This window comes from Pectinatus sottacetonis, assembly GCF_015732155.1.
Classification (GTDB): Bacteria; Bacillota; Negativicutes; order Selenomonadales; family Selenomonadaceae; genus Pectinatus; species Pectinatus sottacetonis.
Genome location: NZ_WIQK01000001.1, coordinates 1,055,343 through 1,113,013, shown reverse-complemented (window position 1 = coordinate 1,113,013; position 57,671 = coordinate 1,055,343). Strand labels below are relative to the sequence as shown.

At 35.5% G+C, this 57,671-nt stretch carries 53 protein-coding genes, 3 tRNA genes, 3 pseudogenes and 1 riboswitch (2 of these 60 cut by a window edge); of the genes and pseudogenes, 22 read left to right on the top strand and 37 right to left on the bottom strand.

The genetic code is table 11. The annotated features are described in order from the left end of the window. Positions 1-880 carry the 3' end of a phosphoribosylformylglycinamidine synthase gene (locus I6760_RS05155; protein ID WP_196593387.1) on the top strand. It extends 3,008 nt beyond the left edge of the window, so only the last 880 of its 3,888 coding nucleotides appear in the window; its start codon lies off the left edge, out of view; the stop codon is at positions 878-880. 234 nt (positions 881-1,114) lie between these two features. Here I6760_RS05155 and I6760_RS05150 read toward each other — a convergent pair whose 3' ends face one another. From I6760_RS05150 to I6760_RS05120, 7 genes are all read right to left on the bottom strand, one after another. Next, complete coding sequence (locus I6760_RS05150) at positions 1,115-1,537, bottom strand: universal stress protein (RefSeq protein WP_196593386.1); 423 nt, start codon at positions 1,535-1,537, stop codon at positions 1,115-1,117. Between the two features lie 105 nt (positions 1,538-1,642). Further along, positions 1,643-2,110 (bottom strand): tRNA adenosine(34) deaminase TadA, encoded by a 468-nt coding sequence (gene tadA, locus I6760_RS05145; protein ID WP_196593385.1) that lies wholly within the window; start codon positions 2,108-2,110, stop codon positions 1,643-1,645. After that, positions 2,091-2,294, bottom strand: a complete 204-nt coding sequence (locus I6760_RS05140; protein WP_196593384.1) for a hypothetical protein — start codon at positions 2,292-2,294, stop codon at positions 2,091-2,093. The genes tadA and I6760_RS05140 overlap by 20 nt, the downstream gene beginning before the upstream one ends. Positions 2,295-2,682: 388 nt before the next feature. After that, entirely contained in the window at positions 2,683-3,162 is a 480-nt protein-coding gene (rlmH, locus tag I6760_RS05135) for a 23S rRNA (pseudouridine(1915)-N(3))-methyltransferase RlmH (protein WP_196593383.1), read from the bottom strand. After that, the gene (locus tag I6760_RS05130; protein ID WP_196593382.1) at positions 3,159-4,289 is read right to left on the bottom strand and encodes a S1C family serine protease; all 1,131 of its coding nucleotides are present in this window, start codon (positions 4,287-4,289) and stop codon (positions 3,159-3,161) included. Before I6760_RS05130 ends, rlmH begins: the two co-directional genes overlap by 4 nt. A gap of 95 nt (positions 4,290-4,384) precedes the next feature. After that, the gene (locus tag I6760_RS05125) at positions 4,385-5,161 is read right to left on the bottom strand and encodes an MBL fold metallo-hydrolase (RefSeq protein WP_196593381.1); all 777 of its coding nucleotides are present in this window, start codon (positions 5,159-5,161) and stop codon (positions 4,385-4,387) included. A gap of 179 nt (positions 5,162-5,340) precedes the next feature. Continuing rightward, positions 5,341-5,550: a cold-shock protein gene (locus I6760_RS05120; protein WP_196593380.1), complete on the bottom strand. Its 210-nt coding sequence runs from the start codon at positions 5,548-5,550 to the stop codon at positions 5,341-5,343. 466 nt (positions 5,551-6,016) lie between these two features. Between I6760_RS05120 and I6760_RS05115 the strand changes: the two genes are divergently transcribed. Both I6760_RS05115 and I6760_RS05110 read left to right on the top strand, forming a co-directional pair. After that, positions 6,017-6,901, top strand: a complete 885-nt coding sequence (locus I6760_RS05115) for a LysR family transcriptional regulator (RefSeq protein WP_196593379.1) — start codon at positions 6,017-6,019, stop codon at positions 6,899-6,901. A gap of 375 nt (positions 6,902-7,276) precedes the next feature. Further along, positions 7,277-7,930 (top strand): YjbE family putative metal transport protein, encoded by a 654-nt coding sequence (locus I6760_RS05110; protein WP_196593378.1) that lies wholly within the window; start codon positions 7,277-7,279, stop codon positions 7,928-7,930. Between the two features lie 126 nt (positions 7,931-8,056). On the opposite strand, the gene I6760_RS05105 is transcribed toward I6760_RS05110, so the two are convergent. From I6760_RS05105 to I6760_RS05095, 3 genes are all read right to left on the bottom strand, one after another. Beyond that, positions 8,057-8,668 carry a hypothetical protein gene (locus I6760_RS05105; RefSeq protein WP_196593377.1) on the bottom strand — a complete coding sequence of 204 codons (612 nt, stop codon included), beginning with the start codon at positions 8,666-8,668 and terminating at the stop codon, positions 8,057-8,059. Between the two features lie 96 nt (positions 8,669-8,764). Further along, positions 8,765-11,920, bottom strand: coding sequence for an efflux RND transporter permease subunit (locus tag I6760_RS05100; RefSeq protein ID WP_196593376.1), 3,156 nt, complete (start codon positions 11,918-11,920; stop codon positions 8,765-8,767). Positions 11,921-11,933: 13 nt separating this feature from the next. Further along, on the bottom strand, positions 11,934-13,124 hold the full coding sequence (locus tag I6760_RS05095) for an efflux RND transporter periplasmic adaptor subunit (RefSeq protein ID WP_231036099.1): 1,191 nt from the start codon (positions 13,122-13,124) through the stop codon (positions 11,934-11,936). Between the two features lie 246 nt (positions 13,125-13,370). Between I6760_RS05095 and I6760_RS05090 the strand changes: the two genes are divergently transcribed. The 3 genes from I6760_RS05090 to I6760_RS05080 all read left to right on the top strand — a co-directional run bounded on the left by I6760_RS05090 (position 13,371) and on the right by I6760_RS05080 (position 15,970). Then, positions 13,371-13,802, top strand: coding sequence for a MarR family winged helix-turn-helix transcriptional regulator (locus I6760_RS05090; protein WP_196593375.1), 432 nt, complete (start codon positions 13,371-13,373; stop codon positions 13,800-13,802). A 35-nt stretch (positions 13,803-13,837) separates the two neighbouring features. Further along, on the top strand, positions 13,838-14,794 hold the full coding sequence (locus I6760_RS05085; RefSeq protein WP_407947310.1) for an L-lactate dehydrogenase: 957 nt from the start codon (positions 13,838-13,840) through the stop codon (positions 14,792-14,794). 192 nt (positions 14,795-14,986) lie between these two features. Next, entirely contained in the window at positions 14,987-15,970 is a 984-nt protein-coding gene (locus I6760_RS05080) for an asparaginase (RefSeq protein WP_196593373.1), read from the top strand. A gap of 20 nt (positions 15,971-15,990) precedes the next feature. On the opposite strand, the gene I6760_RS05075 is transcribed toward I6760_RS05080, so the two are convergent. Further along, complete coding sequence (locus I6760_RS05075) at positions 15,991-16,854, bottom strand: NAD(P)-dependent oxidoreductase (protein WP_196593372.1); 864 nt, start codon at positions 16,852-16,854, stop codon at positions 15,991-15,993. Between the two features lie 301 nt (positions 16,855-17,155). Here I6760_RS05075 and I6760_RS05070 point away from each other — a divergent pair, with 301 nt between their 5' ends. From I6760_RS05070 to I6760_RS05055, 4 genes are all read left to right on the top strand, one after another. After that, positions 17,156-18,814, top strand: coding sequence for an acetolactate synthase large subunit (locus I6760_RS05070; protein WP_196593371.1), 1,659 nt, complete (start codon positions 17,156-17,158; stop codon positions 18,812-18,814). Positions 18,815-19,140: 326 nt separating this feature from the next. After that, positions 19,141-19,327, bottom strand: a riboswitch (cobalamin riboswitch). Positions 19,328-19,437: 110 nt separating this feature from the next. Then, entirely contained in the window at positions 19,438-19,752 is a 315-nt protein-coding gene (gene trxA / locus I6760_RS05065) for a thioredoxin (protein ID WP_196593370.1), read from the top strand. Positions 19,753-19,802: 50 nt separating this feature from the next. Next, on the top strand, positions 19,803-20,399 hold the full coding sequence (locus I6760_RS05060; protein WP_196593369.1) for a DUF2284 domain-containing protein: 597 nt from the start codon (positions 19,803-19,805) through the stop codon (positions 20,397-20,399). A gap of 68 nt (positions 20,400-20,467) precedes the next feature. After that, a tRNA-Gly gene (locus tag I6760_RS05055) sits at positions 20,468-20,541 on the top strand. A gap of 203 nt (positions 20,542-20,744) precedes the next feature. On the opposite strand, the gene I6760_RS05050 is transcribed toward I6760_RS05055, so the two are convergent. Continuing rightward, positions 20,745-21,437, bottom strand: a complete 693-nt coding sequence (locus I6760_RS05050) for a DUF554 domain-containing protein (RefSeq protein ID WP_196593368.1) — start codon at positions 21,435-21,437, stop codon at positions 20,745-20,747. A 529-nt stretch (positions 21,438-21,966) separates the two neighbouring features. Between I6760_RS05050 and I6760_RS05045 the strand changes: the two genes are divergently transcribed. The 3 genes from I6760_RS05045 (at position 21,967) to I6760_RS05035 (ending at position 24,549) form a co-directional block, all read left to right on the top strand. After that, complete coding sequence (locus tag I6760_RS05045) at positions 21,967-22,806, top strand: DUF4392 domain-containing protein (RefSeq protein ID WP_196593367.1); 840 nt, start codon at positions 21,967-21,969, stop codon at positions 22,804-22,806. 40 nt (positions 22,807-22,846) lie between these two features. After that, positions 22,847-23,686, top strand: a complete 840-nt coding sequence (locus tag I6760_RS05040) for an aminotransferase class IV (protein ID WP_196593366.1) — start codon at positions 22,847-22,849, stop codon at positions 23,684-23,686. 77 nt (positions 23,687-23,763) lie between these two features. Continuing rightward, positions 23,764-24,549 carry a putative hydro-lyase gene (locus I6760_RS05035; protein WP_196593365.1) on the top strand — a complete coding sequence of 262 codons (786 nt, stop codon included), beginning with the start codon at positions 23,764-23,766 and terminating at the stop codon, positions 24,547-24,549. 496 nt (positions 24,550-25,045) lie between these two features. Here the strand turns inward: I6760_RS05035 and I6760_RS05025 are convergent, their stop codons facing one another. From I6760_RS05025 to I6760_RS04960, 14 genes and pseudogenes are all read right to left on the bottom strand, one after another. Next, positions 25,046-25,597, bottom strand: coding sequence for a class I SAM-dependent methyltransferase (locus I6760_RS05025; RefSeq protein WP_196593363.1), 552 nt, complete (start codon positions 25,595-25,597; stop codon positions 25,046-25,048). Continuing rightward, on the bottom strand, positions 25,591-26,187 hold the full coding sequence (locus I6760_RS05020) for a phosphatase PAP2 family protein (RefSeq protein ID WP_196593362.1): 597 nt from the start codon (positions 26,185-26,187) through the stop codon (positions 25,591-25,593). The genes I6760_RS05025 and I6760_RS05020 overlap by 7 nt, the downstream gene beginning before the upstream one ends. A 178-nt stretch (positions 26,188-26,365) precedes the next feature. Then, complete coding sequence (locus tag I6760_RS05015; RefSeq protein WP_196593361.1) at positions 26,366-27,061, bottom strand: response regulator transcription factor; 696 nt, start codon at positions 27,059-27,061, stop codon at positions 26,366-26,368. Next, on the bottom strand, positions 27,033-28,562 hold the full coding sequence (locus tag I6760_RS05010; protein ID WP_196593360.1) for a sensor histidine kinase: 1,530 nt from the start codon (positions 28,560-28,562) through the stop codon (positions 27,033-27,035). The genes I6760_RS05015 and I6760_RS05010 overlap by 29 nt, the downstream gene beginning before the upstream one ends. A 274-nt stretch (positions 28,563-28,836) precedes the next feature. Further along, positions 28,837-30,210, bottom strand: coding sequence for a UDP-N-acetylmuramoyl-L-alanine--D-glutamate ligase (gene murD / locus I6760_RS05005; RefSeq protein WP_196593359.1), 1,374 nt, complete (start codon positions 30,208-30,210; stop codon positions 28,837-28,839). Between the two features lie 148 nt (positions 30,211-30,358). Further along, a complete protein-coding gene (locus tag I6760_RS05000; protein WP_196593358.1) occupies positions 30,359-30,808 on the bottom strand; it encodes an Lrp/AsnC family transcriptional regulator in 450 nt (149 codons plus the stop codon). A gap of 239 nt (positions 30,809-31,047) precedes the next feature. Continuing rightward, positions 31,048-31,859: pseudogene (gene tnpC / locus I6760_RS04995) on the bottom strand (IS66 family transposase); the annotation flags it as partial. A 49-nt stretch (positions 31,860-31,908) separates the two neighbouring features. After that, positions 31,909-32,127, bottom strand: coding sequence for a hypothetical protein (locus I6760_RS04990; RefSeq protein WP_196593356.1), 219 nt, complete (start codon positions 32,125-32,127; stop codon positions 31,909-31,911). Between the two features lie 13 nt (positions 32,128-32,140). Next, positions 32,141-32,782 (bottom strand): MAE_28990/MAE_18760 family HEPN-like nuclease, encoded by a 642-nt coding sequence (locus I6760_RS04985; RefSeq protein ID WP_196593355.1) that lies wholly within the window; start codon positions 32,780-32,782, stop codon positions 32,141-32,143. Continuing rightward, positions 32,772-33,875: a DUF262 domain-containing protein gene (locus I6760_RS04980; protein ID WP_196593354.1), complete on the bottom strand. Its 1,104-nt coding sequence runs from the start codon at positions 33,873-33,875 to the stop codon at positions 32,772-32,774. The genes I6760_RS04985 and I6760_RS04980 overlap by 11 nt, the downstream gene beginning before the upstream one ends. 20 nt (positions 33,876-33,895) lie before the next feature. Beyond that, the gene (locus I6760_RS04975) at positions 33,896-34,816 is read right to left on the bottom strand and encodes a BsuBI/PstI family type II restriction endonuclease (protein ID WP_196593353.1); all 921 of its coding nucleotides are present in this window, start codon (positions 34,814-34,816) and stop codon (positions 33,896-33,898) included. Next, a complete protein-coding gene (locus I6760_RS04970; protein WP_196593352.1) occupies positions 34,782-36,293 on the bottom strand; it encodes an Eco57I restriction-modification methylase domain-containing protein in 1,512 nt (503 codons plus the stop codon). Before I6760_RS04970 ends, I6760_RS04975 begins: the two co-directional genes overlap by 35 nt. Positions 36,294-36,435: 142 nt before the next feature. Continuing rightward, positions 36,436-36,726, bottom strand: a pseudogene (locus I6760_RS04965) (transposase); the annotation flags it as partial. Between the two features lie 72 nt (positions 36,727-36,798). Next, positions 36,799-37,254: a helix-turn-helix domain-containing protein gene (locus tag I6760_RS04960; protein ID WP_196593350.1), complete on the bottom strand. Its 456-nt coding sequence runs from the start codon at positions 37,252-37,254 to the stop codon at positions 36,799-36,801. Between the two features lie 124 nt (positions 37,255-37,378). Between I6760_RS04960 and I6760_RS13045 the strand changes: the two genes are divergently transcribed. Then, on the top strand, positions 37,379-37,597 hold the full coding sequence (locus I6760_RS13045; RefSeq protein WP_196594778.1) for a helix-turn-helix transcriptional regulator: 219 nt from the start codon (positions 37,379-37,381) through the stop codon (positions 37,595-37,597). Between the two features lie 398 nt (positions 37,598-37,995). Here the strand turns inward: I6760_RS13045 and I6760_RS04950 are convergent, their stop codons facing one another. Together I6760_RS04950 and I6760_RS04945 are read right to left on the bottom strand one after the other, a co-directional pair. Next, positions 37,996-38,439: a MarR family winged helix-turn-helix transcriptional regulator gene (locus I6760_RS04950; RefSeq protein WP_231036097.1), complete on the bottom strand. Its 444-nt coding sequence runs from the start codon at positions 38,437-38,439 to the stop codon at positions 37,996-37,998. Then, a complete protein-coding gene (locus I6760_RS04945; RefSeq protein ID WP_196593349.1) occupies positions 38,426-40,687 on the bottom strand; it encodes an ATP-binding cassette domain-containing protein in 2,262 nt (753 codons plus the stop codon). The genes I6760_RS04950 and I6760_RS04945 overlap by 14 nt, the downstream gene beginning before the upstream one ends. Before the next feature lie 274 nt (positions 40,688-40,961). On the opposite strand from I6760_RS04945, the gene I6760_RS04940 reads away from it, so the two are divergent. Together I6760_RS04940 and tnpA are read left to right on the top strand one after the other, a co-directional pair. Next, a complete protein-coding gene (locus I6760_RS04940; protein WP_196593348.1) occupies positions 40,962-41,798 on the top strand; it encodes a hypothetical protein in 837 nt (278 codons plus the stop codon). Between the two features lie 125 nt (positions 41,799-41,923). Then, positions 41,924-42,223, top strand: a pseudogene (gene tnpA, locus I6760_RS04935) (IS200/IS605 family transposase); the annotation flags it as partial. A gap of 254 nt (positions 42,224-42,477) precedes the next feature. Here tnpA and I6760_RS04930 read toward each other — a convergent pair. Then, positions 42,478-42,553 (bottom strand) — tRNA-Ala (locus I6760_RS04930). Between the two features lie 11 nt (positions 42,554-42,564). Beyond that, positions 42,565-42,640, bottom strand: a tRNA-Ala gene (locus tag I6760_RS04925). A 222-nt stretch (positions 42,641-42,862) separates the two neighbouring features. Between I6760_RS04925 and I6760_RS04920 the strand changes: the two genes are divergently transcribed. Together I6760_RS04920 and I6760_RS04915 are read left to right on the top strand one after the other, a co-directional pair. Further along, positions 42,863-43,819, top strand: a complete 957-nt coding sequence (locus I6760_RS04920; RefSeq protein WP_196593347.1) for an alpha/beta hydrolase — start codon at positions 42,863-42,865, stop codon at positions 43,817-43,819. 126 nt (positions 43,820-43,945) lie between these two features. Further along, entirely contained in the window at positions 43,946-45,040 is a 1,095-nt protein-coding gene (locus I6760_RS04915; RefSeq protein WP_196593346.1) for a hypothetical protein, read from the top strand. 86 nt (positions 45,041-45,126) lie between these two features. On the opposite strand, the gene I6760_RS04910 is transcribed toward I6760_RS04915, so the two are convergent. The 3 genes from I6760_RS04910 to I6760_RS04900 all read right to left on the bottom strand — a co-directional run bounded on the left by I6760_RS04910 (position 45,127) and on the right by I6760_RS04900 (position 48,325). Continuing rightward, positions 45,127-46,416, bottom strand: a complete 1,290-nt coding sequence (locus tag I6760_RS04910) for an O-acetylhomoserine aminocarboxypropyltransferase/cysteine synthase family protein (RefSeq protein ID WP_196593345.1) — start codon at positions 46,414-46,416, stop codon at positions 45,127-45,129. Positions 46,417-46,542: 126 nt separating this feature from the next. After that, positions 46,543-48,048, bottom strand: a complete 1,506-nt coding sequence (gene panF, locus I6760_RS04905) for a sodium/pantothenate symporter (protein WP_196593344.1) — start codon at positions 48,046-48,048, stop codon at positions 46,543-46,545. Beyond that, positions 48,041-48,325 carry a YhdT family protein gene (locus I6760_RS04900; RefSeq protein WP_196593343.1) on the bottom strand — a complete coding sequence of 95 codons (285 nt, stop codon included), beginning with the start codon at positions 48,323-48,325 and terminating at the stop codon, positions 48,041-48,043. The genes panF and I6760_RS04900 overlap by 8 nt, the downstream gene beginning before the upstream one ends. Positions 48,326-48,761: 436 nt before the next feature. Between I6760_RS04900 and I6760_RS04895 the strand changes: the two genes are divergently transcribed. Further along, positions 48,762-50,186: an aldehyde dehydrogenase family protein gene (locus I6760_RS04895; protein ID WP_196593342.1), complete on the top strand. Its 1,425-nt coding sequence runs from the start codon at positions 48,762-48,764 to the stop codon at positions 50,184-50,186. A gap of 121 nt (positions 50,187-50,307) precedes the next feature. On the opposite strand, the gene I6760_RS04890 is transcribed toward I6760_RS04895, so the two are convergent. Next, complete coding sequence (locus tag I6760_RS04890) at positions 50,308-50,646, bottom strand: GrlR family regulatory protein (protein ID WP_196593341.1); 339 nt, start codon at positions 50,644-50,646, stop codon at positions 50,308-50,310. A gap of 172 nt (positions 50,647-50,818) precedes the next feature. Further along, positions 50,819-51,235, bottom strand: coding sequence for a C-GCAxxG-C-C family protein (locus I6760_RS04885; protein ID WP_196593340.1), 417 nt, complete (start codon positions 51,233-51,235; stop codon positions 50,819-50,821). A 320-nt stretch (positions 51,236-51,555) separates the two neighbouring features. Here I6760_RS04885 and I6760_RS04880 point away from each other — a divergent pair, with 320 nt between their 5' ends. The 3 genes from I6760_RS04880 (at position 51,556) to ltrA (ending at position 54,823) form a co-directional block, all read left to right on the top strand. Next, positions 51,556-51,888, top strand: coding sequence for a PTS sugar transporter subunit IIB (locus I6760_RS04880; protein ID WP_196593339.1), 333 nt, complete (start codon positions 51,556-51,558; stop codon positions 51,886-51,888). A 203-nt stretch (positions 51,889-52,091) separates the two neighbouring features. After that, on the top strand, positions 52,092-52,841 hold the full coding sequence (locus I6760_RS04875; RefSeq protein ID WP_196593338.1) for a DeoR/GlpR family DNA-binding transcription regulator: 750 nt from the start codon (positions 52,092-52,094) through the stop codon (positions 52,839-52,841). Positions 52,842-53,440: 599 nt separating this feature from the next. Then, positions 53,441-54,823, top strand: coding sequence for a group II intron reverse transcriptase/maturase (gene ltrA, locus I6760_RS04870; RefSeq protein WP_231036083.1), 1,383 nt, complete (start codon positions 53,441-53,443; stop codon positions 54,821-54,823). 75 nt (positions 54,824-54,898) lie between these two features. Here the strand turns inward: ltrA and dnaB are convergent, their stop codons facing one another. Together dnaB and lonC are read right to left on the bottom strand one after the other, a co-directional pair. Further along, the gene (gene dnaB, locus I6760_RS04865) at positions 54,899-56,248 is read right to left on the bottom strand and encodes a replicative DNA helicase (protein ID WP_196593337.1); all 1,350 of its coding nucleotides are present in this window, start codon (positions 56,246-56,248) and stop codon (positions 54,899-54,901) included. A gap of 27 nt (positions 56,249-56,275) precedes the next feature. Further along, positions 56,276-57,671 carry the 3' portion of a Lon family ATP-dependent protease gene (gene lonC / locus I6760_RS04860; RefSeq protein WP_196594776.1) on the bottom strand. It continues 521 nt past the right edge of the window, so only the last 1,396 of its 1,917 coding nucleotides appear in the window; the start codon falls outside the window, past its right edge — the gene reads right to left on this strand; its stop codon occupies positions 56,276-56,278.

Sequence of the window (57,671 nt, the reverse complement as noted above, 5' to 3'; positions counted from 1 at the left end):
TTACAGCAATAGGAATTTTTCTAAGACAGTAAGCATGATCTATCATGCCAAGAAAATCATTTCTAGGGATATCACCATTGCCAAGCCGAAGGTATTTATTCCTGTATTTCCTGGCACCAACTGTGAATATGACACTCAGGCAGCATTTGAACGTGCCGGTGCCAAAGTAGAAATATTGGTCATACGCAATTTAACTGTTTCCACCGTTGAAGAATCCGTATTAGCAATAGAAAAAGCTATCCAGTCCTCGCAAATAATTATGCTTCCCGGTGGATTTTCCGGTGGTGATGAACCAGACGGCAGCGGAAAATTTATTGCTGCCACATTTAGAAATCCTCGCATTGCAGATGCTATAAATAAATTACTATATCAGCGTGATGGATTGATGCTCGGCATATGTAACGGTTTTCAAGCTCTTATAAAATTAGGCCTGCTACCTTATGGTAAAATACGTGACCTTGATATTGATACGCCTACGCTTACCTATAATGAAATAGGACGCCATGTTTCCAGAATGGTCCAGACTAAGGTTGTTTCTAATTTATCTCCATGGCTTTCTAAAGTAAAGCTGGGATCAGTACATACAATGGCTGTATCTCATGGTGAAGGCAGATTCTTCGCTACAACAGAGGTAATAAGCCAACTGCGTAAAAAAGGCCAAATTGCAACACAATATGTTGATTTTGAAGGAACTGCTTCTATGGATATAAAATATAATCCTAATGGTTCCATAAACGCCATAGAAGGTATCACCAGTCCTGATGGTCGTGTATTTGGTAAAATGGGACATTCTGAACGTATAACAGACGATTTAGGCATAAATGTTCCTGGCGAAAAAAATCAAATGATATTTGAATCAGGCGTCGCATATTACAGATAATAACAGCTTTTCTTAAACTAAAACAGCTGATAGTAATGCATTGTATTAATGCATTACTATCAGCTGTTTAAATTATAACAGAAGCAAAATTGTTTCTTAATAAATATCAACTTCATAAAATACACATTACCATCGTTATTCATTTTCCCATTCTACCGAAAAACAAATCCTTGCAAGATTTATAAAAAATACCTACACGCGACAGTTTCACAAATCTTAATAAAAACGAAAAAATTATTTAGCAATTACGACTGGACATTTAGCATTTTCAACAACGTACTGACTTACGCTGCCTAAAAGCACCCCTTTAACAACTCCAAGGCCGCGGCTACCCATCGCTATCATATCATTTTTATTTTCTTCAGCAAATTCCAGAATAGTAACTGATGGAGAACCTGTTTCCGAGAAAGCTTCTACTTTGATACCCTGAGGAACTTTAGCCAATGCTCTGTCTAAAATAGCATCTCCAGCCTTAGTAACTGCATCTAAAATAGCGTCTGACAAACATGCATTAATAGCCAATTGATTAATATTAGCAATATATAAAAAATCAATTTTAGCCTGGTATACCTGTGCCAATTTAATAGCAAATTCTACTGCTTTATCAGAACCTTCAGAACCATCTACCGGAACAAGAATAGTTTTTATATTATCCATATGAACCCCTCCATTGCAATTATCGAACCATGAATAATTATAATATAATTATCCTTAATTGTCTATAAAATACCCTGTACATCAGCAGCCAGAAAACTCATATTATTATTTATGCCGTTTTGCCACAAAAAAAGTCTGCAAAATATGCCTGCACTCAGTTTCTAAAACACCCGCCCGTATTTCTATTTTATGACTCAAAGCCGGGTGCACCGGAATAGCAAATAAAGATTCAATTGCTCCCATACGAATATCCGCCGTGCCATAAACTAGCCGTTTTATCCTGCTGAGCAAAATAGCTCCTGCACACATAGGACAAGGCTCCAACGTCACGTACAAAGTCAAATCATCAAGCCGCCACCGTTTTAGTTTCGTTTCTGCCTGTCGTATTGCAAGCATCTCAGCATGAGCTGAAACATCATTGCGGTGTTCCTGTTCATTATGTGCCGTTGCTATAATATTGCCTGTTGAATCTATTATAACAGCCCCCACTGGAACCTCATCAAGCACAAAAGCTTGTTCTGCCTGTTGCAATGCCTGCTGCATCATATATTTATCAGAGAAATTTTTTTTCATTTATTTCTACTGTATACGGAGCAGAATGAGATTTGTCTATCATTTTATTTAATACTTTTTTAAAATTTGGAGACTTCTTTTTTTTGTTTTCCTTAAACTCCCTATCATGCATTTCAAACTGCTTATATCCATAATTCATTACAATTTTATTTGTCCTGGCAATTCGTTCAATACGCGGTACCATAATGAAGCCCTCCTTTATAGCACAAGTATTTTTTCCCGACAGACAGCTTCCTCAAAACCACATATATTTAATAACCAGCTGTGACTAAATTACTATCCATGTATTCGGACATGCTCCCTGCCTATTTCGAAACAATAAATAATAAATTACTATCTACTTATATTATATCGTAAAAACTGTAACTTTGCTAATGCTTATGAAAATTTTCTGTCATAAATATTAACAGCTAAACTGTTTTTCATATTTATAATACTTAGTAAAATAAAACTGATGTACACAGCTGTTATTCTCATAAATATTCCTCAATTGCTTTACTAATGACACCAGAGAAAGCGTGGCGATAAGCATTCTCTTTATAAGAGTCCAACTGTTTGTATATCAGTTTCATTTACCAATGATATTTTTCTCCATTATTTATTTTAAAAGCCCGATAAACCTGTTCTACCAGAAGCAACTTTACCATTTGGTGTGTAAATGTCATCGAGGAAAAACTTATACGCATATCGGCTTTTTCGCGTAGTTCCTCCGATAAGCCAAATGGTCCTCCTATTATAAAGGTAAATTTGCTTCTGCCATTAAGTCCCAATGTACTTATTTTAGCGGCAAAATCCTCTGAAGAAAGCTGCCGTCCATATACATCAAGCACAAATAAAAAATCATTTGCAGGAATTCGCCGCATGAGTCTTTTCCCTTCAGCAATAAGAATTTTCTCTTTTGCCGCGGGAGAAGGCGAATCGGGCATTTTTTCTTCCATAATTTCAATGATCTCCAGCTGGGTAAAAGGACGTAGTCTTTTACAAAACTCAGCTATTCCCTCACGTAAATATTTTTCCTTGATTTTTCCTGCGCTTATTACCGTTATTTTCACTGATTCCTTGCCGGCATTTCTTCCAGCTGTGCTTCAACGGTTATTTCCTTACCATTTCTTACTATTACGAGTGAAACTTTATCAGAAATTTTATGTGTCGCAATAGTGTCACGCAAGTCATTCACGGTATTAATAGCTTTACCATCTATCTTTTCAATGATATCGCCACGGCGTATCCCTGCTTTTGCCGCCGGACCATTATTTTCTACCTGTACAACATAAACGCCCCTATCGATATTAAGGAGATACCCACTTTTTGCCGCGGTGTTTTTGTCAAATACACCTACACCAAGATATGGTCTTGATACATGCCCCTTGGCTATTATTTGATCTATTATCGGCCTTACAGTATTTATGGGAATAGCAAAACCCATGCCTTCAACTCCGGCGGCAGCCAGTTTAGCACTATTTATCCCTATGACAAGCCCATCGGCATTTACAAGTGCTCCGCCTGAATTACCAGGATTTATTGCCGCATCAGTCTGCAATAATTTAACACGGCCTTCCCCTATATTAAGTGTACGATTCAAGGCACTTATGACACCTGCTGTAACACTACCCTGAAATTCCAGTCCCATTGGGTTTCCTATGGCAATAGCTGGTTCTCCCACCATGATATCATCTGAATTACCAAACTTAGCAACGGGAAGATTTTTAGCATCTATCTTAACAACAGCTATATCGGTTACCGGATCAGTTCCAACAAGTTTGCCTGGAAGCGTACGTCCATCAGCCAGAGATACCGTAATTTCCTTAGCTCCTGCAATAACGTGGTTATTTGTTACGATATATCCGTCACTTTTGAATATTACGCCGGAACCAACACCCTGGCTGATTTCCACCTGATTATTAAACCAATCACGAGCCACAGCCTTATTAGTTATTCCAACGACTGCTGGCCCTACTGCCTTTGCCGCGCGAACCACAGCTGTATCACGTGCTGCAGAAATTGGCCCCTGTGAAGTTTTTTTAGCTGCCTGTTGCGTATTGTAAGCAGCTGTGCCTTTATTGTTATCCGCTGAGCCCAGAGAACAGCCTGATAACAAGACTATCATTATGACTAAAACTCCCGCCAAAAAAGACAATCCATGTGAAAAATAAGACCTATACTTAACATTCTTCAACATATATATCACCCTTCTCATATTAAAATTAAATATTTTCCTGTTTATAAGGTACCAGATTTTGTGTTTTTACAGTTTTTCATCCAAACCCTATCTTGTTAATTATCGCATAAAGTTACTGTTTCATTTTGTCTGGCTATTTGTATACTAAGATCTGTACCTGGCACAATTCCCTGTTTTTTTATTATATCAGTAATCGTTTTTGCCGCAATAAACGGACAGTTATTTTCTTCGCTCATATGCGCCAAAAAAATATGTGGATGTTGTTTTTTCATCCTTACCAGTGCCCATGCCGCATCATTATTTGATAAATGACCCTTATTACTCATAATACGCTTTTTCAATGCTAACGGATATACTCCGGCCTGTAGCATCTGCGGATCATGGTTAGCCTCCAGCACCAAAACGTTTGAATTATCGATAGCCTCTTGTACATTACTGGTAACAAACCCCAAGTCTGTAGCAATAGTACATTTTTTGTTATGGCTTTTTATACTATATCCTACCGGGTCAGCAGCATCATGTGATATATTGAATGCTTCTATCGCTAAATCTTTAATAATAAAATTATCGCTAATTGGATTAATACACTTTTCTGGTAATTTATCCAGACAAAACATCGCTTTAAAAGTGCCAAGTCGGGAATAAACAGGCAGATTATATTTCTTGCAAAGCGTAGGTAATCCTGTTATATGATCACGATGTTCATGCGTAATAATTACTCCATCAATATTTTTAATGTCCTCATCTAACTCCAAGAGTGCCTTATTAATACGCCGAGCGCTGATTCCTGCATCTATTAAAAGTCGGGTTCCAAACATCTCGACAAAAATAGCATTTCCTTTACTACCACTGGCCAAAACAGAAACTTGCAAATTTCTCGTCTCCTCATGTTTTCTATGCATATAATTATAGCATTAAAAAACTCCTTGCGACAATGAAGAATTAAAATACAATTTTAATTATAACTGCAAATTATGACAAATTTGTGAAAAAAAATACCGTCTGACATTTTGTCAGACGGTATTTTTACATTTGTATTCCTATATATCAATTAGGCAACGCAAACATTAACAGCGCGCATTTTACTGCTGTCGCGGCTATCTGGTTCAGCATCGAAGGTTACTTTCTGGCCTTCTTCAAGGGTTTTATAGCCTTCAGCCTGAATAGCGGAAAAATGTACAAATAAATCTCCACTTCCATCATCATTAGTGATGAAGCCATAGCCTTTACCAGCGTTAAACCATTTTACTGTTCCTGTCATTATATGAGTCCTCCTGAGAATTAAAAAAATATTATATATTCAATAGAATTAAACAAAAAGCACATGCTCTTGTAAAACATCGAATTAACCAATCAATGACTTACAAGAGCATGTGAGTCCGTTGCCAATCTCTGAATACAGCCTTACTATAACATGTAGGTTCAAAATTGTCAAATAGATATATCATATTTTTTCTCTTATTTGAGAAAAATATGAAAATATATTGTATATTTTATTTTTTATACAATATACTCTGTAATATTTCATTGAATACGCCTGCTATATATATTATACTTTCAGAGATGTATATTTTCTTTTATTCCTTGTTATTATTATAAACTAATTTTCTCTCATATCTTTTATACCTATCAATCCAATTCTAATCTTAATATGATAATGAATATCATATTAAGATTACATCATGGTTATAGACAAATAAACCCATTAGGAGCAGGTGCAAACTACAATGACGCTGAGACATCTTTCTATATTTATCTGTGTCTGTCAACAGGGTGGTGTAACCGCTGCCTCAAAAAAACTTCACATTACCCAGCCTTCTGTCAGTCAAGCTGTGCAGGAGTTAGAAACCCACTATGGTATTTTATTATTTGAACGGTTAGGACGACGGTTATTCATCACTGATGCCGGTACACGCTTGCTGTCATATGCTAAAAATCTTGTTCATCTGAACATACAAACAGAAGAAGCAATGCGTGCGTTTACCAAAATAAATCCACTACGAATAGGAGCCAGTATAACAATCGGAGAATCCGTACTTATTGATATATTAAAAAGAGCTGCTGAAATAATTCCCCAGCAGCAGATTATATCACAAATTCATAATTCCTCTATGTTGGAAACTATGCTCCTTGACAGCAAACTTGATATTGCGCTGGTAGAAGGCAGTATTCAATCCAATTATTTAAAAAAAGAAGCCTTTATGAAAGATGAGCTTATATTCATTGCCTCACCTTATAATTCCTTAGCCGGTAAAAAAAATATCACACCATCTGATTTAGAAAACCAAACATTTTTTCTGCGTGAAGAAGGAAGTGGTACAAGACAGTTATTTGAGAACACAATGTATAATGCTCATGCAAACTATAAAGTAGGCGGCATTTATAACAGCGCGGAAACAATAAAAAAAGCCGTATCGGCTAATTTGGGGATAAGTGTAATATCGAAGCGTGCTGTACTACCAGAGTTAGAAGCAAATAAGCTGATAACTTTTTCCATTCCCGGCCTTATATTTTCCCGCTCATTTTGGATCGTTTATCATAAGGATAAATTTATAACTTCTGCTATGCAAACTTTTATAGACAGCTGTTATAAAGTAAGTCATTCACAATAAAATTCCTGTATTAAATAAAAACAATTTTAAATCTCAGAAATGTGCTTCCCATCGATAAGAATTAATGAGAAGCACTATGCCCATTAACAATCCTGCCGTACTAAAAAGGTAGGATTCTTCCAAATGGCATCCTGTTAATAAATTATTAATAATAATATTTCTTGACAATATTATTATTATTTCATATAATTTGGCTATAATTAAAAGGGAGTAACTTTAATGTTATTATCAACATCACTGCTGTTTTATCAGCTGGTAATAACGTCGAAAAGCGATTAGTGAGACTTTTAATGTACATTATCTGTGCATTAAAAGTCTTTTTTTTACAAAATTTTCTTATGATCACAATTTATTATAAATACAAAGGAGAATTTTATGGATTTTGCAACCTCACTTGGAACAATAATACTATTAGATTTAATTCTAGCTGGTGATAATGCTGTAGTTATAGCTTTAGCTTCACGCAGACTTCCCGATAGTATGCGGAAAAGAGCTATTTTCATTGGTATGGCCGGAGCCGTAGTAATTAGAATTTTGATGACTTTTTTAGCTACTTATTTGCTGACTATTCCCTATCTGCAGGCTGCAGGTGGCTTGTTGTTGCTGCCTATCGCCATAAAGCTGCTACGCCCAACTGCCAATAATGTCCAGTCTATAAGTTCTTCGGTCACTTTTATGGCTGCAGTCAGAACCATAATAATTGCTGATGCTGCAATGGGAATAGATAATGTCCTCGCTATTGCCGGAGCTGCACAGGGAAACTTCTGGCTGATTATCATTGGGCTTATCATAAGCATACCCATAATTATTTCTGGCAGTAACTTCATAGCTGCCTGTATGAATAGGCTTCCCTTTCTTGTAACCATAGGTGCCTGTATTTTAGCATATACTTCTGCATCCATGATCAATAATGATTTGATAATTGGAAATGGTCTTCTTGCTTTAAATCAATATATGCCGTACCTGCTTCCTATAATTTTTGTCCTGATAACGCTCATTTCTTCATATGTCTTAAAAAAATCGACCTGAAAAAATAAGGCACCGTACATAAACATTCTCTTTCATAAAATGTGTACCTTTTCACTTACTTATCAAATGGTCATCACTGCATTTTATGAGGTTAATGCTGTTATATACGGTAGCCTATTTTTTTTATTATTTTTTTTTCGTATCTTTTACTTTATTATTTATGATTTCTTTAAATGAAATCAATCCTTCTTGATAATCATAGATATCTTCTTTCGTCATATCCCCTGACTTAAAAAACACAATAGCATAATTTGTTTTTTCTCCAGGTATATAAGTTTCTATACGCTGGCTGGTGCTTTGTTTCAATGGTGCTTTCTTGTTATCATCATTGACATATGCATCTTTCTGGGTTACTGCATACAAAACTTTATGACCATGCAGTTTAATCAATCTTACAATAGCATAATTATTATTTTCCTTCAAGTTATTGACATATTTTTGTGTTTCTTTCGCATCAAGATTATCAAAATCAGGCATTTTATTTGTATCAAATGCATTAGTAGCAATAATCCATCCTTTTAAAATAAAATATCCATCATTACTAAAAACAAGAATCTCCCCTTTTTGTTTAGAATCTACTAAGGGAACAACTCCTAAAGGTTTTTGGGGACATTCAATACTGAAGCCATATTCTCTGCTAGTATAAGTATATGCAGCTGCCTTAGCAGGCAGTGCAGCACTAATGCTGAGAGAAATTGCAAAAAAACTAAATACTATTTTATTTTTTATATTTTCCATTTTTAATACCCTCCTATCGGCATATGGCTAATATTATAGCGTATTTTTGCAAAAAAATATAGGAATGCCAAAACATTCCTATATTTATAATGCATATCACATATATTCGTCAGGATTTTTCTTTGTATGCACTTCTTTTTTCTTTGTAAATAACGCTGCTACTTTTTCTACAACGACAAACATAACCGGGATGAGAAACATACCAAACAAGGTAGCTATAAACATCCCGCCAACGACAGCAACTCCCATGCTGTTACGTGCTGCAGCTCCTGCACCACTGGCTACCGCTAGTGGCAGACAGCCTATAATGAATGCCAATGAGGTCATCAATATCGGGCGTAGGCGCAGTCTGGCTGCTTCTAGCGCAGCTTTTAGTACCGGCATACCAGTATCAACTCTTACTTTAGCAAATTCTACAATAAGGATTGCATTTTTCGCAGCCAACCCAATAAGCATAATAACACCTATCTGCATATAAATACTATTTTGCTGATGCATCACCATTTCGGATAATAATGCCCCAAAAATTCCTGTAGGTACTGCAAATAATACAGCATAAGGCACGCTCCAGCTTTCATAAAGTGCTGCCAGGCATAAGAACACAAACACTATCGCTAACAACATAACTTGTACTGTCGTATTCCCTGCTTCTTTTTCTTCTCGGCTCTGACCTGACCAATCAATTGTAAAGCCTGTTGGTGCAACCTGCTTTACAACTTGTTCTATCGCAGCCATTGCCTGCCCGGAACTATATCCGGATGCTGGATTTCCTTGAATGGTAATGCTTTTTGCCGCATTAAAACGGGAAATAATTGCCGGTGCTGTTCCCAATTTAGGTTTTAAAAGAGTATTAAGTGGGATCAATTGTCCAGAAGATCCCTTTACATAAAGAAACCGTGTAGAATTGACATTCCCTCGATAATCAGCATCTGCCTGAAGCATAACTTTATAAGTATGTCCGAATTTATTAAAATCATTTACTGGATAACCACCATACTCAACATGAAGGGCATTGAATATATCGGTCAATTTTACACCCAGCTTCTTAGCTTTATCTCTGTCTATATCAAAATCATAATTTGGTGTATTTATTTTAAAAGTAGAATATACACCTTGCAGTTCCGGCCTTTGATTAGCAGCTGCCACTATTTTTTGTGTTATTGTATTTAATTCTTCATCGCTGTGTCCGCTCATATCCTGCAACTGCAGATTAAATCCACCTACAGTGCCCAGGCCTGGCAACGGCGGCATATTAAAAGCTAATATTGACGCCTGTGGCAGCATAAAGCCAGTCTTAAATGCAGCCCCTATCTCTGCTCCAATCTGTGTCTGTGGTGTTTTTCTTTTGCTCCATGGATCAAGCCCGATAAATAGTGTTCCAGCATTAGATTTAGAAGCACTGGAAAGAATATCATAACCCGATATCGCCATTACATTTTTAACACCAGGAATTTTTTTCAACATTGATGCATATTCATTTACTGTTCCCTTTGTCCTGTTAAGGGATGTACCTTCTGGCATGTTAACTGAAGCAATGTAATAGCCCTGGTCTTCACTAGGAACAAATGTGGACGGCAGAACTTTAAACAGCCAGCCCATAAGTCCTACTATGATAACTAAGAATATAACACAATATTTTGCCTTACCTATGAATACAGCAACTTTTTTCACATAACCACGTGTAAATTTATCAAACCAGCTATTAAATGCGTCAAAAAATTTTGCCAGCATGCCCTTATGGGCATCAGGATCATGCGGTTTCAATAATATCCCACATAAGGCTGGTGTAAGCGACAATGCCACAAATGCGGACAATCCCATTGAAATAGCGATTGTCAAAGCAAACTGCCTGTATAAAATACCTGTCATGCCGCCTAAAAAGGCAACAGGAACAAATACTGCCGCTAGTGTAAAGGCAATAGCCACTACCGGACCTGAAACTTCATCCATGGCCCGCCTGGTAGCTTCCTTCGGACCAAGCTTATCCTCTCGGATATGACGCTCAACATTTTCAATAACAACAATAGCATCATCAACAACTAGTCCGATTGCCAGGACCATGGCAAATAATGTAAGTGTATTTATCGAAAAGCCCAATACAGTAAAGGTCGCAAATGTTCCTATTAACGACACTGGTACCGCTAACAAAGGAATAAGTGTTGCCCGCCATGTCTGTAAAAATAAAAACATTATTATCATAACCAGAACTAATGCTTCGACAAATGTTTTTACTACTTCTGTGATGGATTCTCTGATATAATCAGTATTGTTAACAACTTCTTTATAAGTGAAATCTGCCGGGAAATCAAGTGATGCTTCTTGTAATACTTTTTCTACTCCGGCAACAGTCTGCATTGCATTAGCGTCATTAGTTAGTTGTACTCCTATTGCAATACTATTTTTCCCATTATATTGTGAATCTATATCATTACTACGCGGACCGGTATTAACTCTTGCTACATCCTTAAGCCTTACAAGAGAACCATCTGTATTACGCTTAATTATGACATTCTTAAACTGGTCAACTGTGCTTAAGCGGCCTTCTACTTTATTGGTATATTGGAATTCCTGGTTTTTAGGTGATGGTTCTTCCCCTATATTACCAGCAGGTGCCTGTTGATTTTGCTCCTGTATTGCTGAAATAAGATCACTTACTGTAAGTCCCAATTCAGCTAATTTATCAGGATTGATCCACACACGCATGGAATAATCCGATCCAAATACTAATAAATCCCCAACACCAGACACACGTTTTATTTTGTCCGTCAAATATACATCGGCATAATTTTTTAAAAACGTTCTATCATATGAGCCATTAGGTGAATAGAGTGCAAAAATCATTGCCATATCTGTCGAAGCCTTGCTTGTAGTTACCCCATTAGTCTGGACATCACTGGGCAGGCTAGAATTAGCCGCAGCAACCTTATTTTGGACTTTTACGGAATCAATATCACCATTTGTTCCCAATTTGAATACGACTTGCAGACGATAAGTACCATCATCACTCGAAGTGGAAGACATATAGTCCATTCCTTCGGTTCCGTTTACCTGTTGTTCTATTACCTGAGCCACTGTTTCATTTATAACACTGGCATTAGCCCCATTATAAGAAGCACTGACACGGATAGTCGGTGGTGATATCTGTGGATACTGCGCTACCGGCAGATTAAACATCGAAATAAGCCCTAATATCACTATTATAAGCGATATAACGATAGCAAAAATCGGCCTGTTAATAAAGAATCTTGCCAAAATATCTCACCCCTTACTGTTTTTGGCTGGAGTTCGCGGAAGAATCAGCATTCATATCTGAGCTATTATCAAGTGACAATCCTAATTGTTTAGCTGTAACCATTGTTACTTTAAGTGGAATACCGGCACGTAGCTTTGTAAGACCTTCCACAATAACTTTATCACCAGGATTTATGCCACTTTCGATAATTTGATAACTGCCCACTTTACTTCCCAGTTTCACAACACGCGAAACAGACTTATTATCTGAGCCTACTACCATTACAAAGGATTTATCAAGCAGTTGCTGTACTGCACGCTGCGGCACAAGAATCGCATTTTTTACTGTTTCTCCTGTGAGTTCTACTCTGGCAAACATTCCTGGCAAAAGCAGCATATTCGGGTTGGAAAATAATGCTTTTACTGTTAATGTTCCAGTATCATTACCCATTGAACGATCAATTTCCGCAATTTTTCCTTCTACCGGATATACACTGCCATCACTCAATTTTATATTGACAGGTTTTCCTATAAATTTGCCATTAAAAATATTATTAAATTTCAAATATTCATTTTCGCTCAAACTGAACTGCACATATACTGGATTAATTGCACCAAGCGTAACTAAAGTCGTATTACCCGCTGTCGCATAAATTCCCAATGCCACATCATTGACATCAAGCCGTCCTGAAATGGGCGCACGAACAATAGTATCATTAAAATCTTTTTGAGCCTTGTCGACAAGAGCTTCATTAGCTTTGACAACTTCCTCATATGCTGCCACCGTATGCTGCTGGTTTGTATATGTCTGATCTGAAATTGCATTATTATTTATCAGCTCAGCATACCGTGCCAGATTTTGCTGGGCATCACTAAGTTTGGCTTGTGATTCTGCCAATGATGCTCTCGCCTGATTTAATGCGCTGGAATAATTACCATCATCAATTTTATATAATGCCTGACCTGCTGAAACCTGCTGTCCCCCGTGAATATACTTTGCCACTACTGAACCGGAAACACGCGGCTGTATTTTCACTTCGTTAGTTCCCTTGACTTCACCCGCATATTCAAAAGAAAGCGGCGTGTCCTGTTGAATAGCTGTAATCGCTTTCACCTGAGCACCTGACATTACATTTTGTTTTTTATTTCCACACCCAAAAAGTAATGCTGTCATTGCTAAAAGGACAGTAAAAGCACAAACCATTTTGCCCCAGCGTTTTACCATCAATTATTCCCTCCATAAAAAAATACTTATTATAAAAACATTATCACAATATTATACAAGTTTATATTAAAATTAAGTTAATAATTTCTTATTTCAAAATAAACATCTATAATACTTTACCAATTTAATTTAAACTATAATTAAACCAAATTGATAGTAAATAAATATTTACTATCAATGAACATTATAGTATAGTATATTTATTGAAAAGTCAAGCTATAATAAACAAATGAAAGGAACTATAAAATGATTGATAAACGAAATATATCAGATGATTTTCTGGAAATGCTTTTTTTACTAAGACATCGCATCTTTCGCCATATTTCCATTCCTCTCCCTATAAATCAATTTGTCGTTTTATGTATTCTTACTGATGAGGGAAGTATGACTTTTTCTGAAATAGGCAAAAGATTGTCTATAATAAAACAACAGCTTTCTCCAATTATAAATAAACTCGAAGAAAATAATCTTGTTAAAAGACTACCTGATTCTAAAGACCGCCGCCGCATAAAAATACAAATGACTCCTAAAGGACGTAAATTCATTACAGAACATCAAAATAAAATCAAAGCCCATTTAGAAACCAATCTTTCTGTACTATCTGAAAAAGAAATTGAAGAATTTGGCAAATCCCTAAAGACATTAATGAAATTATTTGGTAAAATATCATTGTCGTAATAATTTTACTGTTTTGTTCTTAGAGGAGGACGTTTATATTGCAAAAGCATAAACTTGTAATCATTGGAATGGGAAATGTAGGGTCAGCTGTATTAGTTCAAGCTGTGTCGCAGCAGCTCGCAGCAGAAATTATCTGTGTTGATATCAATAAGAAAAAGGCTCATGGCGAGGCTCTTGACATGACACATGCTACACCAGCATTATGCAGCCCTAATGTTAGTGTCCGTTCTGGTGATTTTTCTGATTGTAAAGGCGCTGATATAATAATTTGTTCTGGCGGTCCCAGCATTCTTCCTGATGAAAAACTTGATCGTCTTATTCTGGCTGAGCGCAATATAAAAGTCATAACTGATATAATGACACAGGTTACTTCATATACACATGATGCTATTTTTATAATGATAACCAACCCCTTAGATGTCACTACATATCTTGCCGCTACCAGATTTGACTACGCGCCGGGCAAGCTTTTCGGGACTGGTACTACTCTTGAAACACTACGTTTAAAACGCATTATCGCTAACCACTATAATGTAAATGCCAAGGATGTCCAGGGATTCATGCTGGGAGAACATGGTAACTCTGCTTTTCCAGCATGGAGTACGATAAGTATTGGCGGTGTACGCTTACAAGATCTTGATAAATATTATGACTATGATCAGCCTTTTGATAAGGGAAAAACAGCTGACTTAGTCGTAAAAACAGCTTATGATGTACTTCTGTCAAAAGGTTGGACCAATACAGGGATAGCCATGGGTGCCTGCTATTTAGCTAAATCTGTTCTTTTTAATACACGGTGCATTACTCCAGTTTCCATGCCTTTAACAGGCGAATATGATTTATCTGATGTTGCACTGAGTCTTCCCAGTATAATTGGTGAGAATGGTGTAGAAAAACGCTTAATAATCAACTTCCCTTCCGAAGAACTGAATGCATTATATAAAAGTGCTGACAGTATAAAAACTGTTTTAAAGGGTAATAACCTGATTTAAAATTGCTATGCTTCATTTTCTTTTTCCATCTTCAAGAAGTCAAAAATCTCTAGGTGCGAAGATTTACCTTTTATAAAGTTAATACTTGTTCATGTGTCAGCACAAAAAAGCCTTATGCCGTGTAAGCTGCATAAGGCTTTTTTGTGCTAAAATAAATATAAAATAAATTTTTATTACAAGAAGGGACTCCACGTGAAAAAAATTCTAATGATTGCCACAGGTGGCACTATTGCTTCCCAGCCATCAGCGGATGGCCTTGTTCCCCGCCTTTCCGGCAATAACATAATTGCCCTGCTTCCTGCCTTAAAAGATATGTGCACTATAAACTGTCTGGAGCTAATGAGTATAGACAGTTCCAACATTATTCCCAGTGATTGGCTGAATATAGCCCAGAGCATATTAAACAATTATCTTCAATACGATGGCTTTGTAATAACACATGGTACTGATACTATGGCCTATACTGCAGCTGCTTTAGCCAATATAATCAAAAATTTGGACAAGCCAATCATATTGACCGGAGCACAAAAACCATTAGAAATGCCTAAAACAGATGCCGAAAAAAATATCATTGACTCTTTTTTAACCGCTTGCGGAGAAAAGCCAGGTGTTTTTCTTGTATTTAACGGCCTAATCCATATAGGCCATAATGTAAAAAAAATATACTCGCAAAATTTTATTGGCTTTGAAAGTATAAATGCCTTGCCGGCGGGAAAAATAATTAATAATACTATTCATTGGAATAATGATATTATCATTCCAGTACATTATGGTAATATTTCTATAGTTAAAAAATTGGAAGAAAATATATGTGTTATTAAATTAATTCCTGGATTAAAGCCACTAATATTAGACCTACTAACTAATGCTGGTTACAAGGCAATCATAATAGAAGGCTATGGTGCTGGCGGTGTTCCTAATGACAAATCCGCCAATAATTTTCTGCCAGCCATTGAACAAGCCATAAAAAAGGGAATTATTATCATCTGTACAACACAATGTCTGTATGACGGAGCGCAGCTGGACAAATATCCCATTGGTATACTTGCGGCACGATTAGGGGCAATATCAGGAAAATTATTGACAACAGAAGAACTTACCATCCGTCTTATGATTATTCTGGCTCAAACTACTGACAGAAAAATAATAAAAAACTATATTGAAAGCAACCAATAACACTATTTACCACGACAGCTTTATTTTTGATAATATTTTAACAGGCTCTGGGTTCCCTGTTCTCCCAGCCCTGCCTTTGCCAGTTTTTCTGCTTCCTGCAAAACCTGTTTTAAAACAGGCAGCTCAAGAGAAAAATTTTCTCCCGTTTCTACGCCTATTTTCATGTCCTTAATAAAATGTTTCAACATAAATCCTGGTGCAAAATCATTTTTTAAGGCATTAGCTGCCACATTTGTCATTTGAAAGCTGCCGGCAGCCCCCTTGGATATTGCCTCGAATACTTTTTTTACATCTAACCCTGCCGCTTCAGCATAGGAAAAAGCTTCACAGGCACCAGCCAAAGCTCCTGCAATGGCGATTTGATTACATGCTTTCGTCTTTTGTCCTGCACCGGCACTGCCTTCGTAAACAACATTCTTCCCCATTTTAGCAAGGACTGGCATTATATCATCACATGCTTTTTTATCTCCTCCCAGCAAAATACATAAGGAAGCATTCTTTGCTCCAGTATCTCCGCCCGTAACGGGAGCATCAATAGCAGCTATCCCCTTTTTTCTGGCTTCATCATATATTTTTTTTGCCAGCAGTGGTGATGAGGTAGTCATATCCACAACATAAGTTCCCTCATCTGCATTAGCCAAAATACCATTTTCCCCTAAATATATTTTTTCGACATCCTGCGGATATCCGACAATAGTTATTACTACATTTTTATTTCTGGCACATTCACCTGCACTGTCACACCAACGCGCCCCTTTTTGCAGTAATTTTTCTGCTTTTTCTTTTGTCCTATTATAAATACTCACTTCATAGCCGGCTTCCAGCAAATGCCCGGCCATCGGAGCACCCATAATACCGGTTCCAATAAATCCTATTTTTTTCATAAGCTTCTCCTTATAAAGGTTAATCTATTATTCCCATGTTTCTTTTTCTAATACATATATTATACCATGAATATTAATTATTTTTCTTTGTAGGTTTTTCTCTTACATTATATCTTAATATCTTAAACTTTTAACTGTAAAAAAATCCATATAGAAAAAACATACTTTATTCTATTCGGTTAACATATTTTACAATATAAATTATTTTATTTGTAAATTTTTATTGATAATTTTTTCTTAACTATGTATTATTAGACTTGATATTAATTTTTATTTCTTAGGAGGCTTTATTAAAAATACCATGGGTGATAAAAGTAAGCGTTGTACTGCCGATCTATTAGTTGAATGTTTGGAAGAAGAAGGGGTTAAATATATTTTTGGTATTCCAGGAGAAGAAAATCTAGCTATAATGAATGCTTTGGAACATTCAAAAATACAATTTATTACTGTCCGCCACGAACAAGGTGCTGCCTTTATGGCTGATGTATATGGCCGGTTGACCGGTAAAGCTGGTGTCTGTCTTGCCACATTAGGTCCTGGTGCCACAAATCTTGTTACCGGCGTAGCAGATGCCGACAGTGACGGAGCACCATTGGTAGCTATAACAGGACAGGTTGGAACGGAACGTATGCACATTACTTCACATCAATTTCTCGATCTGACAAAGATGTTTGAACCAATAACCCGTCGTACTAAAATGGTAGTTCGTCCCGATACCGTTAACGAAATTGTTCGTCTGGCTTTTAAATATGCTGAACGAGAAAAACCTGGTGCATGTCATATTGACCTTCCTGTAAACATCGGTATGATGCCCATTGAAGATAATGAACGTCCTTTACAAAAACAATATCCTATAAAAGAGTATGCTGCTGTTCATACAATTGATGAGGCTGCTGAAATGATCTCATATGCCAAAAATCCGGTTATATTAGCTGGCAGCGGTGTTATTCGCTCTCACGCAGCCAAAGAATTAACGGCATTCGCAGAAAAATTAAAAATACCAGTAATAAATACTATGATGGCAAAAGGAGCTATTCCTTTTGATAATAAATATGCTATGTGGACAATCGGCATTCCTTTTTCCGATTATCAAAATAAACTTTTAGAAAAAGCCAGTCTGGTAATTGCTGTCGGTTATGATATTATCGAATATGCCCCTTCAAAATGGAATAAAACTGGTGATCTTGATATTATTCATATTGATGCATCCCCAGCAGATATCAATAAACTTTATCAAGCCAACATTGAAGTGGTTGGCAATATTCCCGATTCCCTCAAACGTATAGCAGAACGTGCGGCTCGTCTGCAGGAACCCAAAGAAGCCCTTGCTCTACGGGAAAAAATGGTTACAGAACATGAATCATATGCTTCTGATAATTCTTTTCCCATGAAGCCACAGCGTATTTTAAATGATGTACGTAAAGTAATGGGACCTGATGATATAGTAATTTCAGATGTTGGTGCCAACAAGGTCTGGATAGCACGCCATTATAACTGTTACAAACCGAATACATGTATTATTTCCAACGGATTTGCCACTATGGGAATTGCCGTACCAGGTGCTGTCGCTGCAAAACTTGTCTATCCTAACAAAAAAATACTTGCGATTACCGGTGACGGTGGTTTTATGATGAACTGCCAGGAATTTGAAACAGCTATTCGTCTTGGTACTAACTTCGTAACTCTTATATTCAATGACTGCAGTTACGGTTTAATAAAATGGAAACAGGAGGATCATTATAACCATAGCTACGGTGTTGACTTTACAAATCCTGATTTTATAAAATTTGCTGAAAGCATGCACGCAGCAGGTTTCCGCATAAAAAAAGCAGAAGAGCTTATCCCTACTTTAGAAAAAGCTTTTAAACTTGATGTTCCGGCAATCATTGACTGCCGTGTTGATTATAGTGAAAACATGAAACTGACTAAACATCTTAATCAGCTGATGGATAATTTATAATACACCATATACTACACTGAATAATAAAAATATGGTTATCTATATAGCTCTAAAATATTGTGTTATGTAAAAAATATTTTGCATAGCACATATTTTTTTATAAAAAAAAACCTTGCTGTTAAAGCAAGGTCCTGCTACTGCAGTGTTTAAGAGGAAGTAAAACTCTATGAGCATGATCCCCTTTATATTAGCTGAAGATACAAAGGGGCTGCATACAAAAATAAAAACCCTCTTCCAGGCGAACGCCAAAAGAGGGTATAGTTATCTACAATATTTTGCAGTAATCTCCTTCCCATCGCTCGCAGGTACTTATACAAAATGTATAAACGGTGACTGTAAATTAGGTAGTTCTCCTGGCTCCACATCATCACCTTACCGCTCCTTCTCAGAATATTAAATTCCAATGGAAAACCTGCGGGGTTGCTCCGTGTTACAGTGGCGGGACCGCATCGGCCTAAAATATACCGATTTCCCTATTAAGTCATCTCTGACGCCTAATCCAACATTATTTGTTTTTTATATAATAGCACTTCAAAAAAACTTTGTCAATCTTGCAATAAATATAAATTAAAGGTATATTAAACATATTATAACAATTATTTACATAACTGAGGAGGAACAGTATGCTGGAAACATATACTAAAGACAATTTTACCGCAAAGGTTTTACAAGCAAATATTCCCGTACTTGTTGACTTTTGGGCCAAATGGTGCGCCCCCTGCCAAAAATTCGCTCCAATTATTGAAAAAATGGAAAAAAAAGCTTTAGGTAAATACAAAGTAGGTTGTATAGATGTTGATAAAGAACAGGAGTTAGTAAGCCGATATAATATTACCACAATTCCTACTATTATAATATTCAAAAACGGTCAGTCAACAGGACAAATAATTGGTGCAGTATCGGAAGAAGATCTATGCCATATGATGATCAATGATTAACACTCTATATTACCTTCCCATTTTTATTCAACATAAAGGATATCAACAATATGGAAAATTTAAAAATTACAATAAAAGCTGGTCTATTGCAAACCATACTGGCAAAATACCAGCATAAGGAAAAATTTCTTGCTTACTGCAAAACCTGCAGTAAATATGAAAACCGCTGGTCGTGTCCACCTTTATCTTTTTCTCCTAATGATTATCTGCAGCCATATACTTATATTTACTTCATTGGTATTCAGCTTTTTTATGATAAACAGACTATTGCTGCTGCTGATACCAGTGAAAAAATAACTGCTGTTTCCCTGGCAGCTACTAAAAAAATAAAAAAACAAGTAAGTACTATATTATTAGCTGCGGAAAAACATTTTCCAGAAACATTATCCCTTTCTTCTGGTGGCTGTGATTTTTGTTGCCGCTGTACTCGTCCCCAAAATGAGCCTTGCCGTAAACCAGAAAAAATGCGTTATTCTCTTGATTCTTTCGGTATAGACTTAAGTGCCATAACAAAAAAATTTCTAAACATTTCATTACTATGGAACAGCCAAAAACTACCTGCTTATCATACATTAGTTCACGGGTTATTGACAAAAAAAACCATAAATGAAATAGAATTGCAAAATATGTTTGCCCAATATAAATAATTATATATAAAAATTAGTTATTATTTTACAAATAGGCACTAATGTGCTAAAATTATTAAGTCAGTTACGCGGGCGTAGTTCATTGGTAGAATGTGAGCTTCCCAAGCTTAAGAGGGGGGTCCGATTCCCCTCGCCCGCTCCATAGGAAATCCAAAGCTTCACGGCATTTTGCTGTGAAGCCTTTTTTTGTTTATTTACTTTTCCAGTTAAATGGCATTCGTATTTTAATTATAAAAATCATGACCATATACCCTATCGCTGACAACAAAGATTTATAGCGTCAATAATATTTATTTAAGAATGACGTGCACTATTACTTAATATGCAAGACTTCGCACAATATTATTAAAATAATAATTTTTGAACCAGCAAAATAATCGGTACAACAAATAATCCCGGTAAAAAATTAATAACTTTAAACTTGCTTAATCCCGCCATATTCAACCCAATAGCCAATATCAGTAAACAACCCGTGCAGTTTATTTCAGCAATCAACCTATCAGACAGATATGGTGCTATATAAGCGGCCATAACAACTATAGTTCCCTGAAACAGGAAAGTGAACAAACCTGAACCCATGACTCCGATCCCCAGTGTTGCCGCCAACATTATCCCTGAAATAAAATCCAGCAGTGATTTAGTATAAAGCATCGTATAATTCCTGCTTAACCCAGCATCCAAAGAACCAACAATGACCATTGCCCCCACATTCATAATTAAACAGGCTGTTATAAACGCTTCTGCTGTTTTTGCTGAATCACCGTTATCACGAAAATGTGACATTACACGTTCTGCAAACCTATTTATTTTCCCATCTAAATCTATACTTTCACCAATGAATATTCCTATTACTACTGCCATAATGAGCAATAAAATATTCTGTTCTTTTACGGCCCCTTGTATTCCGATTATAATGGTGCAAAGTCCCAGTCCCTTCATTAAAGCATCTGCCACCGATTGGGGTATTCCTTTACGCAATAGCAGCCCTAGTATACTCCCCAAAATTATTGCGATTGTATTAATAATAACAGCTGTCATTTTTTTCCTCCTAAAACAAAAAAGGACAAGACTGTAGTTTCCTACTATCTTATCCGGTACATATCATACCCTCCGATTAATATACTTTATTATACAGCATCGCTAAAAACATGACAATTCATTACACTACCTTTATCTTTTCCAGCAATAAATACTTTTTATTTTTTAATTCATATTTTCTTACTATTAATTACAACTTAATATAATTAACTAAAGCATATATTTTATATACGTATTTCAAGTAATTTAAAAAAATAGTTAAACTCCGAAAAATCATAGCAGAAAATATTGTAATTTATTTTGGCAGAGTATATACTATCACCATAACAGACAAAGGCGCCTGTATACAGCGTTTTTCGTCTGTTATTTTTTTTATAAAACAACAGATGAATACACTAAAAAAGTACTGACAGCTGCATTTTATTTTACTTACTCCATAAGATTATGTATTAAAAAGTAATACAAATATTCTTCTTAAAAGGATTAAATTACCATTGATAAATTTATTTTAGAGAAAGCAGGTGTTATAATGGATAAAATAGAAGATATCATTCTTCGTCATTCAAAACGCGGCATGCAAAAACTGCGTCCACATATGGATATAGATTATTGCCGCCTGGCAGCAGAAGAAATTCTCTCCTGGAAACGCGGTATTATCTTTCTAACCACCGGCTTTTATGTTGCCGGGTTTCCTGAAACAGACGGACCAGCTGGTACGGCCGTATTAGCCAGTGCTTTACGTGAAATGGGCTTCCATCCAGTAATTGTTACCGAATCTGCTTACGCAGGATTATTCACTATCCGGGACTTTGATGTCGTCCCTGTCGATATTGGTAACGGGGAACAATATTGTAGGCAGTTAGTCAGGGATTATCAGCCTGTAGGCATGATTTCAGTCGAGCGCTGCGGCCTAAATACACGAAATGATTATGAAAATATGTGTGGTATTTCTATCCGTGAACACAATGCCCCGGCAGATATCCTGTTTCGTATTGCCCCGGAATTCTTCATAAAAACCATTGGAATAGGTGATGGCGGCAATGAGATTGGCATGGGTGTATTGGCTGATATCATTGAAAGAGAGCTAAACCTAAGTCCTTGTAAAGTAGCTGTTGATTTTTTGGTGATTGCCAGTGTCTCAAATTGGGGTGCTTATGGTATTGCAGCATATCTATCTATATTGAACAGAAAGCTGCTTATGCCGCAGTATCCCTGGATAGCTTCATATATAGCTGAAACCGTAACTATCGGCAGCATTGACGGTGTCACGCATGAACGTGTTCCCCATGTTGACGGCTTTGATGAAGGAATAGAGCAAGAAATCGTAGATGCACTGATTGACAAAGTACAATTAAACTTATACAGCTGATATAACAACCAGTATACTTATATATCAAGGAGAGAATATCATGAAGAATCTTGGCTATTACAACGGAAAATTTGATGAATTAGAAAAAATGACTGTCCCCATGAATGATCGGGTACATTGGTTCGGTGACGGAGTTTATGATGCAGGGCCTTGCCGAAACTATAATATTTTTGCCATAGATGAACATGTTGATCGTTTTTTTAATAGTGCTGCATTGCTTGACATAGTAATGCCTCTTACAAAACAGGCCTTAAAGGATCTTCTACAAGAATTAGTCCGTAAGCTCGACACCGGAAACCAATTTGTCTATTATCAGGTTACTCGCGGTACCGGAATCCGCAACCACGTATTTACACCAGGAAAAGGTAACTTATGGGTTACCCTGGTTCCCGCTGAAATATCAGATGGAACAACTCCAATACAAGTTATTACCGAACCGGATACCCGCTTTTATCATTGCAATATCAAAACTGTAAACTTGATTCCATCAGTGATGGCAGCAGAGCATGCCAAACAAAAAGGGTGTAAGGAAGCTATTTTTTATCGTCCAGGCGGCCGCATCACAGAATGTGCCCACAGTAACTGTCATATTATCAAGGATGGTAAGCTATATACAGCTCCAACAGATGAGCTTATACTTCCAGGCATTGCCAGAGCACATCTTATCCGTAAATGCAAAGAGCTAGGTATAGGTGTAAGTGAAACACCGTATTATTTAAAAGACCTTATGAATGCTGAGGAAATCCTAGTCACAAGTTCTAGCAACTTCTGCTTACGCGTTGATTACATTGATGGGCAAAAAGTTGGCGGTAAACAGTCAGCGTTATTTGAAAAAATCCGTAAAACCCTGCTTGACGAATTTCTGCAAGCAACAAATTGAAAAATGTATTTATGTATATTACAATATGAAAATTATATAATAATTAATTTTTTTATACAGAAAAGAGGTACTTAAAGATGGATTATAGTTATTCTAAACCATCAGAAGTAAGGGCCCTTATTCATGATGGCAAGATAACAGGTCAGACATCTGGCATGTGTGATGGCTACGCACAAGCTAATCTGGTTATTCTGCCCCAGGATATTGCCTACGATTTTCTTCTGTTCAGCCAACGCAATCCAAGACCATGTCCGCTTCTTGAAGTAAGTGATACAGGATCAAGGCTGCTGCATCAGATTGCAGAAAATGCTGATATTGCCCAAGATTTACCGAAATATCGTGTCTATAAGCACGGTGAACTAACCGGAGAATACACTGACATTGTAGATTTATGGCAGGATAATTTTGTCAGTTTCCTAATCGGCTGTAGTTTTTCCTTTGAAGGTGATCTGCTTGAAGCCGATGTTCCCGTTCGTCATATTGAGGAAAAGCGAAATGTACCAATGTATAATACAAATATTCCCTGTGCATCAGCGGGTATCTTCCATGGGAATATGGTTGTTTCAATGCGGCCTATTCCTTATTCCCTTGTGCCAAAAGCTGTATTGATTACCGGACAAATGCCCAAAGTCCACGGTGCCCCACTTCATATCGGCAATCCTGAAATTATTGGCATCAAAGATATCGCGCAGCCTGATTACGGCGATCCTGTCACGATTAAACCGGGAGAGGTTCCTGTATTTTGGCCTTGCGGTGTGACTCCGCAAAATGCTATCATGCAATCCAAACCTGAACTAGTAATTACACATGCACCCGGACATATGTTCATAACTGATATAAAAAATATCAACCTAAAATATTGATTAAAGGGGAATGTCCTAATTGTAAAGCCCAGCATGACAGAAATATAAATGCCGCCATAAACATTCGCAATGAAGGATTAAGAATATTAAATATAACAGCGTAATAACATATATAAGAACCGTAGGAACTGCGGGGATAGCCTGTGGAGATAATATAAGACGTGCTTTTGGCGCAACTATCCGTGAAGCAGGAACCCCGCGACTTTAGTCGTGGGAGGTTCAGTACTATAAATATACCCTTTTAATTATAACTCACAAGACTCAGACAATAATATTAATTATACCAGTTAATATAAATATATAAAAAGGCTGTCTTTTATCCAATCTTTTAAGGAATGGACAAAGACAGCTTTTTGCAATCTACACTACACATTGACAAATCCAAAATAGAAATTTTTCTTATAATTTCAATATTATAAACTATATTTTTTAATCCTTTAATTTTACAAAATATTATGGGAAAAACCATGATTTTAATCAGCATAACAAAACTACTTTATTTTTTTTCACAGCGATATATAAATGCCGGAGGAAAATTTAATATTTCAAAATCAAGTTTTATTTTTGAAAACTTTTCGTGCAGACTAGGATACATCTGTAACGAATACTGAAATGCAATAAATTTTCCACCTTTTTTTAAAGAGAACATCACTTCATATATTATTTGTTCTCTTAATTTTTTATTAAACATTGCAAAAGGAAGACTAGAAATAATACAGTCAACTTTTTTTAGTCCCAAATTTTGTAAAATAAATGATAAATTTTCTGCTTGTTCCCCAAAAAATAATTTTGGAAAATGATTTTCCAGTGATTGTCTCATTAAGCTATTTTGCTCAATAATAACAGCTGCGCAATTTTTCTTTTTATGTTGGGCAATATATTTAGTAAAAACACCTGTGCCTGCGCCTAACTCGACTATGCTGTCAATTTCATCCCATGATAGGGATTGTAACATTTTTCTTACCAAAAAATTTGAACTTGGTATAATGCTACCAATTTTTGTTGGTTTTTCGAAAAATTCCCGTAAAAAAATATTATAATTTACCATTTATTGATATCTTTCTTTATGCAATTCAAATTTTGACAAATATTAAATCTAGTCAAATTACCTGATAGATAATATGACAAATTGCCAAACCCAATACCCAAAATAATTCCAGCTAATATATCACTTGGATAGTGCATAAATAAATAAATTCTGGAAAAACTAATGCCCGAAGCTAAAACTAGAGCAATAATTCCCCACTTCTTTTTTAATCCTTTAAACAATATCGTAGCTGCTGCAAAAGAAGAAAATGTGTGCCCAGATGGAAAAGAAAAATTATTAGTAGCAGGAATATTTATGAGCATTGGTACCCAAGGATACTCGATGCATGGACGTACACGCATTATCATATGTTTTAAAATTATATTTCCAACAACTAAACTAAATCCTAAACTAATAAATATTCCTACACTAATTTTCCGCCCCTTTCCGCCCCTTTTTTTAAAAAATAGTACAATTCCAAGTAAAATCCATATTATTCCAAAATTTCCGATAGTAGATAGTCCTATCATTATAGGTGACAGTATACTTATTACTAAATGATTCTGAACAAAAAAAATTAATGTTGTATCTAAGTTAAGAATATTTTCCATATATAATTTTGCCCTCTTTCTTTTATTGTTTTAGTATAGTGGTTAAATATAAACAATTTTTAAACAAGAAAGAAATTTTTTATAAAACTGCATCTCGATATATGACACCTATTATTATGGGACATTCTACCACATTTATTAGAAAAATAATATCATATAAATATAGATAAAAATGAATCTATTTATGAAAACGATATCCAGCTCCCCATACAGTTTCAATATAAAAGGGGCTAGATGGATCTGGTTCAATTTTTTCCCGTATGCGATTTATATGTACCATGACAGTTGCTGTATCACTCATAGCCTCAAGCCCCCATACTCGTTCAAATAAGCTATTTTTACTAAAAACTATACCTGGATTTTTTGCTAAAAATACTAACAATTCAAATTCACGATTTGTCAGTATAACTTCTTTTTCCGATAAATATACCCTATGTGTTTCAAGCTGTATTTCTAAGTTACCTGTTTGTAGAATTTTTTGTTGATTTTTACAATTTTTTTCTCCCGTTAACTGTTCATAACGAGAAATATGTGCTTTTACTCTAGCAACTAATTCTCCAGGGCTAAATGGTTTTACAATATAATCATCTGCCCCTAAACCAAAGCCGCGAATTTTATCTATATCTTCTCGTTTTGCCGATATCATAAGAATAGGTATTTTTTTTACTTTACGAATTTCACGACAAATTTTAAAACCATCTATACCTGGTAACATAATATCTAAAAGTATAATATTATAAACATTTGACAATGCCTTTTTTAATCCTTTTGTTCCATTTTCTGCCATGTCAACAATAAATCCACTGGCTTCAAGATAATCTCTTTCTAGTTCAGCAATTCCATTATCATCTTCTATGAGTAAAACTTTTTTCATTTTTCTCCTCCAAAATTGGCAATAATATACAAATAGTTAAACCTCCACCAGGAGTTTGTTCTGCCCAGATTTCTCCCTTTAGACTGGAGATAATCTGTTTTACAATTGCTAATCCCAGCCCACTTCCCTTGGCTACATTTGTTCGCGCCGGATCAGTACGGTAAAAGCTATCAAAAATTTTCGGAAGTTCTGTATCTTTTACCCCTAAACCGTCATCAGAAAAAGAAATTTTAACTTTATCTGCTATTCGTATTAAATTTAATTTAACATGGACAGATTTATTACTTTTATATTTTATGCTATTTTCAATTAAATTTTCTATAACACGTTGAAATTGTATACGATCAAGCCGTACGGGCAAATTGTTTTTTTCTGCTAAAAATAATAATTTTACCCCACGTTCTTCTAAAAGCTCTCTTTTATCTGCCGCAAAATCCGCAAAATAAGAATACATTTCTACTATTTCAAAATGAAAGGGTATACTACCTAAATCTAATTTAGAAAATAAAAATAAACTTTTCACCAAATTTTCCATTGTACAAGCTTTTTTATAAATCATCTCTACATAATGACGTTGTTTTTTATCAGTTTGCGCTATTCCTTCTAAAATACCACTTGCATATCCTTTAACTGAAGTCAAAGGTGTTGATAAATCATGAGATATCCCAGCAATTAGTTCTTTACGATTTTGTTCGTATCGTTCTTGTGTTTCTCTGGCAATTTTTAATTCTTGGCGCATACGATCAAAAGCCTGACAAGTTTCTCCCAATTCATCTTGTGTCTGAACTACCATTGGAGCATCTAAATTACCCTTTTGAATTTCGTTGGCCGCAAAACGCAACGTAGATAATGGATCGAGAATCTGCTTTGCAAGCAGTTTTGATAAATAAATACCCGTTGCAATAATTATGAAAACAGCTATACCTAAAAAAATAATAATAGCAGTTCCCCATATGATAGTAATAATCGTTTCCCATATATTTTTTGTATTATATGTCCAAATAGGTTTTTTCGTTACAAATGGTATGGTTCCTGTGGCTAAAATAGTTATTCCATTATGCAACGATTTATAGCAAAAAGTAAAATCTTTATCCGTCCATAGCATTATTGAATGTCGATCGCCACATTTTTCTTGTACGCTTATTTGTAATGCTGTACTATCTATATTTGGTGTTTCGTAAATAATTTTATCACTTTTTAATATCATTGTATTAATACCTTGTGATTCAAGAATATGGCAGTCTTCTTCTAATTCTTTTATATCAGGATGTCCTTTTTTTTCCGATTTAACCTGCAATGAATTTACTGCATATTGAATGGAAAGTGCTGGCCCTTTTTCTGGCCATAGCAATGTTAGTTCACGCTGCTGAGCAATCCCAGAAAAATGAAATCCAGCTAAAACCAACATTACAATAACGATTAATAAACATATTGGAATAAAAACCATTATAAAATTAACAAATAATAATCGTTTTTTTACTGAAATATCACGTATTTGCATATTTTTCCTTTCTCTCATAGTAACTCTTTTTTATTATACTTGATAAATATAAACAAAAGTTAAATTTTCAAAGATTAATATATTATAAACGATTTATTAATTTTCTTAGAAAGACGAACAAAAAAGCTGCACTACACTAACTAATATAATACAAAATGTTTATCTTTTTAATAAATGGCAGTGCAAAATAATGATATAGTAAAAGAGGTGAACTCTTAAGAATTCACCTCTTTTACTATATCATTTTAACATATTCCAATGTTGGATATGCAGCTTAATGCTGGAACTTGCGAACTAAGCGTTTGAAGTCACGTCCACGCTGCGCCATCCCATCATACATGTCAAAGCTGGCACAAGCCGGTGAAAGCAACACAACCTGCGGTACATGAGCCAATGAGTGAGCAATGGCAACAGCTTTTTCCATAGAATAGCCAGCTTCATGGATATGAACTTCTTCAATGCCCTGCTTTACAGCTGCTTTATGAAAACGTTCTGAAGCATTACCAAGCAGGATAAGCTCATCTACGCGTTCCTTGACAAGCTGCATAAAATCCGTTAAATCAGTCATTTTATCATCTCCGCCGGCAAGCAGAACAATATGTGCCGGGAAAGTTTCCAGTGCCTTAATTGCCGAATCAGTATTAGTAGCCTTAGAATCATTATAATAAGGAATACCATCAATTGTAGCAAAATATTCAATACGATGCTCCACTCCGCGAAATGATTCTAAAACAGGAATCATTTTTTCTGGTTTACAGCCCGCTAAAAAAGCCATAGCACTAGCTGCCAAAGCGTTTTCTACATTATGAGATCCTTTTATCCCCAGATCATTTACTGTACAGAGAGGCCAGCATTGATTATCCCAGCGAATAACAAGGGTATCGCCCTGCAGGCAGGCCCCCTCCTGCAGTTCTTCTTTACGGCTAAAGAAACATACCCGGGCTTTTGTTCGTTCAGCCATTGAGCGAGTCCTTTCATCATCATAGTTAAGAACAAGGAAGTCATCATTTGTTTCCTCATGGAAAATGCGTTCCTTCATCTTCTGATAAACTTCCATCGATCCATGCCGCACAATATGATCCGGTGTTACATTAAGTACTGCGGATACATGTGGATGGAAGTGATTTGTTGCTTCTAATTGATAGCTGGATATTTCTGCTACGATGCCGCCATTACTGCCGATACGTAACGCTTCATCTGATAATGAAACACCTATATTACCGCCTACGCCTGTTTTATCTTTACCATACATTGTTGCAATCAATAATCCCAGCAAAGTAACAGTTGTCGTCTTGCCATTTGTCCCAGTAACCGCATAGAAAGGTGACTGCGCCAGATTCTGAGCCAGTTCTATTTCACTAATAACCTGTATTCCACATTGCAATGCTTTTTTAACAAGCGGTGTACTTATTGGCACTGCTGGTGACACTATTATAAGATCAACATCTGTTAATAATCCATCTTCCTGTTTACCAAAAAACAGTTTAATTCCAGCAGCACGAAACTTCTTAAAATCATATTTTAATTCTTGTTCTGGTTTGGCATCAGACAATACAACATCAGCCCCCAGCTTTCGTCCAATCATTGCAGCGGCAAAACCGCTGACACCAGCCCCAATAACTAATATTTTTTTACGATGAAAATTCACATCGATAGCCCCCTTAAAATAGTAAAATTACATCTGTAGATAAGACTATACTGCATAACAAACACACGCTGCCTTTTATATTGGTATCGCCTCATTCCATAACCATCATAATTTAATCATCACAACAATTAAATTATGATAAAAAGATCTACTGAATATCAACATCACGATGTTCAATTACTGTCGAAAAAACAATAAGCGTTTTCGTTTTTCCAAAACGTTGAAGCTTTCCAATGAACTCATCCAATTTATCGGTACTAGAAAATAAAACTTCTAAAAGCATAGAATAATCACCAGTGACACAATTGCATTCAATAACACATCCCTGACTGCGAATAAACGGATAAAATGTTTTTTTGTCTGTGAGGTCGACTTCTACATTAATAAATGCCTTTATGCAGTAACCAAAGGATTTAGGATTAACGCAGGCATAAAACCCCGTAATATATTCCGCATCCATCAGTGTCTTGATACGCGCAGAAACAGCAGGTGATGAAAGAAACACTACTTTGGCAATTTCTTTTAGCGATATTCGGGCATTTTTTTGAAGCATTTGTATAATTTTCAAATCAATGTGGTCAAGTTTATTATTTTTCATAAAGCCTCACAATACTTTATTTTCTTTTGGCAACAATTCAATTAACTGGGTCATATATAATTATTGCCTTATTATAACACATTTTTTGCGTTATAAACCATTGTAAATTTATTTAGTCCCCTTAATTATGATAAATATGATGCTAAAACGTAAGCAATCAATCAAATGGTGTATAGAAAAAATGCCGCTAATCCTGTATTCTACATACAAGGACTAGCGGCATTTTTATAACTTTATAATTATTGACTACAGTTATTTTTTATTTCGTCACTCCATGGCAGATAATTTTCTATCAGCGCAGGATTATGAATAATTGGCTGGTTAGGCAGCTTTTTAAATATGTATTCAAGATATATTTATATGTATCTATTTTATTTGCTTTGCAGGTTTCTATTATGCTGTATACTGCGGCGCTTGCTTTGGCTCCTTTGGGCGAACCGGAAAACAGCCAGTTTTTCCGGCCTATGGTAAATGGACGGATGCTGTTTTCTGCTAGGTTATTGGATATGTCACAATGACCATTTTCTAAGTAGGTCTGCAATTTTTGCTGGTTGTTTAGGGCATAGTTTATTGCTTTGCCTAGTTTTGATTTTGGCAATATTTTATTTTTGTTTATTTTAAGGTATGACCAATAGGCCTCTAGCAGCGGTTTTTCTTGCTGGAGACGTTCTTTTTGCCTGTTTTGTATGGGTTCTTTTATTAATAGTTTTTCTATGGCAAACAGTTTATTTATTTGTTTTATGCTTTCTTGTGCTATTGTCCCGGAAAGTTCATCAGTGTCAGAAGGTATTGCTTCAACGAAGTATCTTCTGGCATGGGCCCAGCACAGACAATGTTTTATGTTTTCTACTTTTTCATAGCCAACATAGGCATCAGTGTGCAAATACCCGTTATATCCTTGGAGAAAGTTTTGGGCATAATCGCCTTTTCTTCCTGGCTGGTATTCGAATATCCGGATGTTATGTATTGGGTCATATTTACCGCTGCTATACAGCCACATATAGGATTTTGCTGTGTTTTTACGGTTTTTTTCGCCCATTACCTGTACTGTTCATTTTTTCGGCAAGTGCGGCATTCAAATGTTTCCCGGTAAATGTCTATTACTTTACCCATTCACCCACAGTCAAATTGGTAGGTGTGATAAAACTGCCTTTATTAATTTCGTTTATCTGATCTATTAAATATACACGAGCCTCTTTTTCGCCATCAAATCTCTTTTTATGGCGTTTTCCTAGGGCATCAAAAAAAGATGCTACCCATTTTTGTCTAGATTCCTCAAAATAGACAGAATCTTCTCCGTGCGTTCTTTTTGTAGGCATTTTATCACCTCACTCATGTAATATTTTCACTTAAAAGATATTCTTTATTCTTTGCCGCTTCAAAAATTTGATTATTTAAATTATCCATGATTTTTAATATCTCTGTTAAAGTTTCGTAATATTCATCAGCGTCTACATTCCATCGTTCTCCATGAACAATTTTATGACGATTACTTAATAAATCTGCATCTATATAATTAACCTTTGTTTCATAATTAGTAAAATTTAAAGATATACTTTTCATTATTTCTCTAAATATCTTCGAGCTAGGATTACTTTCAGTTGAAATATCAGGTTTTCTTATATGAAATTTTTGTGAAAGTAACTCTAACATATTATTTATAAGTATTGTATGCGTTGATGTTTTTTCTGTTTTTCCCGCTTCTATTATTTTATTTTTACATTGTAATGCAAAAAAATTCTTTTTTAAATCTTTGTTACAAATATTTTGATTGCTAATATATATAACATAATAATTAGCCGCTGTTCTCAAAAAGCCTTCAAAATGCGCTGAAAGGAGTGCTACTCCTGCACGTATCAATGTAGGATTATTTGTTGTAGCAATATTTTGCTTCATATATATTAATTCTCTTTTTCTCCAAGATAAATCACTAGATAATTTATCTTGCAAATCTTCCAAAGTATTAATCTTCATGCTTAAACCACTGTCTACTAAAGTTTACTAATTGAAAAATTCTTTGTACTGGTCTTACACCATGCTTGGTAGCTTCCTGAAATTTTTCTTCACTATATAAGTTTTTAACTTTTTCTTTTAAAAGTTCTTCATTTTTTTCCCAATAAGAAATATTTTCATATATGCCTGGTACTATTGCTTCGAAAGATGCATCGCTAAATGCTCCTGAAAATTTATCATTACTATATTTTTTAAAAGCATTTCTACCAAATAATTTTTCTAATATATCAAATGTTCGTTTAAAATTACTTTTAAATTTATCCTTATCAATCTCATTATTTGCTGCTAATTTTTCCATTTTTTCTGTAATATACTTTGAAATATTTTTTCCTTCATCTTTTCTATCAAAAGTATCTTGATTAAGATTAATATAAATTATAGTTCTCACAATCATTTCAATATCTTTTCGTTCATTGGCCTTATTCTCTGATATTGCCACACATTTAGAAAAACTATCATATTCGTTTAGTTCTTCTAACAATAAGTATAATGGTCTATTGATCATAATCAGGATACAATTTCTAATTTCCTGCGGTGATAAATGAGTTCCCCCTGTATTTAACCGCTGAAACAATTCATATTTTGTTTGATCTGAATTATCTTTCTCTTTTATTATCGTGAAATTCAATTTTTCTCGTTTAAACTCTATACGCTGAGTTGAATTAAAACGATTATCATCATTCCAAATGACACTTTCTAATGATGGAAGAAATTTAGTCGCTTCTAATACCAATGGAATTAATTTATTACCATCTGAATCTTTCAATAATCCCATAAATTCTAATATAGTAGATAACCGTTGTTGTCCATCGATAACGTCCCATACTCCAGAAGTTTTTTGTGCAACAAAAATAGGCGGAATAGGAATACCTAATAATATTGATTCTATTAGTTTTGTTTTTTGTTCATCGCCCCATCTATAAAAACGTTGAAATTCTGGATGAATCTCCAATTCTCCATCACGATAAAGATTTGCTATTTCTCCAATTGACATTGCATAAGAATCTATAGTTATTTCCTGTCTTTTTCTCTTTATTTCTTCTTCTAAACTCATACCGTTATTCTCCTTATAAATCAATTTCTCGGTCCCATAAATCTGTCACCATTCATATGTATCATATGTTCTGGCATTTCAGCCAACCATACTTCTGTATCCCATGCCAAAGAATCTACAAATTTTTTATATGTTTTAAAATCCCAAAATGCTGTAACAAATATTTTACCAGCTGTCACATTTTGCGTCATAAGCTTAATTTCTTCTATTCGTTTTGGGTCCATGGGGCCAACAGACGTAACTGCCTCAATAAAATATATCCAATTTTTATCTTTGCAGTACAATACTACATCTGGCATTTTGTCATGCTGCGTTATTTCAAACCCTAATTTTTTCAAGACTGTTTCATTTTTAACCAAATCTTTTTTTATAGTGTCCCCTACATACAAGCACTCTGAACCACCTGCAAATCGTGGCGCAAATTCTTCTATAATAGCCTTTTGTAACTCATTATGTTTTCCCGGAGAAAAAGTAAGTTCAATATTATTAATGTTAACTGGCATCTTTTCCCTTTTCTTTTTTGAAGCATACACATTAATAAGCTTTTCATGTACTAATGAAAAATCATTAAAATTATTCTCCCATAATTCACTCTTAAATGATTTTATTAGCGTTAACGTTTCCGGTGTTAAGCGATACCTATAATTAGGACTATTTGTTGGTTTCCCATTATCTTCTATAACAGCTGCTCTTCTAAAATGATGTAAAGCTTGCTTACGAAATGTCTCTCTACTATTTTCAGCATAAGTCATATCATAATGACTATTAGTGAACTGTATAATATCATGTATTCTAAACCATTCATTGGTTGCCATATTCCAATCATCGGATTTTTTTATTTGTGCCAATGCCAACAATGTGTAACAAGCAATATCAGCTTGCTGCCGCTCAGGCATACCTATTGATTCAAGAAACTTTCTCGCTTCTTCTATTTTGTTCATTAAAAAAACTCCCTAGAATTTTATCACAATTTTCTTCTGTTAAATCATTGCTTTTAATAAGTTCGTTTCCTAGTTCTTCAATTTCATTGATTGTTGGTACTGGGATAGAATTAACTTCAGTAGAATTAACCTGTGTAGAGCCATTTAAAATTCTGTAATACATATCATATGCAGTTGAGTTAAATAAAACATAAAGCCCATATACAACACTTTCTGATATGTTATGCTCTTTATTATCAATGAAATTTAGCTTATTTTGCGTACTGATCAATTCATAAAATGGAAACTCATGTGCTAAGTATATTCCACACTGCAGTCTTCGGCTTTCTTCTTTTGAAGTAAATCTTTTAACAAATAGATAATTCCTATTTGGCTGCAACAATCCTGCCTTATCAGTAAAAACATACTCCCCAGTTTTATTTATAGGAAATTCCACTCGTCCAGCCTTTAGATGCTGTGCATAGAATAATGGTACAGTACCTTCTTTAGGTTCATCACACAGTAATTCTCTATTTCTAAAATCAACTGTTAATCCTGTATGCATCTTCAACCCAATACTTGGCAGCGTATCTTTTAAACATCTAAATTTTTCAAGAAGCTTCAATTCTTTTTCATCAGTAATAAGATACACATAATAATCTTTTCCAGAAACTGCTATATTATAAGGCACATTAATAACTTTTACATCATCAAAACTATTATTGGCAGAAGATGTCACCGCTATATTCCCATCATGATTTATACATTTTTTTATTTTTATTATCATGGTTTCTTGAAGAACATTTTCATTTTTAAATACTTTGCTTCTGCTAATAAATAAATGTATATGCTCTATAGTACAGTTGTTCAAAAAATATTCACGAAACTTTTTAAAATAAGCTCCTGATGTCCATGAACGTGGTATTATATATACCATTTCGCCATTGTCTTTTAAGTTATAAAGAGCCATTGTAGCAAAAAGAAAATACATATTAGGAGCACCATAACAAACATCTGGTAACGCTGCTGCTTCCGGGGCTTCCTTTGGTAATTTCTTATAGGGCGGATTTCCTATAACGATATCATATTTTTCTACCGAATCTTCATATGCCAGATTACCTTCTAATCCTAAATACTGGTTTGTAATATAGTTTTCTGTAATAACCCTGTAATTGAATTTAAAGCTCACCTTTTCGTGTATATATGCTAAATTAGTTTGTAATAAACCTAATATTTTTTCATCATTTTCATAACAAGTTAATTCTACAGTATGTATACTATTATTTTGTAATCGTTCAATTAATGCCGCCGATAAAATCCCCGAACCTGTTCCAGCATCTAGTATAGTTAATTTATCCACGTTATTTGGTATATCATATAAACCTGCCATAAATACAGCCGTTTCTTTACTCGTAAAAAATTGGCCATACTTCTTCCGCTCAAGTTTTGGCATTTCTTTTATATATAAATTAGTTTGTTCTACTATATAATCTAACATATCAATTTCCTTTAAACTAATATCATAAAATAAAAAGCCGGACCACAATTACTAAAGTGAACCCCTTTGTCAAGACAGATTTTTTATAAAAATAAGTTATGTTTTTGAAAATTAAATTTTATAAATATCACCTGCCAGATGTGAAATATATTTCCTGTGGGGTATTATAATTCAGGCTTTGATGCAGCCGTTTTTCGTTGTAATATTTCATATATTCATTGATGCCGATACGAGCTTCTCTTGGAGATCTATATTCTCTCGGATACACATTCTCATATTTTACGGTACGCCATAAGCGTTCAATGAAAATATTATCATAGGCACGTCCACGGTGATCCATGCTTATTTTGCAACCAGCATCAATAAAAATCTTAGTGTATCGCGGACTGGTAAAATCGCTGCCTTGATCACTGTTCATAATCGTTGGGGTTCCTATCTGTAAAACAACTGATTTTTTGTCTTAATTTATGGGTTCATTATATATATCCATATGCAGCATCCCTGCCTATTCGTTATCATTCTTTTTATATTTTTTTGGTGTGAATTTTTCTTTTGCCTTTTGCTTTGCTATTACCGCTGATACTTTTAAGCTTTGGGCAATTAATGCTCTAGTCTCATCATCTAGTTCTTCATCACCATTATAGAATGCAACCGCTTCCTTTCCAGCTAGATCGTTTACTAATGCATCTAAAATTTTACTAATATCTTTTTTGTCTTTTTTATTTAATTTAGGTAAATTTTCATTTGATAATTTATCATATTCATCTGATTCACGGCCAAGCAAATAGTCTGTGGAAACATTAAAAATTTCTGCTAATTTAAGAATTATATCACTTGGTGGCGTCCGCTGCCCAAGCTCATAAAACGAAATCATCTTTGGTGTTAAACTAAGAAGATTTGCTAATTCTTTTTGTGTTAAATTTTTTTCAGTACGTAATTCTTTTATCCTTTTGGAAATCATAATTATGCACCTTTCTAAAAATCTGAACAATAAGTTATTTTTATATAATACTACATTTAGTTTTAAATTCCTGTTAACAATGTACTAAAAGTACTGTACTATTAGTACATAAGGAGGTACTAATATTAATAACTTAAGAATCATAAGAGAAGAACAATCTTTTACAAAAAAAGATTTAGCAAATGCTGTAGGGGTAACGGAACGATACATTTCCTTTATTGAACAGGGAACACGTACACCATCATTAGATATTGCAAGCAAAATAGCTAATATCTTTTTATCCTCCAACTGTACTAAAAATACTTTTAATAATAAATCTAAGTCTAAAGAAAAATCTGCTTAAGGAGGTGATCAAATGTTCTGTTGGCGTTGTGGTAAGCAACTATATTCAAACTACAATATCTAGATTTTAATGGATGGCACACCGGTACCTGTTTGCAGAGACGACCATATGTGCCCTGAATCAATAAGAGGCAGCCGCGTGAAACTCAAACTAAAAAGGAAAAGGAATAAAAACTAATCTTTTCATAGAGCTGGTTCTAATGCTTTAAATGGAACTATGGACAAATTTGCTTTTAATATAAGTAATAGCTCAAAAACACCAATAGTAAATACTCATATTCAAAATACTGTGGATAGCAAAAAACTAGAAGGTTTCATCACAACAACTGTAGTTAAGAATAGTAAATTATATAGTCATCTATTTAAACAAAGGTAACCTATTTAGCATAATAACAAATTTTATTGTTTTTTCGCATATAATGCTGTAATTTTTTTACACATTACTGAAAATTTATGTATTTCTTCTACACTCAATGCATCATTTATTATATTCATTATTTCATTTCCAAATTTTTCAACACGATTTAAGAAAAACTTACCTTCTTTGGTAAGCACTATATTATAAACACGTCGGTCATTAACTCTTCTTTCTTGCGCTATGTATTTTTTTTCCAATAAACGCTTTGTTAATTTTGAAATGCCTGATTGTGATATTCCCCTCATTTCAGCAAGTTCTTTTGTTGTTTTCGAACCTTGTTTATCAAGAATATCAATTATATAATATTGCGCTGTTGAAACGCCCTCAACATTAAATTTATTTGAATTTGATACTACCATACATTGAAAAGGAACATAAGCTTCTTCTAATTCTTTTGTCGACATAATATTATCACTCATTTTCATTTATATATTTTCTTAAATATTTTCCAGTCAACGACAACTTACAATTTATTATATCTTTGGACAATCCTGAAAACACAATTTTCCCACCATTATCCCCTGCATATGGTCCTAGGTCAATAATCCAATCAGCTTGAGAAATAATTTCCAAATTATGTTCTATGATTATAATTGTATTATTTTTCGCTAAAATTACATCCATTATAGTCATTAATTTTTTTATATCTGACATATGTAATCCCGTTGAGGGTTCATCAAAAATATAAACTTCTCCGGTGTTTTCAAGTTCTTTTGCTAGCTTAAGCCGCTGTAACTCACCACCTGAAAAAGTATTTAAAGACTGCCCTAATGAAATATATCCGATTCCAACATCAGAAAGCGATTTTAATACTGATACAATTTCTTTTTCATGAAAAAAGTCCAAAGCTTCATCTACTGTCATTTCTAGTATATCAGCAATATTTTTTTCTCTCAATCGATAGGTAAGCACCTCATCAGTATACCGTTTTCCTCTACATTTTTCACATGTTGTAACAACTGTATCTAAAAATGATAAATCTGTATAAGTAACTCCTAACCCTTTACAATTTTGGCAAGCACCTTTTGAATTAAAGCTTAATAAGGATGCTTTAATACCATTGTTTCTAGCAAACAATTTTCTAATAATATCAAAAATCCCCGTAAATGTTGCAATATTAGACCGCTTGGAAGTTTGTATGCTTTTTTGATCTATAATAATCACATTTTTACATAGATCAGTTAATATCCCATTAACAAGAGTGCTTTTTCCTGCTCCAGCAATGCCAGTGACTACAGTCATTACACCTTTAGGAATATTTACAGACACATTTATTAGATTATTCATTCTTGCATTTTTAATATAGAACCAATCTTTTGGCATACGTATATTAGACTTCAATTGAGAGTTATTTCTCAAAAATTTACCTGTAATCGTATTGGATTTCTTCAAACCAAGGACATTACCTTGATATGTTATATTTCCTCCACACTTCCCTGCTCCAGGCCCAATATCAATAACATGATCTGCTATTTCTATCACATCTGGATCATGATCAACAATTACAACTGTATTTCCCTTATCACGTAACAATTTCAAGAGATTGTTAATTTTCCCTATATCATACGGATGAAGTCCTATACTAGGTTCATCAAAAATATATGTTAAGCCTGTTAAACTACTACCAAGTTGATTAATCATTTTTATTCTTTGAGATTCACCGCCTGAAAGTGTAGATGTTTCTCTATTCAAACTTAAATATCCCATACCCATTGATATAATATATTGCAGCCTTTTTGTTATTTCTAATATAATCGCATTAACTTTAATATCAGAAATATTTTTTATAAAATTAAAAAGTGAATCAATATTCATATTCGTACATTCCGCGATATTCTTACCATTTATTTTGCATAACAACACTTTATCTTTTAACCGCATCCCATGGCAATGCTTACATTCTTGTTTTATAACAAAAGGCTCAATAGCTTTTATGTATTTTAGTTTTTCACCATTTTCCTTTTTCAAAAAACTCCGTTCAATTCGCGGTATTATTCCTTCATATAATGAAGTTTTATGCCATTCAGGTGGCGGATTATTTATTTTTATATTATCTCCATAAAGTAGTAATTCTAATTCCTTATCTGTATAGTCGTTTATTTTTTTGTTATTGTCAAAAAAACCTGAATCAGTATACCGGGTTAAACGCCATCCACCTACTTCAAAAGTAGGAAAAAGAATTGCGCCTTCATTTAAAGATTTTTCAAAGTTTAATACCGTTTTTATATCAATAGTTTCTGTTTTTCCCAACCCCTCACAATAAGAACACATTCCTGCAGCATTATTAAATGAAAATACATCTGAATAACCCACAAATGGTTTTCCAATTCTTGAAAATAATAACCGTAACAATGAGTAAATATCTGTAATTGTTCCAACTGTTGATCGAGCATTTCCACCTAACCTTTTCTGTGTAATTATAAAAACTACCGTAAGGTTTTTTATTTTATCAACATCAGGTTTTCCATAACGTGGCATACGTTGCCGAATAAAGCTTGTATATGTTTCATTTAGTTGTCTCTGTGATTCTGCAGCTAAAGTATCAAATACTAATGATGATTTTCCTGAACCAGAAACTCCCGTAAAAACTGTAATTTTATTTTTCGGTATTTTAATATCAATATTTTTAAGATTTTTCTCTCTCGCACCAAATACTTCAATATAATCGTTCATTCATTTATCTCCATTTTATATGATATAGTAAATATATGACTAAGTTAACTATATATTATCATCTAAAAAATATTTTTTCAATAATATTTATTATTGAATTTTAATGAGGTGATTATTTGGGATTCAACAAATATCTTGGCTATGGGTTATCCACTCTTGCATTATATTTTTTAAATAAACGTTCCAGCAGCAAAATGAAATATCGACCGGAGAAGCTGATGCCTTAAAAGTATCTGCACCAGATACTAAAATTGGCAATCCTATTCCTGCTGTTATGGGGCGTTGCCTTATAAAGTCACCTATAATATCATATTTCGGAGATTTCAGGAGTGAAATATATACAGAAGAATACGCTGCCCATGCTAACTTTAATGCATGGCCATTAGTTAGATCACTTATAATGGAATATATTGGAATGACTTTTACCGGACATGGAAAAACAGAAAGTAAGGGCAGGGCAACTTCTGTGTCAAAGAGAGCCCAAAATGGTCAACCTTATGAAATAAACATAAATGATTACAACCTTTTTGGTGGCCCGGATGAACAAGGCGGTTTTGATGGAACCATGCATATTTATCTTGGTGGTAATAACCAAGGCACTGATGCATGGATGGTTAACCAAATGAATAAAGATAGCGTTCAAGAAGATTTGCGCGGTCTACCCCCAGCCTACAAGCCATTTGTGTCTATTGTTGTTCCTACCGCTTATATAGGCAAACAATCTACAATTCCTGAAACATGGATTGAAATGCAAAACATTCCTAATCGCTTAGGTCTTGGTGCTGTTGGCGAAGATGCCAACCCTGCTGAGGTCTTATTTGAACTTCATGTCAATAATGACTGGGGGCTAGGAGAAAGTGAAGAATCCTTAATAAAGATAGGGAAAACACTTTCTGATGAAGGTGTTGGCATTAGTATCCAACTATCCAGCAAAACAGAAGCCAAGGACCTTATTAATAATATACTCACACATATAAATGCTTATAAATTTATGGATACCGCTACTGGTAAAATGTCATTTAAATTGGTTCGTGATGATTATGATCCAGCAACAGCATTTCTCTTAGATATCTCAAATTGCTCAAATGTAGAGTTCACCCGGCCTGATTAGCATGAAACTATAATCCCTGGGCTACCGATGGAACTCGCGGGGGTGATGTATTAAGAGGAAAAGCTAACTGGTATCGCAATCAAAACAAATAAGCCGCTTGCAAATAAATGCAGGCGGTATTTTTTGAGGGAGAAATATGCCCAGATCATATACATTTACTGGTTTGTATACCACCAAAGATAAGCGTTTCAGGATTTATGGGATATCTAAAAGTGAAAAGTAGCTTAATGATATTTCAAAAGTTTGGGAATATGAAATTTGCGTATAGAAATCGCGAATTTTGGTACAAATGATATTATGTAGATACAGTTGGAAAAGACACAAAAGCTATAACAGAATATATAGCAAATCAGCTAAAATGAGATAAGGAAGCAGACCAATTAAGTTTGTTTGATCCAAGAGACCCGTTTACGGGTAGCAAATAAAAGTTGCACGGCTGGCAGGCCAATAAAAAGCGCATTTATGCGCAGCCAGTGAAAAAGGGCTATGTCCGAAAAAGAAAAACCACCCGCTATGCGGGTGAATATTTATTTACATATAAAATTTATTTTAAAACATAAAAAAACCGGTAGGAAAAATCCTATCGGCTATTTTTTAATTTACGAACTTTGCTCCCAGTTTGCTCCCAATAACCTCTTGAACTGATTGCTCCCAAACTTCATAAATCCTTATTTTATAATGGTGGAGACGAAGGGGATCGAACCCTCGACCTCTTGAATGCCATTCAAGCACTCTCCCAACTGAGCTACGTCCCCATATTTATTATTGGTGGAGATGAAGAGGATTGAACTCTCGACCTCACGGATGCGAACCGTACGCTCTCCCAGCTGAGCTACATCCCCACAATCGTCGAAAATCCCGTGACACTGGCTATAATTATAAAACATTAATATATTAATTGCAAGAAAATTATATAATAAATTAGGAAAATTAGATTTGACATTACATGTAAAGCGACTTAATATTTTATCCGACAGGAAAATAAAAAATACTGTGACAGGTATATATAAATACGGTTGTTAAGGGGATAAACAGGATTTGAGTAGATGTGGTGAGTGTTTTAGATGAAAAATTATTATAAGTATGTATATCTTTTAACAGGAATAATTATTGGTTGTTTTATAATGGCAAATATTGTCGGGGCAATTATTGGAAATACACTTTATCTGATGTTTAATAAACAGCATGTTGACCGTTTGGTCCCGGTACTAGCTGATTATTCCCAAAATGTTGACAGAATTAAGAAATATGAAGCAGAGAAAAAATGGGAAAGAGTGACAATAACAACGAATGACGGCTATGTAATGGTAGGAACTTATATAAAAAATTCAGTACCTACAGATAAGGCAGTGCTTGTAATGCATGGCATATATCAAAACAGGTCTATGTCTATTGACTATGTGCCAATTTATCTGAAACTGGGTTTTAATGTGCTGCTCATTGACTTGCGGGGACATGGTGAGAGCAAGGGCCAGATGACATGGGGCAAGAAAGAAGTAACCGATATTGATGCATGGATGGCGTTTTTAAAAAATCAAAAGAAAAACAATATAATAGGAATTCAAGGTATATCTCTAGGAGCATCATATGCTTTGCTGCACAGCGGTTCAAATCCACCGATACAGGCGGCGTTTTATGTTGAGGACAGTGCATATGATGACTTATCGCATATTTATCATGAAAAGTTCAGATCATTTTTGCAGGTACAGAAAAATGACTTTATTATTAATATGTTGTGGTTTTACTGCCAGCTTTCTATGTATTGGCATACCGGTGGAACGATGGCTGAGCTTTCTCCTTTGAGTGCAGTACATAAAGCGAAAAGCCCAATATTATTTTTACATGGGGGGGCAGATGAACTGGTGCCGACAACTTCAATGCAAAAATTATATGATGCCTGCTCATCTTATAAGGAATCACATATTTTTGCAGATTCGCCGCATGCCGTTTCGATTGAGAAAAATCCAAGAGAATATTATGATGTATTAAGAAAATTTCTCTATGACAGCAATATTATTTAGGAAGGAAATAATAGTTTTAATAATATTTGCTTAGTAGCAGTATTTGCTGAATATGGTATATATATGTTGATAAAAATATAGTATAATAAAAACGTTGCATATAATTTAATATAGGAGCTTTTATTAATGAACATGAGTTCTTTGGTAAATAATGAAAAAAAAGGTTTAATAGAACAATGGTTTAACGAAAATAGAATAGTTGTGGGCTTTGCAATAGGGTTTATTGCTGTTTATTTAATATTTGCGCTGGCTATGCAGTCAAAATGGTATACAGTTATGCAGATAAAGTTTGCTTATAGAAACAATAACGTTGATATACTGAACCGTTATATTGATATTCCTTCGATAGTAGGCGGTTGTTATGATGATGTTACGGGCGATTTGTTTTCTGGTGTGAATATGAAAGCACAGGAAAAACAAACATTCAATCAATTTTATAAGTTGATTAAACCAGCTGTTTGTCAAGGAACAGTAAATATAGTAAATGAATATATGACAGAAAATAAATGGCTGCCGCCAAGGGGATCATCAGTATTAAAAGGCAGGGAAATGGGAATTGATTACGAAGAACTGTTGGAACGCTCGCTTGTAAAAGATACTTTGATAAAAAAGATAGGCCGCGCGGAAACGAATAAAACAGGGCAGACGATCTTACCGATACTGGTTGTTGACCGATATACGAATACAGAGTTCACTCTACAATTTTTATTAGAAAAAGATAAAAGTTATGTTTGGAGAATAGTAAAAATCATTAATTACCATGATTATTTGGTACATGTGCGTGATTTATGTGCAGGTGATATTTCTGCTTATATAAATGGAACACAAATGAGAATTACGCAGTACAATACTTATTTTCGTAGGCTTCAGGGACAGTTTTCCCTTTTGGCGGAGAACATCAATGAAACAACTCCTGCCATAGAACGCACTAAAGTAAAAAATTTCATCCTGTACAAAATAATTCCGGCTTATCGGGACAGGGAAAATTATTTACAAATGGTAAATGTTCCCTCAGGCGCATTGCATCTTCATATTCTGCGGATGCAGAGCAATGCAAAAACAATTGAGGCATGGCAGGATTTTGCGGCAGGAATGGGGACAAATGATCCAATGGAGCTTACAAAGGCGGAGGAAAATTATCAGGCAGCATTGGTTTTGGAACAAAAGGTCTGCGACATAATAAAAAAGATGCCGGCTTTATTTATTCCTGAAATAGAATAAAAAATACTGCAACAGCATTAACAGCTGTTGCAGTATTTTTTTATAGGTGTGCAAAAGATGAATACTATTCTTCAATAGGTATACTATTATATTGCTTCGAAAGCTTGTTTTAGATCCCATAGTATATCATCTATATGTTCAGTGCCGATAGACAGGCGGATGGTTGATTTTTTAATGCCGCTTTGTGCTAATTCTTCATCATTCATCTGGGAATGTGTAGTGCTTGCCGGATGGATAACCAGTGATTTCACATCAGCTACATTTGCTAATAGAGAAAATACTTTTAAATTGTCGATAAATTTACGGGCCTGAGCTTCATTACCGTCAATTTCAAAAGTAAAAATAGATATGCCGCCGTTAGGAAAATATTTTTTATATAGTGCATGATCAGGATGGTTGGGCAGGGATGGATGATTTACTTTGGCAACTTTGGGATGTTTACTTAGAAAATCAACAACTTTTAAGGCATTTTCAACATGACGTTCAACGCGCAGGGATAAAGTTTCAGTGCCTTGTAACAGCAGGAATGCATTGAAAGGAGAAATGCAGCCGCCGGTATCACGCAGTAATAAAGCACGGATAAAAACAGCTAACGCAGGAGCTCCTACATCTTTAGCAAAGCTAATCCCATGATAGCTGGCGTTTGCTTCAACGAGCTGAGGAAATTTACCGGAAGCCACCCAGTCAAATTTACTACTGTCCACTATTACTCCGCCTAAAGTTGTTCCGTGACCGCCGATGAATTTTGTTGCGGAGTGGACAACAATATCAGCACCATATTCAAAGGGTTTTACTTGGTATGGTGTAGCAAATGTGTTATCTATGACAAGGGGAATTTTATGGGCATGTGCAATGGCAGCTACTTTTTCTATGTTTATCAGATTGGCATTAGGGTTACCGACGGTTTCAATAAAAACACATTTGGTATTGGTTTTCAGAGCATTTTCAAATACACTTGCTCCTTGTGTAGGATCGACAAAGGTTGTGGTCACGCCATAATCTGGCAGGGTATGTTCAAGTAAATTATAAGTTCCACCATAAATCGTTGTGGCAGCAACAATATGGTCGCCTGAATGGGCTAGTGCCTGAAGAACATAATTTATGGCAGCTGCACCTGAGGCTACAGCTAAAGCAGCTACACCCCCTTCTAAGGCGGCAATGCGACGTTCAAAAATGTCCTGGGTAGTATTAGTCAGGCGCCCATATATGTTGCCGGCCTTTCTGAGTCCGAATAAATCACTTGCTTCCTGACTATCCTTAAATACATATGATGTTGTCTGATAAATGGGGACAGCACGGGAAGCTGTTGCTGGATCAGCTTCTTCCTGGCCGACATGCAGCTGTAGTGTTTCAAATTTGTATTGATGCTCATTCATATTGGATAACCTCTTTCTATAAGACTGATATATTTAATTGACGCTATTGCCATGCATATAATTATAATTTTCAATTCATATTGTGTCAATAATAATTTGTAAGTTTGTATCATGAACAGCAATGGATTAATATCGTTCAGGAAAGAAAATACGACCGATTTTTTTGTCAGGTGATTTGGTAAATATACTTCCTAAGATAAAAACAATGGCACCAATGCCTATACCTATTACTATGTTGTGGAAGGATGAAATTTTTATACCGAAGGCCATTGTCAGGCAATATGCGGATAATCCGCAGATAAGGGAAGAGATAGCACCGGCAGCATTTGCTCTGTGCCAAAAAAAGCCAAATATAAGGATCCAGAAAAAAGCTGTTTCCAGACCACCAAAGGCAAAGAGGTTTATCCATACAATTATATCAGGTGGTTTTATTGCCATTAGAACAGTTATAATACCCATTATAGCGGTCACTGAAATACTTATGCGGCTGATAAATTTTTGGTTATTACTCCGGTTGTTATCTTTGGTATAAAAGAGATAAATATCTTTTATTATTGCTGAAGACCCAGCAATAAGCAGAGAAGATATAGTTGACATTGTTGCTGCTAATGGACCAATTATAGTAAGTCCTGCCAGCCATGGATTCATGTAATTGGCAATCAGCATAGGAATTATTTTGTCGGTAGTACCACCGAGCTGCGATAGCGGCTGTGTGATCACGCCGCGTGCTAATACACCTAAAAGAGGCATTCCTACCATCATGGCACCACAGACAATGGTGCCAATTATCATTGCTTTGTGAACGGATTGTGTGTCTTTATAACTTATACAACGTACGGCAGACTGAGGAAGCCCAATAGTTCCTATGCCGCACAATATCCATTGGCTCATTAACAGGGGAATGGAGACAGTGCCGCTGGCGGTAGGGGATAGCATGTCGATATTGTTTTTATCATTGGAAAAAACTTGTATAGTATGCATTATATTGGCAAGACCTGCGCCTTTTTGTAAAATGGCATAGGCCAGAAAAAACATGCCCAGCAGCATCATAATAGCACATATTGTATCAGTTATTGCTACTGTCTTAAAACCGCCAATTGTTGTATAGATAATTACAACGGCAGCAAAAAATATTAATCCTGTGGTATAGTTCATACCGGTCACGGCAGCAAAAATTTGTGCGCCGCCGATAAATTGGGCAATCATTTGTGTTGTAAAAAATACTAATAAGACCAAAGCACATAAATTGGCGAGTGTATTTGAGGCATAACGGTATCGGATAAGGTCGATAATTGTCACAGCATCTATTTTACGGGCAACAAGAGCCATTTTTTTGCCCAGTATGCCTAATATAAGATAAGCAGCAACTATTTGCACGGAAGCGAATAATACCCAGGCAAAGCCTTTCTGCCAGGCAACACCGGGACCACCGACAAATGAACTTACTGATCCATAAGTGGCAATTAATGACATCGCAAGGACAAATCCATTTAGGCTTCTGCCACCGATAAAATATTCTTTGGAAAAATTTATATTTCGTTTAGTTTTTTCCTGTTGTTTAAGGTAAAAGCTTATACTTAAAAGCAATAAGAAAAAAATAGCAGAAGGAATTAATATAGTGAAACTACGCATTTTTTTTATTCACCTCTTTATTTGAGGTATCTTCATCATCAAGGTTGAAATTGAGAAAAAATTTTTTTACGGCGAAGGTAACGAGAATTATTGCTAAAATATAAGTACCTATGCATGAACCTATAAACCATAAAGGCATATTAAAAAACATTGTTTCTTTACTTACACCAAAAGCCGTAAGCCACCAAAAAGCTATGATGACAGCAGTTATTATACATGTTATACGGGCTTCGCGATTAACTTGAGTGAATTTTTCCTTATAAGAAAGTTTTTTCATGTGGTAAAAACAGCTCCTTTAGTACTTGATAAAATAGAATTTTTGTTCGTTCTCAGATGCTTCATGACAAAAAAATACATGCCATCGACAGAAATATCGCTAGGCATGTTTAATGATTTTTAGACAATAATATGACTCCTTTCTGTCTTAGTCGGTAAAGATCCAAGCAGATATAACGGTTATAAGAAACCACTAATACATAATGGATAAAATGTTTATTATCGTTGTCAGTATAGCTTTTATTAGTGTATGATAGTTGTATAATATACTCATGAAAAATATTATTAAATGCCATCTGTACGATATTAACTGAATAGTATCATATAAATAGATAATTTACAAGCTGTCCCGCCATATATTATGTAATGAATGGCAGGAATTAAATATGAACTTGTATAATATAAATATGCGTTGCAAATTTGAGGAGGAATGTTTTATGAAATGTTATGAGCTTATTATTGATGGGAAAAAAATGCCGACAGCAGCTACAGAAAATGTATATGACAAGGCGACAGGAGAAGTTTTTGCGCAAATTTCTACTGCGGGAGAAAAAGAGGTAAAAATGGCTGTTGATGCCGCACAAGAAGCTTTTGAAACGGTAAAACTTGCGCCGTATCAGCGCTATGAAATTATAATGAAAGCTGCACATAATGTGATGCAGCGGCAGCATGAATTTGCTGAAATATTATCTAAAGAAGCTGGTAAGCCTATAAATGATGCTATGGGTGAAATCGCGCGGGCGTACCAGACACTTATTTTGTCTGCTGAAGAGGCAAAACGTTTGACAGGGGAAATGGTCCCTATTCAAGGGGCACCTGGCTGCGAAAAGCGTGTCGCATATACTAAACGGATGCCGCTTGGTGTTGTTTGTGCTATAACACCATTTAATTTTCCGGTGAATCTTGCCTGCCATAAAATTGGTCCGGCTATTGCTGCAGGAGATACTGTGATATATAAGCCAGCTTCAGCTACGCCATTAACAGCATATTTATTGTGTGAAGCCTTCGCTGACGCAGGACTTCCTGATGGGTTTTTAAATCTCATTATGGGGCGAGGCTCTTTGGTGGGAGATTTATTGGTAAAAGATGAAAGAATAAAAATGATTTCATTTACGGGAAGTGTACCAGTAGGGAAAAGTCTGCAAAAAGCTGCTGGGTTTAGAAGAGTAGCATTAGAACTGGGTTCAAATTCAGCTAATATAGTTCATGATGATATTGCATATGTGAAAAAAGTGGCCCAATTATGTGCTAAATATGCTTTTGTTAATGCGGGACAGGTTTGTATATCATGTCAGAGAGTATATGTGCAAAAAAATATTTATGACGAATTTTGTAAGGCCGCTGTAGAATACGCAGCGGGACTAAAGATAGGTAATCCACTTGCTACCAATACTGATATCGGGCCGATGATAGCAGAAAAAGAAGCTGTTCGCATTGAAAGCTGGATTAATGAAGCAGTCAGTGCTGGAGCAGAATTATTGGTCGGCGGCAAACGAAAAGGAGCCTTTTTTATGCCGACGATTTTAACAGGTACCAATAGTAAGATGAAGGTCATTTGTAAAGAAACATTTGCACCAGTGTTTTCAATAATGCCTTATGATAATATTGAAGATGCGATTGCAGCTGTAAATGATTCTAACTATGGTTTACAGGCAGGTGTATTTACTAGTTCGCTCGCTGTTGCACACTTATGTGCAGAAAAAATCGAAACAGGCGGAGTTATTATAAATGATGGGTCCACTTTCAGAATGGATAACATGCCTTATGGTGGGGTAAAAGACAGTGGGATTGGTAGAGAAGGTCCGGAATATGCTGTACGGGAATTAACCGAAGAAAAACTGGTAGTGTTTAATTTCAGCTAAGATAAGGACCGATTTTAATGTTTTTTACTGTACAGGTATAAATATTTTGTTGAATAAATGGCTGGCTATACTGTGTGAAGTAAAGAAAAATCACCGCAGGGGAATTATGCCCTGCGGTTTTTCAGGTTAAATTTTGTAATTTTTTTAAATTAATATTTACAGTAAATTGGGGGTTTTCTATCATTACTCCTGTTAAAGACATATAGTTTGATTGGAAAATGCCCTTTAATTCTAAATTAAAAGCAGCTATAGAACCAAATACAGATTCACCAGCAGCATATTTAGTTACAGTTATCGTTGCAAAAGCTTTTTGTCCATCGATTATATATCTGCCGATATAATAGTATAATGAACCACCGCCAGAAATAATATTATCATTGAGTGTGACGATGCCTGTTCCCAATTTTCCTACATTTGATAAAAATTCCACACCCCATAAAGATCGTTCTATTTGTATCATCTCCTTTAGTAAAAATATATTTACTATCTTCACATTGTGCTAGTTGATAAAATAATTCGCTTTACAAAAATGTTCAACAGATTATCCTTTTAAATATTATAATAACAGGTTAATAAATATAAAATGTGGCAAGTTTATGATATTTTTGTGATTTTTACTGAGAGTATAGTGTTTAGTTTTCCGGTAATTTCAGAACTTTCTCCAGAATAGCTACGGCATCCTGAATACAGCCGTCACATGAACGAAGTGGGTTTTTTGTAGTAATGCCGCGTAGTTCACGGCAGATAGTCGAACCATTTTTATGGCGAAAAATATTATTGATTTTTTTTACCAAGGGATAAGTAACTGCTTTTGAATAGGGAGGACCGTTTAAATTTCCGGTGCTTTTAAGTAAGCCTACGACGGCTGTGGCACCAGAAAGTGCGCCGCATGTCCCGTATGTATCAGCCATACCAGAGCCATAGCCTTCCAGTATTTTAAATAGTAACTTTTCATCTATGGCAAGCTGATCAGCAAAGGCACAAGCAGTGGCTTGGGCACAATTATATCCCTTGTGGTGAAGAATAGTAGCTTTTTCGAGTCTGTTCATGGTTTCCTCCAAAAAATTATTTGCTGTAGTTTTCTCCGCAAGTTGCCCGCGAAGAAAATAAAAATTCATTTTATGGCTGTTTTGGTGAATTAATTGTAAAATGAGATTTTTTTATATACTAGATATTGTAACATAATTTGCTGCAATTTAGCAGATAAAGGTTAGATCGGTATGAGAAATTTTTGGTCAATATTATACTTTTGTTTTTCTTGAAAAAAAACAATCAATTATTGACAATATATGCTATATACTATATCATATATTATATAATCATTCGTAAATAGAAAAATTACATTTGAAAATAAAGAAAAGGTGATATTATGGGTACTATTGCGGCGGTTATGGCAAATGCAGAGAATGAACTGGAATTATACAGAGCAATAAAATCGCTTTCAAAAGCAGCAGAATTAAGAAAGTTGCAGTTGAAGATTGAAATTCAAGAGGAAGTGATGACTTATAATAAATTGACGAAAGAGGATATTGCTAACAGCAAAATCATAATTATGACAGGCGATTCACCGATAAATGATATAGAACGATTCAAGGGAATGACCATTTTCCGTACAGTTACTAAGGCTATCGAGGAGGATGCAGCAGATATATTGAGCAGGGCAGCAGATATAAATAATAGTAATATACAATGCTTAAGTTAAAAATGTTCAAATAATTGGTAATGATTATTAATTTAAAAGGCTGCTTTCCTATTATTATAAAAATTCATAATAATAGGAAAGCAGCCTTTTTTAGGAAAACAATTAATTAAAAACTTTATTTAAAATAAATATAATGTAAAAATATATTATTGGTTTTGCATACGAAATATACGTATGTTATACTTGTAAAAGGAGGGGTTTTTATGAATGATAGACATGCGAGGATTCTTGATTTAGTAAATGAGTATAAAAAGATTGAAGTCAATCGTTTATCGGAAATGCTCAATGTATCTCAGGTTACTATTCGCAAGGATTTGGATATTTTAGCGGAGCGGGGACTTCTGGACAGGGAACATGGATATGCGTTGTGCCGCAAGGCAGATGATGTAAATAATAAATTGGCAGTACGATATGAGAGCAAAATGAAAATAGCAGTAAAAGCGGCAGAACTGGTTGCAGACGGGGAAACTATAATGATCGAGTCAGGGTCTAGCTGTACACTGCTTGCCGAACAAATAGCTGAAACGAAAAAAGATGTTACAATTATTACTAATTCAGCTTTTATTGCAGCGTATATAAGAGATAAGGGAAATGTAAGAATAATACTGCTTGGCGGAGAGTATCAAAAAGAAACTCAAGCTATGGTAGGGCCTCTGTTAAAAAAGTATGCCAGTGAATTTTTTGTTGATAAGTTGTTTATTGGAACAGATGGATTTATTCCTAAAGTTGGTTTTACCAGTGGTGAAATGATGCGGATGGAATCTGTGCATAATATGGCTGAATCAGCACGTCAGGTCATAATATTAACCGATTCCAGTAAATTTCAAAAACAAGGAGTCGTATTGCAGTTTAGATTTTCAGAAGTGGATAAAATTATTACTGATAATAAGATTACAGATGATATTAAAAAACTCTTAGAAAAAAATCATATTGATGTCACTATTGCTTATTAGGTAAAGAAAAAACCCTTAACCAAAGAAGTTAAGGGATAAGTAAGATAATAAGTCCTTGCGATTATTAATTTTAATTACATAAGTGTTTTTTGTCAATAAGTTTTGAAAAAGAAATTTTTGTTTTTTTCAAAACTTATTATTATTAAAAACAAAAAGGCTTTTCTTTTAAAAGAAAAGCCTTTTTTCTAGTGTGCCCGGCATGGGCGCAGTCTAACGGGTGAAAGTCCCGAGTGCAGGTTAATAGTGCCAAGCACATAGCTTAAGGCAAGGGTGTCCATCGCGAGGTGGAATCTAAAGGAAGCCAGCGGCAAATCTCTGGTCTGACGAACAGAAATCACATATAAGGCAGGAGTAACCGGGTAAGGTTGCTAGACAAACCAAAGCCCAAAACTATTCGAGGCCAATCCTGTAAATGTGGCAGATGGATGGAGAGAAAGACTGCGTTCTTACCCGGGGAGGTCTCGCGGACATGCAGAAATAAAATTGAAACATGGTTGAAATAAGATTTATCGTGAGAAGTCAGCTGAGGTCATAGTACTGGAAGAAATCCAGGAAGGACCGAACAATAATAGCGTTCTTGGGCAGAGGGAGGAGAAGTCATGCAAAGAAAGCAGAAAACCAATAAAATGGACTGCCCTTGTAAGGGTATGTTGGAAACAGATAGTAGCAAGGGAGCGCAGAGCATGACATCGCTGGGAACTGCAACAAAGAACCGTGTGAACCTGTTAGAAATAATCCTAAGTCCGGCAAATCTCAATGAAGCCTATCTCAGGGTAAAGCGAAAGAAAGGCGCAGCCGGAGTAGATGGCATGAAAGTTGACGAAATGTACGGATGGTTAAAAGAACATAAGGAAGAATTCCTTGAATCGCTAAAGAACGGGAAATATAAACCACAGCCGGTACGGCGGGTAGAAATACCTAAGCTAGACGGAGGGAAAAGAAAGCTTGGCATACCAACAGTACTGGACAGAGTAATACAACAAGCAATAATGCAGGTACTACAGCCAATTTTCGAACAGACATTCTCAGACAACAGTTATGGATTCAGACCGGGAAAGAGTGCGCACCTGGCCATAAAACAGGCGGAAGCCTATTATAAAGAAGGATACACTAAAATAGTGGACCTTGACCTTGCACAGTACTTTGACACGGTAAATCATGACATGCTCATAAACATGCTCCGAGAAGAAATACAGGATGAGCGCGCAATAGCACTCATCCGAAAATATTTAAAGAGCGGAGTAATGGAAGGCGGAATAATAAGCCCGACAATGGCAGGAACGCCGCAGGGAGGAAACCTGTCACCATTACTGTCTAACATCTATCTTACAAAATTTGACAAACTGCTAGAAAGCAGGGGACATAAATTTGTAAGATACGCCGATGACTGTAACATCTATGTAAAAACGCCAAGAGCGGCAAAACGTGTAATGGAGAGCTGTATAAACTATCTTGAAGGAAAACTGAAACTAAAAGTCAACCGGAAGAAAAGTAAAATAGGCAGCCCATTGCGGGAAAAGTTTTTAGGATTTTCTCTGCACAAAGTAGTAGGGAAAATAGGAATCAGGCCACACCAAAATGTAATCTGGAAATTCAAGCAAAAGGTGAAAGAAATAACCGGCCGCAGTCGCGGCCGGTCAATAGAAAGCATCTTGCTTGAATTAAAAAATTATACAATAGGCTGGCTTAATTACTTTTCCATAAGCGATATGCGCAGCAGAATACAAGATTTAAACCAGTGGATTAGGCGTAGATTGAGAATGTATCTGTGGAAACAGTGGAAGAAAATTTCCGCGAGATTTAAAAATCTGAATCGATTAGGATTGTACAAAGGCAAGGCGTGGGAGTATGCCAATACAAGACTGGGGTACTGGCGCATCGCAAACAGTCCAATATTAGGCAAAACACTAACAGATAAATATCTTGAGTCGCTTGGTTATATGAATATAGCCAAGAAATATGAGATGTTTCATTCACGTTAAATTATTGAACCGCCGTATACTGAACAGTAAGTACGGTGGTGTGAGAGGTCGGTCATTCAATTAATGAGTGACCTCCTACTCGATTACCGGTGGTGGAGCTTGTTCCCGTGCCAGATTACCAAACCGGGTAAATTCTTTTTGAAAGTATAGCTGAATTGTATCAACCGGACCATTACGGTGTTTGGCAATAATAACATCAGTAATATTTTTATTTTCGGTATCTGGATCATAGTAGTCTTCACGATATAAAAACATAACAATATCAGCATCTTGTTCGAGGGAACCAGATTCACGTAAATCGCTGAGCATAGGTTTTTTTACTTGGCGTGATTCAACACTGCGGCTTAACTGTGATAATGCGATTACTGGAACATTTAATTCACGGGCCAGTGCTTTTAAAGAGCGCGATATTTCGGAGATTTCCTGCTGGCGGTTATCACTTTTGCCGGCATTACGTCCTTGCATAAGTTGTAAATAGTCGATTATTATTAAGGATAAGCCCTTTTCTAATTTCAGACGGCGTGCTTTAGAACGTAGTTCCATAATGGTTATACCAGGAGTATCATCGATAAAAATGGGAGCTGATGATAACCGGTCGGCAGCACTGATCAGCCGTTGCCAGTCATCGTCCAGTAATCCTCCGGTACGCATGCGCTGTGAATCAATGGCACCTTCCGAACAAAGCATGCGCTGAACCAATTGTTCTTTGGACATTTCTAAGGAAAAAAAAGCAACTGATTCTTTTTTTCTGACAGCGGCATGGGTAGCAATATTCAATGTAAAAGCTGTTTTTCCCATACTTGGTCTGGCTGCGACAAGTATAAGATCGGAAGCTTGAAAACCAGAAGTTAATTTATCAAGGTCTTTGAATCCTGTGGAAAGACCAGTTATACCACCTTTAGCTTCATGCATTTGTTCGATTTTACTGAAGGTATCTAATAAAATTGTTTTTATGGGAATGAAATCTCCTACGGTGCGGTTAGTAGCTACATCCAGTATCATTTTTTCTGATTTATCAAGAACAGTATCAACATCTTCATCATCTTCGTAACCCATGGCGGCAATAGTTGTTGCTGTGTTTATCAAAGAACGCAGCTGAGATTTTTCTTTGACAATCTTTGCATGGTAAGAAATATTGGCTGCTGTTGGAATACTGTTAGCTAAAGCTGTTAAAAAAGTAATACCGCCTACTTTTTCCAATTGATTGGATTTGCGTAATTGTTCAGTGACGGTTATAAGGTCCACTGGCTCATTACGATTAAATATTTCCAGCATGGTTGCAAAAGTTATACGGTGGGCTTCACGATAAAAGTCGGTATCAAGTAAAACCTGGGCAGCTTCAGCAATAGCATCGCGTGAAATAAGCATAGCACCTAGTACGGATTGTTCGGCTTCAATGTTTTGCGGGGGAACTCGGTCGTTCAATGATTCTACCTCCTTTGTGCATGAATATTATTGTATGGGTGAGTCTTTAACAAGTAATTGCTGTAATGCTTCTTCGGCAGTTTCTATTGTAAATATTTTTAAACCTAAAAGATCTTTAGGAATATCTTTTTCATTTTCCTTAGGAATTATTAAACGTAATATGCCGGCTTGTCTTGCACCATATGCTTTTTCAAATACTCCGCCAACCGGACGTACATTGCCTTGAATTGAAATTTCACCAGTCACGGCGGTATCTTGGCGTATTTTTTCCCCGGTGATGGCAGAAAGTAATGCTGTCATTATAGCTGTTCCGGCAGATGGGCCATCGATATTTCCTCCGCCGATGACATTAATATGGATATCATAATCATGGATATCTTTTCCTGTTATTTTACGGACGACGGCCGCGGCATTAAAAACAGAATCTTTAGCCATACTGCCAGCTGTATCGTTGAATCGCACTGTGCCATGTCCCTTTTTTGATGCAGCAAAAGCAATTGCTTCGATTTCAATGACGGATCCAATAAATCCGGCAACACCAAGGCCAAATATTTTTCCTGTCTGAGGAATGTCAGAAGATTTTTTGATTATAAAGGGGGAAAGTCGGCTGACTTGGGCTACTTCATAAATATCAGCTAAAGTAATGGTTAAATTGCTGTCATCAGAAGATTTTTGCAAGGCAAGACTATAAGCATCAGCAAGAATGTTAATAGCTTTCCTGCCTTCAATAGTGTATTTACTTATCACTTGTGAAACATTGTCAGCTAAATTAACATTTAATTTTTTAGCGGCGTTTTTTACTATGGTTTCGATGTGTTTTGGTGTAAGCGGTTCAAAATAGATTTCGGCGCAGCGTGATCTTAGTGCCGGATTAATATGCATGGCATCCCGAGTAGTGGCTCCTATAAGAACAAAATCTGCTGGGGCTCCCTCATCAAATAATTTACGCACATACTTGGGAACAGCAGGATCAGATGGATCATAGTAAGCAGATTCAAAATAAGCACGTTTATCTTCCAGCACTTTTAATAATTTATTTTGCAGCATTTCATCCATTTCGCCTATTTCATCAATGAACAATATACCCCCATGAGCATCGGTTACAAGTCCGGGCTTTGGTTCTGGAATACCACTTTCGGCAAGATCACGCCGGGCTCCTTGATATATAGGGTCATGTACAGAGCCCATAAGAGGATTGGTCATGTCGCGGGGGTCCCAGCGCAGAGTAGTGCCATCTGTTTCAATAAATGGGGCATCTTTTTTAAAGGGAGAATGTTTTTCTTGACAGGCGGCGTTTAGTACGAGCCGTGCTGCTGTGGTTTTACCTACTCCTGGAGGTCCATATAAAATAAGGTGCTGTGGATAGGGAGATGATAGTTTTGCTTTTAAAGCATGTACAGCACGTTCCTGACCAATGATTTCA

What these genes read in the sequence shown, in the direction of transcription:
- I6760_RS04890 (WP_196593341.1), bottom strand. Translation starts at nt 50,646, where the DNA reads ATGATACAAATAGAACGATCTTTATGGGGTGTGGAATTTTTATCAAAT.
- I6760_RS04975 (WP_196593353.1), bottom strand. Translation starts at nt 34,816, where the DNA reads ATGAACAAAATAGAAGAAGCGAGAAAGTTTCTTGAATCAATAGGTATG.
- I6760_RS05095 (WP_231036099.1), bottom strand. Translation starts at nt 13,124, where the DNA reads ATGGTAAAACGCTGGGGCAAAATGGTTTGTGCTTTTACTGTCCTTTTA.
- I6760_RS04970 (WP_196593352.1), bottom strand. Translation starts at nt 36,293, where the DNA reads ATGTTAGATTATATAGTAGAACAAACTAATTTATATATAAAAGAAATG.
- I6760_RS04920 (WP_196593347.1), top strand. Translation starts at nt 42,863, where the DNA reads ATGAAAAATTATTATAAGTATGTATATCTTTTAACAGGAATAATTATT.
- I6760_RS04980 (WP_196593354.1), bottom strand. Translation starts at nt 33,875, where the DNA reads ATGAGTTTAGAAGAAGAAATAAAGAGAAAAAGACAGGAAATAACTATA.
- I6760_RS05070 (WP_196593371.1), top strand. Translation starts at nt 17,156, where the DNA reads ATGGGTGATAAAAGTAAGCGTTGTACTGCCGATCTATTAGTTGAATGT.
- I6760_RS05120 (WP_196593380.1), bottom strand. Translation starts at nt 5,550, where the DNA reads ATGACAGGAACAGTAAAATGGTTTAACGCTGGTAAAGGCTATGGCTTC.
- I6760_RS04880 (WP_196593339.1), top strand. Translation starts at nt 51,556, where the DNA reads ATGGGTACTATTGCGGCGGTTATGGCAAATGCAGAGAATGAACTGGAA.
- I6760_RS05050 (WP_196593368.1), bottom strand. Translation starts at nt 21,437, where the DNA reads ATGACAGCTGTTATTATTAATACAATCGCAATAATTTTGGGGAGTATA.
- I6760_RS04900 (WP_196593343.1), bottom strand. Translation starts at nt 48,325, where the DNA reads ATGAAAAAACTTTCTTATAAGGAAAAATTCACTCAAGTTAATCGCGAA.
- I6760_RS05015 (WP_196593361.1), bottom strand. Translation starts at nt 27,061, where the DNA reads ATGAAAAAAGTTTTACTCATAGAAGATGATAATGGAATTGCTGAACTA.
- I6760_RS05115 (WP_196593379.1), top strand. Translation starts at nt 6,017, where the DNA reads ATGACGCTGAGACATCTTTCTATATTTATCTGTGTCTGTCAACAGGGT.
- I6760_RS04910 (WP_196593345.1), bottom strand. Translation starts at nt 46,416, where the DNA reads ATGAATGAGCATCAATACAAATTTGAAACACTACAGCTGCATGTCGGC.
- tadA (WP_196593385.1), bottom strand. Translation starts at nt 2,110, where the DNA reads ATGAAAAAAAATTTCTCTGATAAATATATGATGCAGCAGGCATTGCAA.
- I6760_RS05150 (WP_196593386.1), bottom strand. Translation starts at nt 1,537, where the DNA reads ATGGATAATATAAAAACTATTCTTGTTCCGGTAGATGGTTCTGAAGGT.
- I6760_RS04940 (WP_196593348.1), top strand. Translation starts at nt 40,962, where the DNA reads ATGGGGCGTTGCCTTATAAAGTCACCTATAATATCATATTTCGGAGAT.
- I6760_RS05025 (WP_196593363.1), bottom strand. Translation starts at nt 25,597, where the DNA reads ATGGTAAATTATAATATTTTTTTACGGGAATTTTTCGAAAAACCAACA.
- I6760_RS04875 (WP_196593338.1), top strand. Translation starts at nt 52,092, where the DNA reads ATGAATGATAGACATGCGAGGATTCTTGATTTAGTAAATGAGTATAAA.
- I6760_RS05020 (WP_196593362.1), bottom strand. Translation starts at nt 26,187, where the DNA reads ATGGAAAATATTCTTAACTTAGATACAACATTAATTTTTTTTGTTCAG.
- I6760_RS05105 (WP_196593377.1), bottom strand. Translation starts at nt 8,668, where the DNA reads ATGGAAAATATAAAAAATAAAATAGTATTTAGTTTTTTTGCAATTTCT.
- I6760_RS05010 (WP_196593360.1), bottom strand. Translation starts at nt 28,562, where the DNA reads ATGCAAATACGTGATATTTCAGTAAAAAAACGATTATTATTTGTTAAT.
- I6760_RS05140 (WP_196593384.1), bottom strand. Translation starts at nt 2,294, where the DNA reads ATGGTACCGCGTATTGAACGAATTGCCAGGACAAATAAAATTGTAATG.
- I6760_RS04985 (WP_196593355.1), bottom strand. Translation starts at nt 32,782, where the DNA reads ATGAAGATTAATACTTTGGAAGATTTGCAAGATAAATTATCTAGTGAT.
- I6760_RS05045 (WP_196593367.1), top strand. Translation starts at nt 21,967, where the DNA reads ATGGATAAAATAGAAGATATCATTCTTCGTCATTCAAAACGCGGCATG.
- ltrA (WP_231036083.1), top strand. Translation starts at nt 53,441, where the DNA reads ATGCAAAGAAAGCAGAAAACCAATAAAATGGACTGCCCTTGTAAGGGT.
- I6760_RS05090 (WP_196593375.1), top strand. Translation starts at nt 13,371, where the DNA reads ATGATTGATAAACGAAATATATCAGATGATTTTCTGGAAATGCTTTTT.
- I6760_RS04885 (WP_196593340.1), bottom strand. Translation starts at nt 51,235, where the DNA reads ATGAACAGACTCGAAAAAGCTACTATTCTTCACCACAAGGGATATAAT.
- I6760_RS04950 (WP_231036097.1), bottom strand. Translation starts at nt 38,439, where the DNA reads ATGAAAATGAGTGATAATATTATGTCGACAAAAGAATTAGAAGAAGCT.
- I6760_RS05040 (WP_196593366.1), top strand. Translation starts at nt 22,847, where the DNA reads ATGAAGAATCTTGGCTATTACAACGGAAAATTTGATGAATTAGAAAAA.
- I6760_RS04895 (WP_196593342.1), top strand. Translation starts at nt 48,762, where the DNA reads ATGAAATGTTATGAGCTTATTATTGATGGGAAAAAAATGCCGACAGCA.
- I6760_RS05060 (WP_196593369.1), top strand. Translation starts at nt 19,803, where the DNA reads ATGGAAAATTTAAAAATTACAATAAAAGCTGGTCTATTGCAAACCATA.
- I6760_RS04945 (WP_196593349.1), bottom strand. Translation starts at nt 40,687, where the DNA reads ATGAACGATTATATTGAAGTATTTGGTGCGAGAGAGAAAAATCTTAAA.
- I6760_RS05000 (WP_196593358.1), bottom strand. Translation starts at nt 30,808, where the DNA reads ATGAAAAATAATAAACTTGACCACATTGATTTGAAAATTATACAAATG.
- I6760_RS05035 (WP_196593365.1), top strand. Translation starts at nt 23,764, where the DNA reads ATGGATTATAGTTATTCTAAACCATCAGAAGTAAGGGCCCTTATTCAT.
- I6760_RS05130 (WP_196593382.1), bottom strand. Translation starts at nt 4,289, where the DNA reads ATGTTGAAGAATGTTAAGTATAGGTCTTATTTTTCACATGGATTGTCT.
- trxA (WP_196593370.1), top strand. Translation starts at nt 19,438, where the DNA reads ATGCTGGAAACATATACTAAAGACAATTTTACCGCAAAGGTTTTACAA.
- I6760_RS05075 (WP_196593372.1), bottom strand. Translation starts at nt 16,854, where the DNA reads ATGAAAAAAATAGGATTTATTGGAACCGGTATTATGGGTGCTCCGATG.
- I6760_RS04915 (WP_196593346.1), top strand. Translation starts at nt 43,946, where the DNA reads ATGAACATGAGTTCTTTGGTAAATAATGAAAAAAAAGGTTTAATAGAA.
- I6760_RS04990 (WP_196593356.1), bottom strand. Translation starts at nt 32,127, where the DNA reads ATGCCTACAAAAAGAACGCACGGAGAAGATTCTGTCTATTTTGAGGAA.
- I6760_RS05110 (WP_196593378.1), top strand. Translation starts at nt 7,277, where the DNA reads ATGGATTTTGCAACCTCACTTGGAACAATAATACTATTAGATTTAATT.
- I6760_RS04960 (WP_196593350.1), bottom strand. Translation starts at nt 37,254, where the DNA reads ATGATTTCCAAAAGGATAAAAGAATTACGTACTGAAAAAAATTTAACA.
- panF (WP_196593344.1), bottom strand. Translation starts at nt 48,048, where the DNA reads ATGCGTAGTTTCACTATATTAATTCCTTCTGCTATTTTTTTCTTATTG.